Here is a 57671-nt window from a genome sequence, read left to right on the forward strand (position 1 = left end):
CCTGCGCGCCACGCCCGACAGCCCGCTGATCATTGAGGCGTTCAAAAAGCAGAAGCTGACCGTCAACATCGCGACCAAGCTCAACCATTCGCATCTTGTACCAGGAGAAACCTCGTTCATCCTGCCATGTCTTGGCCGCACCGAGATCGATCGCAATTCTGCAGGCCTGCCGCAGATCGTGACCGTCGAGGATTCCATGAGCATGGTCCATGGTTCTGGCGGCATAAACGAGCCGGCATCGCCCGAACTGCGTTCCGAAGTCGCCATCATTGCCGGTATCGCGGAAGCCACGCTTGGCGGTGACCGCGTCAACTGGAACGCCCTTGCCGATGATTACGATCTGATTCGAGACATGATCGAGCGGGTCATTCCAGGCTTCCACGAATTCAATGAGCGCGTGCGGGTGCCGCGCGGCTTCCATCTGCGCAACGCGGCAGCTGAGCGTGAATGGCACACGCCTGAAAAGAAAGCGGTCTTCTTTACCGGCCCTCTGCCGGAAATGACGGAGCATCAGGAGGCAGTGTCGAAAGACGGTTTGTTCGTGCTCCAGACCTTCCGCAGCCACGATCAATATAACACCACCATCTACGGCCTCGATGACCGCTACCGCGGCGTTTACGGCGAACGTCAGGTGATCTTTATGAACCCGAAGGATATGGACACGCTCGGCGCCCGCGCCAAACAGCGGGTCGATGTGATCGGCGAATATGGCGATGGCGTCGAACGGATCGCAAAGGATTTCCGTCTGGTGCCGTACGACATACCGCAGGGCAGCGTCGGCGGTTACTACCCAGAGCTCAACGTTCTCGTGCCGCTACACAGTTATGGCGAAGGCAGCTTCACCCCAACCTCCAAATCCGTGCTGGTGTCGGTGCGACTGCGGGGCGAGGCCGCGGCGGCATAATGGACGAGGAAGACACCGCAACGCGCTTCATGGCCGCGGTGGACGAACTGCTCCAGATCGCGCCCACCGGACTTCAACCGACAGGCGCTGCGCTCATTGTCGCGGTTCATATCGGTCTTGGCAGTGACAGTCGCAGCCTTTCAAACAAGCTTGGTATTGCCCATGCTTTGGTGCTACGGGAGATCAGCGCGCTTTCCGGCACACTGCTCCATATCGTTCGCCGCGAAGGCCGAACACAGAGGACCTTTGTAGAATTGACGGAAAAGGCGAAAGCGCTTGCGACCACCGCATCCAACGCCCTGAAGCCTTCATCTTTGAGTTCCAAGACGTCATGACCGTTCGTACCATCGTCCGATACCCAGCCCCTGCCCTTGCCACCCCATGCGAGCCGGTAACGACGTTTGGACCAGATCTCGTCACCCTACAACAGGACCTAGTCGAGACCATGCGTGCAGCACCCGGTGTCGGGATCACGGCGGCCCATATCGGCGTCTTTCAAAGGGTCTTCGTGCTGGAGCTTGAGCCCGGCAAGATTCTAACCTACGTCAATCCCGAGACCACCAAGAGTTCGACAGAGACGATGCGCCATATCGAGGGCAGCGTTTCCATGCTGGGCATCACCGAGGAACTGGAACGTCCCCGGCAGGTGACGTTACGGTTTCAGGATTTGACGGGCGCTGAACATGAAGAAATTGCGGATGGTTTTCACGCCGTCTGCATTCAGCATGAGATCGATCAACTCGATGGCATCTTCTGGATCAAGCGCCTATCGAAGCTCAAGCGCGACCGGCTGATCCGCAAATGGGAAAAGGCTCAGCGCTGATTGATCGCCATCACAGTTCGGAACGGGATCAGGCGATAGACAGATGAAAGTCCGCCTCGCTGCGCAGCGTATTGCTCACGGTGCAAATTCTCTCCGCTTCATGGGCAATTGCCTGCTTCGTCGCCTCGTCAAGATCACCGCTGATCGTCAGCCGCATGTCGAAGCGGAGAATGCGGGCGGGTTCACCCTCAGACTTTTCTCCCATCACCTTCGCCTCGACCGCCTCGAACCTGTTAAGCACGCCCATGCGGCTTGCGGCAATGCGCGCGCTCAAGGCCAAGCACGCGGCGAGCGAGGAATAGAGAAGGTCGAGCGGATTGAAGCCAGGCTCCGACGCGGCCGTCACCACGGAGAGATTTCCGCCGGTCGGTGTTGCAATTTGCGGATGGCCATTGCGTCCCAAAAGCGCTGTCGCACCGACGTCCCGCTTCTTAACCCGTAGCTCGCTCACACCATCCTCCTTATGCGGTGTTACGATCTTTCAGATTCGCTTCCACCGCTTCCATCTGTGTCCTGTCGCATGTTGGTATCGAAAGACCGCGCAGAACTTTTGCCCGACGTGCTCTCAATCTCCATTTCCCGCAAATTCATTTTGCACAATGGAACCAAATTCTAAATTGCGGCTTTTACTCACGCAACGGTGATCGGGCCGTTCATCGAAACGGAAATAGGAGCTGGGACATATGGTTACCTCGACGCTAGTCAGCATTCTGATCACCTTTCTGGTCATCGTACTGGTGCTGTGGCTTATCGCACGCCTGCCGGTTGGCGGCAGCGCAAAGCAGATCGCTCAGGTCATCGTGATCATCATCGGTATTATCTCGCTGCTGAAGTATCTCGCAGTCTTCTGATAACGATTTTGTCCGATCCGCAGCATCCATATGCGCGGTCAAGACTTGGAAAAGCCCGTCGCTCCATCGGCGGGCTTTTGCTTTTTCGGCATAAGCTTCGAGGATGACGCCGCAATAGGAAAGGGCGCACAAAACCGATTGCGCGCCCTTTCTCGTGTAAAAACTTTGGCTTACTGCGGCAGCTTGTCGTCTACGCCTTCTACGTAGAAGTTGAGACCGAGCAGAACGCCGTCTTCAGCCTTCTCGCCCGCCTTAAGCCACTCCGTTCCATCCTGCTTCTTCACAGGACCGGTGAAGGGGTGAAGTTCGCCGGACTTGATCTTCGCCTCGGTGTCCTCAGCCATCTTCTTCACGTCGTCCGGCATGTTGGTGTAGGGCGCCATCGTCAAGATGCCGTCTTTCAGACCATCCCAAACCGACTCCGACTTCCAGGTGCCATCAAGAAGCGCCTGTGTGCGCTTGATGTAATAGGCGCCCCAGGTGTCGACGATCGCGGTCAGCTGTGTCTTGGGGCCAGCCTTGATCATGTCGGAGGCCTGGCCGAACGCCTTGATACCACGCTCTGCAGCAACCTGCATCGGTGCCGTCGTGTCGGTGTGCTGCGTCAGGATATCGACGCCCTGGTCGATCAGAGCCTTGGCCGCATCGGCTTCCTTGCCGGGGTCGAACCAAGTGTTGGCCCAGACGACCTTGACCTTGAAGTCCGGGTTGACGGAACGTGCGCCGAGCAGGAAGGCGTCGATGCCCATCACCACTTCCGGGATCGGGAAGGAGGCGATGTAGCCGGCCACCCCCTTCTGCGACATCTTCGCAGCGATCTGGCCCTGAATGTAACGGCCTTCGTAGAAACGAGAGTTATAGGTCGCGAGGTTCGCCGCCGTCTTGAAGCCGGTTGCGTGTTCGAACTTCACCTTCGGGAACTTCTGAGCAACCTTGACCGTGGCATCCATGAAGCCAAACGACGTGGTGAAGATCAGGTCGCAGCCTGAACGGGCCATGCGTTCGATTGCGCGCTCGGCATCCGGACCTTCCGGAACGCTTTCCAGGAACGGCGTCTCGATCTTGTCGCCGAAATGCTTCTGCAATTCCTGACGGCCAATGTCATGCGCCTGCGTCCAGCCGCCATCCGTGCGCGTACCGACATAGACGAAGCAGACTTTTTTGGCGTCGGCAGCTTGCGCTGCGGGAACGACGCCGATGATGACCGCGGCGGACGCAGCCAATGCGATGATGAGTCTTTTCATTTTTACCCCTGCTTGGTTAGGCATGACTTTTGGATTCTTAGCGGTCCGGCACGAACGGTTTGCCGAGCGATGCCGGTGTATTGATCAGCGTCGTGCGCCGATTATGGGAGATGATAATCAACACCACAATAGTTGCTACATAAGGAAGCGCTGAAAGTAGCTGTGACGGCACACCAATGCCGAAGGCCTGCGCATGCAACTGGCCGATCGTCACTGCGCCGAAGAGATAGCCGCCCGCCAGCACCCGCCATGGCCGCCATGATGCGAAGACGACAAGCGCCAGCGCAATCCAACCACGACCGGCAGACATGTTTTCCACCCATTGCGGCGTGTAGACGAGCGAGAGCTGCGCGCCCGCAAGACCCGCACATGCGCCGCCGAACATCACGGCGAAATAGCGCGTGCGAATAACGTTGATGCCAAGCGCATGGGCTGACGAATGGCTGTCACCGATCGCGCGGATTTTTAGCCCGGTTCGGCTTTTGAACAGGAACCAGCTGATACCGAAGACGAGCGCAATCGAGATGTAGAAGATCAAATCCTGGCGGAAGAGGATCGGGCCGATAAATGGGATATCCGAGAGCACAGGAAAGACGATGTTCGGCAGCTTGACGCCGGGCACGCCAACGAAGCTTTCTCCCAACATGCCGGAGACGCCGAGACCGAGAATGGTGAGCGCGAGCCCGGTCGCCACCTGGTTGGTGACCAGCGTGAGCGTCAGGAAACCGAAGAGCAGCGAGAACACCGCACCCGCCGCAATCCCGGCGAGAATGCCGATATACGGCGAACCACTCAGATGCGCGGCGGCGAAGGCGCAGACCGCACCGATGACGATCATGCCTTCGACACCGAGGTTGAGGACGCCGGCGCGCTCAGTGACAAGTTCGCCAAGCGCTGCAATGACCAGCGGCGTTGCAGCGGTAATGACGGTGAGGAGGATCGCCTGAAACATATCCATCATGCGGCTCCTTCACGGGCAGCGCTGCGAGACCAGCGGATGCGGATTTTGTAGAGGATCAGCGTATCGCAGGACAAGACGAAGAAGAGCAGAAGCCCCTGGAAGACCCGCACGACCTTGTCTGAAATCTGCAGCGACATCTGCACCGCCTCACCACCGAGATAGGTCAGCGAGAGAACCAGCCCTGAGGCGATGATGCCGAGTGGGTTCAATCTGCCGAGAAAGGCAACGATAATGGCAGTGAAGCCGTAGCCCGGCGAAATCGAGGGCTGCAGATGACCGATGGAGCCGGAGACTTCCGAAATCCCGGCAAGGCCTGCCAGTGCGCCGGAGAGGAGCAGCGAAAACCAGACCATGCCGCGAGAGGAAAAGCCGGCAAAGCGCCCTGCCCGCGCCGATTGGCCGAGCACGGTGACCTCGAAGCCCTTCAGCATGTAGCGCATCATGAACCAGAGCGCGACGGCGGCGACGAGCGCAAAGACGACGCCCCAATGGGCACGCCCCGAATCCAGTAGTTCAGGCAGGACGGCGCTTTCGTTGAAAGGCTTGGTTTGCGGGAAGTTGTAGCCCTGCGGATCGCGCCAGGCGCCGCGCACCAGCCAGTCGAGAAAGAGCTGTGCGACATAGACCAGCATGAGGCTGGTCAGGATCTCGTTGGTGTTGAACCGCGTTTTCAAGAGCGCCGGAATACCGGCGTAGAGCGCTCCGCCTGCGGCCCCCATGACAAGCATCAGCGGCAGGATCATTGGCGACTGCCAATCGGGGTTCAGCACGGGCAGGATAGAGCCGGTGATTGCGCCGATGGTGAACTGACCTTCCGCGCCGATATTCCAGTTGTTCGACCGATAACAAATGGCAAGCCCGACCGCGATCAGGATCAGCGGCGCTGCCTTGACCGCGAGTTCATGCAGGGACCAGACTTCCAGCAACGGCTCGATGAAGAAGCTGTAAAGTGCGCCGACGGGCTCTTTGCCGAGCGCTGCAAAGATGATGGCACCAACGATAAGCGTCAGCACCAGAGCCAGGAGCGGCGAGAGAATTGCAAAGAGCTTGGAGACCCCTGCGCGTTTTTCCAGTTCAATGCGCATGAACGACCTGCTCCGTATGCCCTGCCTGCCCTGTGTTTCCTGTGTGTACGCCACCCATCAACAGGCCGATTTTCTCACGCGTCATTTCTTTTGCCGGATAGGCGCTGGAGAGCTGCCCGTCGGAAATAACGGCGATGCTTGATGCAACCTCGAAGATCTCGTCCAGATCCTGGCTGATCACGATGACGGCGGATCCAGCCTTCGCCATGTCCACGAGCGCCTGGCGAATACGGCTTGCCGCCCCCGCATCCACACCCCATGTCGGCTGATTGACGACGAGAACCGATGGCTGTCGATCGAGCTCCCGACCGACGATGAATTTCTGCAGATTGCCGCCGGAGAGCGAACCGGCGAGCGGGTCTTCGCCGCTCTTGCGCACATCCATGTGTTCGGAGATGCGTTTGGCGGCGTTCTTAATCACCGAATGACGGACAACTTTCAGGAAACCGCCGGTGAGGAATGCCTTCTTGTCGGATCGACAGCGCGCCAGGAGAAGATTGTCAGAGAGACTCATATTCGGCACGGCGGCATGGCCATGGCGCTCTTCCGGGACGAAGCCTGCCCCCAGCAACCGGCGGCCATTGATGCCCATGCGACCGACAGGCTTGCCACGCAGGAAAATCGCGTCGTCCTTTGAAACGGGATACTCACCGGACAGCGCATCGAACAATTCGCCCTGCCCGTTACCGGCAATACCTGCGATGGCCAGAACCTCGCCTGCGCGTACCTTCATGGCGATATTCTTCAGCGACACGGCAAAGGGCGTGCGTGCCGGGACAGAGAGACCTATGATTTCAACGGCGACATCGCCGATTGTGCATTCGTCGTCGCGCTGAATGCCAGCGACATCGGAGCCAACCATCATGCGCGCCAGAGAGGCGGGCGTTTCCTGGCGCGGGTCGCAGGCCCCCGTCACCTTGCCGTGGCGCAATACAGTGGCGCGATCGCAGATGCGCTGTACCTCTTCCAGACGGTGGCTGATGTAAAGCACCGAACGCCCTTCGGCTTTCAGCTTCTCCAGCGTCTCGAACAGCCGGTCCGCTTCCTGCGGCGTCAGCACAGAGGTCGGTTCATCCAGAATGATAAGCCTTGGGTTCTGCAAAAGAGCGCGAACGATCTCGATGCGCTGGCGCTCACCCACCGAAAGATCGGCAACATGGGCGTAAGGGTCGAGCGGCAGACCGTAGGCCTTGGAGAGTGTTTCAGCTTCCCGCGCAATCTCTTTCAGAGAAATCTTGGGATCGAGCGAGAGCGCGATGTTTTCAGCGACGGTCAGCGCTTCGAAGAGCGAGAAATGCTGGAAGACCATGCCGATGCCCAGCTTGCGGGCTTCTCCCGGCGAACCGATCCGAACAGAATTTCCGTTCCAGACGATCTCTCCGCTGGAGGGTTCCAGCACGCCGAAAAGCATTTTGACGAGGGTGGATTTTCCGGCACCGTTCTCACCGAGAAGAGCGTGAATCTCGCCAGGTGCAATATCGAGATCGATCGCATTGCATGCGGCGAATGTTCCAAACAGCTTGGTCAGCTGGCGCACGGACAAGAGGGGCGAAGCCCCAGACGCAACCGTTTCCGTCACCTGTTCCCCTTTTCACCGATCGCCGCACTTCTATGAGGCTTAACGAGCGGATCGACACCCTTGCACTAAAATTGAGCACTGCTCTTTATGCGTACTAAATCCTTTTTTGTGACGCTGTACAACTGAAAAACAACGATCCAGGGATGGTTTTAAACCACTGTTTTTCTCAGCGGGTTTTCGCCCCAAGAGACGGAGCGAACTGCATAATACCGCCAATGCAATAGAGGTAAATGCCCGTGATCACGACCCCGGCGACAAGCCAGTCGGGCGACTGAAAATGCAGCAGAAGCGAGTATCCGCTCAGCACGCACCAGAGCAGGAAAACCGCCATATTCAGCCACCGGAGCCGCTTCACTCTGACTGGATGGAGGAAGTTGATTGGTAGGAAAGTCAGGATCACCGACACCGTGACGATGATCATGGCGGTGGTGGCGCTGGCATCGATGACGAAGAGCGTGAATACCACCATATTCCAGACGACCGGGAAGCCCGAGAAGAAATATTCGTCGGTTTTCATGCCCATATCGGCATAATAGATCGCGCTGGAGACCACGATCATGCCGGCGGCGACGAAGGACCAGGGCTCCCCGATCATGCCACTCTGATAGAGAGCGAACGCAGGAAGCAACACATAGGTGACGTAGTCGATGATGTTATCCAGCGTGTCACCGGACCAGTTGGGCAAGACTTCCTTGACCTGCACCTTGCGGGCGATCGGCCCGTCGATGCCATCGACGAGAAGCGCGAGGCCGAGCCACCAAAACATGTCGACAAAACGATGTTCAGCGGCGGCGACGACACCAAGGAAGGCAAGAAAGGAACCGGAGGCTGTTAGGATGTGAACGGAGAAGGCCCGGATTTCGGCATAGGGTACGCGTCTGTAGTTGAAGATCTTCATGACAGCGTAACGGCCCCGCTCTTATTCATTCTCTCTATCCGATATGCGACCATTCACCGCTCTTTGCAACCATGCGGGAATGCTTATCCTCGAACTTAATCAGCATCCGCCCTCGCCGATATGGCAATCTCTGACCAGATGGCTTCTAGATTCGACGGCGCAAAGCCACTATGTGTTGAGCCTCGACTGCAGGAATGGAACAGGACGATGAAGAACTTCGAAGTTGCCGTTGTCGGCGCTGGACTTGCAGGACAAATCGCGGCTTTGGCCATTGCCCGTGCTGGCCGAAACGTCGCGCTCGTTGCGCCTCAGTCCGAGAGAACCGACCGCCGCACGACGGCTCTGATGGATCAGTCCATCCGCTTTCTTGACCGGCTTGGGGTTTGGTCCAAAATCGAACCATCCGCTGCGCGGCTCTCTACGATGCAGATCATCGATGGCACGGACCGTCTGCTGCGCGCGCCGACGGTCGCCTTCCGCTCGTCGGAGATCGGGCTTGCCGCCTTCGGCTGGAACATGCCGAATAGCGCATTGCTCAGCGTTCTTTCGCAAGCTGTTGCTAAGGAGAACAACATCACCCTCGTCGATGCGAGTGTCGATACGGTGGAAGTCGGATCTCATGACGTCTCACTCATGCTGACAAACGGAGAGACGGTTTCGAGCAGCTTTGTCATCGGCGCGGATGGTAGACATTCCAAGGTTCGCGAGGCTGCAGGGATCGGAGTTCGAAGCTGGTCCTATCCGCAGACTGCCCTCGTTCTCAATTTCTCGCACACCCGCCCGCACGGCAACATCTCAACAGAGTTCCATACCCCGACCGGACCCTTCACCCAGGTTCCGCTACCCGGCGATCGCTCCAGCCTTGTCTGGGTCGTCAAACCAGAGCAGGCAGCCGAACTTGCAGCCTTGCCGCTGGAAGCGTTAAGCGAGCGCGTCGAGGAGCGCATGCAGTCCATGCTTGGCACGGTTTCTGTCGAAGAGGGTGTACAGACCTGGCCGCTTTCCAGCATGACGGCCCGCGCCTTCGGCAAGGGACGCGTGGCGCTCATTGGCGAGGCTGGGCACGGCTTTCCGCCGATCGGCGCGCAAGGGCTCAATCTCAGCCTTCGCGACATCATCGTCTTGACCGAAATGCTCGGCACATTGACCGGTGGCGCGATCCCGGCAGACGCCGGCGCGACATTCGATCGCCGCCGCCGCGCAGACGTTTTCAGCCGCACGCTGAGTGTCGATCTTCTCAACCGGTCGCTTCTATCTGGCATGCTGCCAATGCAGATGGCCCGTGCGGCGGGACTGCATGTTCTCGGTAATGTCGGGCCGCTTAGAGGGCTCGTGATGCGCGAGGGCATTGAGCCGGGCCGCGGTATCAAGGCCCTGCCCTCGCTGATTATGGGAAGCCTCAGACGCTCGTTGCGCGAATGACATAAAGCACGAGCGAGACCGTGAAGACGGAGAGCACGGTGGAGATCAGAATGGTCGCTGATGCGCGTTCCTGCCACACCTGATAATGCTGGCCGATGACGAAGACATTCGTGGCCGTCGGCAGTGCTGCCAGAAGAACCGCCGTCGACACCCAGATGGGGTCAAAGTTGCCAAAGGATGACATCAGCAAGTAAGCCAGCAGCGGATGCAGGATCAGCTTGGCCGGCATGATATAGCTGATCTCCATCGGTACCCGCTTGAGCGGCCGGAGCGCCAACGTCACGCCCATGGCGAAGAGTGCGCAGGGTGCTGCCGATTGTGCAAGATAATCCACCAGTTGCTGCACCGGCTGAGGCGGCCGCCAGGAAAACAGGGCAGCGATGAAACCGACAATCACCGAAATGATGAAAGGGTGCGTCAGCACCTTGCGGGCGACATCGCCTGCAAGTTTCACGCGGGATCGCTTGTCGCCGCCGGCAATGGCCATCAGGGCCGGCGCGGCGATGAAATGCGCGGCGTTTTCGAGACAGACAATGAGCGCGACAGGAACAGCCGCGCGCTCTCCAAGTGCCAGCAAAGCAAGCCCCGGGCCCATATATCCGATATTGCCATAGGCGCCTGCGAAGCTCTGTATGGTGCAATCGGCAAAACTGTTGCGCCGTACATAGTAGCCGATGAGGAAGAGGCAGAGAAAGATCGTATAGGTGGCGGCAAGGCTCAGCACGACAAAATCCATCCGCGCCAGTTGATCGACCGGTGTGCGGGCAACAAGCTTGAAGAAGAGTGCCGGAAGTGCGGCATAAATGATGAAGGTGTTCAGCCAACCGAGTGCTTCGGCGGGCTGGCGCGTGACCCGCGCCGCCACATAGCCGATGAGGATCAGCCCGAAGAACGGAAACAGCAATCCGGCGATTTCAGCCATGGCCCCCTCGCCGTGCAGCTCGTCTCCTAACAGGGTCTAGCCGATTTTCATCAGGATTGGAAAGCTCTCCTGAAACCAGATCGCCACATTGGTTATGAAGCCGGACATGAAAGCGATACCGGTCAGGATCAGCAGGACGCCCATGACTTTTTCAACAAGCCCCAGATGGCGGCGAAAACGAGCGAGAAAGCGCATGAAACTGCCGGAAAAGGCAGCTGCTATCCAGAAGGGGATGGCAAGACCCGCGGAATAGACGGCAAGCAGCATCGCGCCTTCGCCGACCGTGTTGCGCGAGGCCGCGACACCCAGGATCGCGCCAAGTACCGGACCAATGCAGGGTGTCCAGCCAAAGGCAAAAGCCAATCCCATAACATAGGCGCCGGAAAGCGTGGCCGGTTTGCCGCCGCTTTGGAAACGCGCCTCGCGCGAGAACACGCCAATCCGGAAAACCCCGAGGAAGTTAAGGCCCATCAGGATAATGATGAGACCGCCGATTTTGGCGAGAATGTCGAGATTTTGGCGCAGCACCATTCCAATGGTGGACGCACCGGCACCGAGCGCCACGAAGACCGTGGCAAAACCCAAGGTAAAGAACAGCGCCGCCAGAAGCACCGCCTTGCGAACCTGCGGCTTTGCCTCGAAGCGTTCATCCCTGAACTGCTCCACCGAGATGCCCGCCATGTAGCAAAGATACGGCGGCACGAGCGGCAGCACGCATGGAGACAGGAACGACAACGCACCGGCGAAAAGCGCTGTGAGGAGGGAAATATCGGCGATGGACAATGCGGCACTCCGGACGGTTCACGATGCCTTGTAGCCCCACCAAACCCTTGCCACCAATCACCTTTTTGCGGTTGCGGCAAAAAAACGCGGAAAGATGAAATAATCCTGTTTTTTTGGGTTGACCGCAAACGTGCCTCTACCTATGTTCCGCCCACTTCCGAGGGGCGCTTCGCCCCCATTTGGGAGAGCGTAGCTCAGCCGGTAGAGCAACTGACTTTTAATCAGTAGGTCCAGGGTTCGAATCCCTGCGCTCTCACCAATAATCCTCCATAAAAATCAGCTACTTCAGAGACAATGACTGTCTTCTTTGGGCTTTTTCGGTATCGAGGAGTCATAATGGAAGTCGTCCATAGGTGAGGCTTAACGTCGGCCTTTTTGACCAACCAGCCATATATCAGGACACAGTGGAGCTTCGCTTTCAAGCCTGTCTGAAGCCGCATATTTGGTTGGCACTGAGAACATCCAGCAGATCTGACATCTGATCCTGGTCCCACTTTTCATCATCAGAATCCTCCACAATACTCGCAAAACGTGTTTCAGGTTGCGTATTTACAATCCCAAATTCTTAACTTTACATCAACCTCCCGTCCGTCCGCTGGAGACTCAATGATGAAAGCACGCCTCCTTAGTTTCGCTCTTCTTTTCTTCCCTGCCTCCGTCGCGTTGGCGGACTGTCCGGCGCCGGCAGATAGCAGCTTTGCAGCCGCCGCCAAGGCCAAGTTCGACTGTTCCAGCAGCCTGCCGCTGAAGGGGCATGAGACGGATCGCAAGTTTCAGATCCATTATGATTTTCCCAAGACATTGCCAGACAACAGCAAGCTACCCTGGTTGGCGGTGGATCCGTTCAAGAATCCTGCGGACTATATGCAGTCGATCCTCAACTACGTCACTAAGGTCAATGCGCGGCCGGATGTGGATTGGCGGATTGAGGACAATAAGGAAGAGCAGTGGTGTGATGCGCCTTGGTTCTTCATGTTGCGCGAGCCCATGCGCGGGATGACGACCGAGCGGTGGTCTCGGCCGAAGGAACTTCACGCGCTACAAATGGACTGGGAGCGCAATTTTGCGGTCGGCATCTATAATGATGTGGCCTGCTACGGCTTCGGTGAGATCTGGGGTGATCCCGCCTTCCCAAAAACCCGGGATTTTGCGTTTGCGGAAGGTGCGGTGTCGGCGAAAATGCTGTTCACCACTGCCACACCCTCCAGCGTTCCTTATCTTGCGGGCTCGAAGGAATGGGATGTCGCCGGGCAGAAGGATGGCGGGGTGATGACCATGCGCCTTCTCCAGCTGGACCTCTCGGTCAAGGACAAGCGCTCGCCGAACGGCTGGTTCTTCGGGACCTTCATGTACAACGCGATGCAGCCGGGCAATACGCCTTATGAGCGGTTGGTGCCTGTCGGACTGATCTGGGGTAGCGACCCAGGGCTCAACGCCAAGGCCTATCTGGAGCAGGCAGCGACACCGAAGGAAAGCTGGGTCAATCCGGATGTCGCCTCAATGTTCTACGCCCTTCCCCGCCAGAACCTTGGACTCTTCGGTCGGGCAAATGGCCCTGTCGATAATCCCACCTCGGCATGCATCACCTGCCACCAGCGTGCCAATGACTGGGGCACGGCGGTGCTGCCGGATACGCCTGAAGCGACCCAAGCGGCAGCACTTTTGCCTGATGTGCCCGCCAACCCTTACGACGACGCGGCCATTGCCGCCTACTTCCGCAACATCGGAACGAACTCGCCGGTCGCGAACACGCAGTCGCTCGACTACGTGCTGCAGGTCTCAAAGGGAATTGCTGCATTTCGCAACTGGGTAAAGACCGATTTCCCCGATCATGCTGCGTCGACGACCGATGTCACGCCCTACCCGTTCAAGCCGGCTGAAGCGCACCTGTTGGCACCAGCAGATGCCAACACCGCACGGCCGGACGAAAATGAGCAGGATCCAACGGGAAGGCTTTTCCTTCGCTAATATGACCTGATATGCATAGGTATGATTTGCCTTCGGAGGGCGCGCCTATGCTGTCGTTAAACGTCTTTGGTCGGTTCCGGATCGCTGATCCGGATGGGAATGACCGGGGTCCGCGATCGGCCAAGGCTCGCGGCCTTCTCGTTCTTCTGGCGACGGCGCCGCATTACTCCCGAAGCCGTGTATCGCTGCAGGACAAGTTGTGGAGCGATCGCGACGCCAAAAAGGGTTCGGACAGTCTGCGTCAAACGCTTGTCGAAATTCGAAAGGCGTTCGGGCCCTATCAAGACATCTTGCAGGCCGACCGCGAAAAGGTCGCGCTCGACTCGTCACGGTTCAAAGTCAGTTATCGCCTTGTCGAGTCACCGGGCGATTGGAGCGACGAGCAGGACGCCTTCGCCGATATCGACGTCCCTGATCCGGAGTTCGAGGAATGGATTCGCGATACGCGATCGTCACTTGCTGAAAAGGCCCAGGTCAGCGCTTTTGAGGCGCCGCGTCAATCAGCACCGCCGAAGCCAGCCATCTTCTTTCAGTTTCACTCCGACAATCAGTCGGCGAGCGAGTTGATTAACGCCCGCATGATGACGCTGACAACGGCGTCGCTTCATGACTTGGACGACTTTCAAATCTTTCCCAATATCCCGCATGCATCGCCGGCTGTTGCACGTCAGCCTGTCAGCGGTCTTGCCGTCTCCATCCGGACCGCGACGATGGGGCGGCATAGCCATATCACCTTCACGATCAGCCATGCGGAGACCGGCAGGCTCTACGCTTCCCGTACCGAGAAGCTCGTCAGTTCCTCGGAAGAGGCGTTGCACCATTGGTGCGGAACGTTGGTTCAGGCCATTCTCATCACCTTGCGCGAAAGGAAAGATGACCTCGCCATTTCGAACTGCGCAGCGCTTCTGGCAAGCAACGCTCGCAACCTCATCTTCCGCTTCGACCGCCAAAGCCTGTCTGAGGCGGACAGGCATCTGAGCTATGCCTATGAGCGGGACCCTCGTCCGCAATATGTCGCGTGGCGGGCTTTTCTGCGCAACATGGCGCAATTCCAGCATCGCAGCACGGCATTCCTGGGTGACGAAATCACCTCCACGGAACTCGTACAAGAGGCATTGCGCCAGGATGGCAATAGCCCGGGCATCCTCAGTATCGGTGCGCACCTGGAATATCTGGGTGGGGGATCTAGCCGCGGATCTCTGAAGCTTGCTGAGCGGGCCGCTGAGCTTGATCCGCTCAACCCGATCAACATGGCGATCCTGTCCAATGCCGAACTCGTACTCGACAAGTTAAAGACAAGCCGCAGGTCTGCAACAAAGGCGCTGGAATTGACCGGAGGTGGGGAACATCGGGCATTCGTCGAGTTCTTTTGCTGCATGTCAGCCGCTGCTGTCAGTGACTATGATGCAGCCATCGGCCATGCGGAGGCCGCGCTCATTCTGCGACCCGCCTTCCGCGCGCCTCTGCGCTACCTGATTGCCCTCTACATCCAAAAGGGGATGACGGCGCATGCGGCACGAGCGATCGAACAGTTGCGGTTGCTTGAGCCAGACTTTACGCCAGCTCGTTTTCTAGACAACGATTATCCTGTCACCACGATGCGGCGCATCCGATTGATCGACACTATTCCCGTGTAAGCTCACATACCCCTGACACCCTTGGTTGATTCACGCTGCAATCACGATGATGCGCTAATTTTAGTGCGTTAAGACATATGAGGGCAGACTATGAGTGACACCAATATCGTGATGGACCATTTGCGCGCAGCCTTGCTTGCCACGCCGAAGGAGAGCACGTTTCTCACCTATCTTATTCAGATGGCGCTGATCGAGGGAGGAACCCTCTCCCAGGGTCGTGTCGCAAACCAGAGCATCGCTTTGGATGATGAGGCAGACCCCAGCCGCGAAACATACCCGATTGCGTCGGACCCAAGCTATCGCGCTCCAGCCTACGCGTCGTAAGCAGACGGCGCCGCTGACGTGAATCAATCTTGGCGATCAAATTTCGCCAAAAGCTTTTTGATCGACATCTTCATAGCTGAGCGACAAGGCGCAGGCGTGCGCGCTTTTCTCATCCTCCGAAGCAACGTGTATGAAATAGAAAAAGCCCGGGGAGCACATGCACCCGGGCTTTTTATCAAAATGTCTGTGTTACCGACAAAACCTTAGCCGAGCCAAGGCGCTAAGCCTCACGTGCGCTCGATGCGGATCACCTGCGGTTCGCTGACCAGATACTTTTCGCTCTTGATCGCTTTGACCGCCTTGCGGATCGCATCTTCCATAGTCGCATGGGTGACGAGGATGATGGTCTGAGCCCCCTCCTCCGTCGGCACCTGAGAGCGCTGAACGATCGATTCGAGCGAGATATTGTTTTCCGCCATGCGGGTCGCGATGGAGGCAAACACGCCGGCCTTGTCCTTGACCGTCAGACGGATAAAGTAGCCGCCTTCGTGGCTCTTCATCTTGGCACGACGATAATCCGTCAGTGACTTGGCTGGTCGACCGAGAACCGGCACCTGCTGGGCACCTGGCCGGCTCTTGGCGATATCGGCGACATCACCCAGCACCGCAGACGCCGTCGCATTGCCGCCAGCCCCTGGACCAACCATCAGCAATTCACCGAGAATATCGGATTCCACAGCAACCGCATTGGTGACGCCATCAACCTGAGCGATGACAGAATCGAGCGGCACCATGGTCGGGTGGACGCGCTGCTCGATGCCGGACTCGGTCAATTGTGCGACACCGAGAAGCTTGATGCGATAGCCAAGATCGGCGGCGGCCTGAATATCCTCAATCGAGATATTGGTGATGCCTTCAAGATAGATATCGTCGGCGGCAATCTTGGAGCCGAAGGCGAGCGTCGTCAGGATCGCAAGCTTATGCGCCGTGTCGTTGCCTTCGATATCGAAAGCCGGGTCCGCCTCCGCGTAGCCAAGCCGCTGCGCTTCCTTCAGGCAGACTTCGAAGGACAGGCCTTCCTTCTCCATCTTGGTCAGGATGTAGTTACAGGTGCCGTTCATGATGCCGTAGATGCGCGATACGTGGTTGCCGGTCAGGGATTCACGCAGTGCCTTGATGATGGGGATACCACCGGCGACAGCCGCTTCGAAGTTGAGCAGAGCGCCTTTTTCTTCGGCCATCTTTGCCAGTTCCACGCCATGCTTTGCCAGCAGCGCCTTGTTTGCTGTCACCACATGGAGACCGCGCGAGAGAGCCGCCCGAACGGCTTTTTCCGCAGCACCTGAGGCGCCACCGACCAGCTCGACGAAGACATCGATATCGGCCTTCTCGGCCATGTCTTCCGGCGTATCGAACCAGGTAATACCCGAGATATCAATGCCGCGATCGCGCGAACGGTCGCGCGCGGAAACAGCAATAATCTCAATTGCGCGTCCGCAGGTAATCGCAAGTTCGTTGCTTCTCTGCTGGAGGATGCGCACGAGCGAAGAGCCGACAGTGCCGAGTCCCGCTATGCCGATTCTCAATGAATCTGCCATGGGTATATTCCTGATTTGCTTTAATGAAAGAGGTGGCCGGAACCGGCCACCTTGGCGGGTTGCCCTTATTATCTGTGGGCGTTGAGCGAGACGACGTTGTGCAACGTATCGTCCGCAGTCGACAGGAAGCGCTTGAGATTGCGCGCGGCCTGGCGAATTCTGTGCTCGTTCTCGACGAGTGCGAGGCGAACATAATCGTCACCCATCTCGCCGAAGCCGACACCCGGAGCAACCGCAATATCGGCCTTCTCGATCAACAGTTTGGAAAATTCAAGCGAACCGAGGTGACGGAATTTCTCCGGGATTTTCGCCCAGGCGAACATGGTGGCAGCCGGAGGCGGAACCTCGAAGCCGGCCTTGCCGAATGTATCGACCATGACGTCGCGACGGCGACGATAGACATTGCGCACTTCTGCAATATCAGAGCCATCGCCGTTCAGAGCGTGTGTGGCAGCAACCTGGATCGGTGTGAAGGCGCCGTAATCGAGGTAGGACTTTACGCGTGTCAGTGCAGCGATCAAACGTTCGTTGCCCACCGCAAAGCCCATGCGCCAGCCAGGCATGGAGAAGGTCTTCGACATGGAGGTGAATTCCACCGACACATCCATGGCACCCGGCACTTCCAGGACCGATGGCGGCGGGTTCTTTTCATCGAAATAGATTTCCGAATAGGCAAGGTCGGACAGCACGATCAGATCGTGCTTCTTCGCAAAAGCGATCACGTCCTTGTAGAAATCCAGAGACGCCACATGTGCCGTCGGGTTGGATGGGTAATTGATAATCAGTGCCAGGGGCTTCGGGATCGAATGGCGCACGGCACGCTCGAGAGGGCCGAAGAAGGTTTCATCCGGCTCGACATTCATCGAACGAATGACGCCGCCTGCCATCAGGAAGCCGAAGGCATGGATCGGATAGGTCGGGTTCGGACACAGGATCACGTCGCCTGGCGCGGTGATTGCCTGCGCCATATTGGCGAAGCCTTCCTTTGAACCGAGCGTGGCGACAACCTGTGTATCCGGGTTCAGCTTCACACCAAAACGGCGCGCATAGTAGGCGGCTTGGGCGCGGCGAAGGCCTGGGATGCCCTTGGAGGAGGAGTAGCGATGTGTGCGTGGGTCCTGGACGACTTCGCAAAGCTTGTCGACGATTGCCTTGGGTGTCGGCAGATCCGGATTGCCCATGCCAAGGTCAATGATATCCGCGCCACCCGCTCGCGCGCTCGCTTTCAAACGGTTGACCTGTTCGAAGACGTATTGCGGCAGACGCTTGACCTTGTGAAACTCTTCCATCTCTTTCCTCATGGAAATGGACCGGATCGTCCGGCCCACAGTAGCGTTCGTTTTTTGGTTTGAAACATAAGCCGACACGAACAAATCGGACCTGTGCTGTTTATTGTAGCGCAAGCGCCGGAAAACACGAATTGGTTTTCCCGAAACGCCACGCGATCACCGTGCTTCGCCGAAACATGTGTCGTGACGAGTCTGGCGCAGAACACGGCTTGCGCCAGTCGTGCTTGCATAACGCCAGATTCTGATAAAATGCAAGGCAAAGCCGCCGCGCGAACGGCGGCTCAATTCAATCAGCCACGTTCACCCCGCACAATTGCAGAGCGAATGACCGACAGCACACGATCCGGCTCGATCCTGGTGCAGACTTTCTGGCTTGGATAACCGTCCCATTTGCCCGGTGGGAAAGTGACGCCGTCGGGCTTCTGGATGGTCTGCCCGTCCGCAAGACCGCCACAAACAACACGGATTGCGCCGCTTCGTGTTTCGAACAGCTCAGGATTCGTCAGATAGACGCAGGCACAGGAATCGTGAACCACCATGCCGTCGCCGGTGCGCATGTTGTAGAAGTTGATATAGAACTGCGAGAGATCCGACAGAAGCTGCACGGCCGCGCCATTCTCCTTGACCATATCCGCCAGGAAACCGGAGGTCATCACGGTTTTCGTCGTGACGTCCAGGCCGATGACGGTGACGGGCCAGGCTGCGGTGAAGACGAGATCAGCCGCCTCCGGATCACCGTGAATATTCGCCTCTGCCGCAGGGCTGACATTGCCATTGATGTCGAAAGCGCCCCCCATGATGATAACCTCTTTCACCAGAGCAGCGAAATCGGGATCGGTCTTCAGGGCGAGCGCCAGATTGGTCATTCGACCGACCGCGATCAGCGTCACTTCACCGGGATTGGCCTTGACCGTGTCGATGATGAAATGATGGGCCGCGCGCGGATCGAGCGGCACATCGACCGTTTCAGGCACGCCGATATTGCCAAGCCCATCATCGCCGTGGATGAAGGTGGGGAAGTGGCCGTCCGGACGCGAGGGATCGAACGTCTTGCCGGCGCCCTGCGCTACGGGCGCATCAATCATCCATTGCTGTTTGAGGAACTGCGCATTGCGAGTGGTAATCTCGATCGGCGCGTTGCCGAAAACGGTCGTGACCCCAATGAGATCGATATCAGGGTGGCGGTGCAGAAAAAGCAGCGCCATTGCATCGTCAATACCCGGATCCGTGTCGAAAATTACTTTATGCATATGTGTCCTCATTCAAATGCGTCGGCATGCTTCGCGTTAGCGTTCGGCGCACAATAGCTTCCTGTGCGGCCTGCGCAATCTTTTCCATCCGACCAATAAAGCGCTGTGCGTCCTATTGGACGCACAGCGCTTTATATTTTTGAATCTAGGCATCGTGCTTTCCGAAAATCGAGCCGGATTTTCGGGCCGATGCTGTAGCCTTGCCTGCAAAAGCGGTTGCGGGGCAAGACATTCGGTGCCACAAGCGGCCAGCAAAACCCTCCGGATCCCTCCCCAGTGCAAGACGTCGCTCTCCAGCTTTTCATCATACTGTTCTTTGTTGCCGTCTTTGCCGGCTTCGTCGATTCTATTGCTGGCGGCGGAGGGTTGATCGTATTGCCGGCCATGCTGATCATGGGCGTACCGCCGCTGGAGGCGCTCGGGACCAATAAGCTGCAGGCTCAGTTCGGCTCCGCTTCGGCAACCATTGCATATGCGCGCAAGGGCCACGTCAATCTCAGAGAACAATTTCCGATGGCGCTGATGGCCCTCCTCGGGGGGATGGCTGGAGCATTTACCGCATCCTTTGTTCCGGCCGACGTTTTGAGGGCAATCATGCCCTTCCTGCTCGTCGCCATCGCCGTCTACTTCGCCTTCAAGCCAAACCTCAGCGACATCGACAGCCAGCGCCGTATCACGCCGTTCGTCTTCGGTCTGACGGTGGTTCCATTGATTGGTTTTTACGATGGCATTTTCGGTCCAGGAGCTGGTTCCTTCTATATGCTGTCATTCGTCGCGCTTGCCGGCTTCGGCATGCTGAAGGCGACTGCGCATACGAAGCTCTTGAACCTCGGCTCGAATTTCGGTGGCTTCCTGGTGTTCACGCTCAATGGTGCGATTCTTTGGAAGCTCGGGCTGGTCATGGGATTTGGGCAGTTCCTGGGAGCCCAGATCGGATCCAGACTGGCTATGAGGAATGGTGCAAAGATCATTCGCCCACTCCTGGTGATATCCTGTCTCGCCATGGCGGCCAGACTTATTCTGGATACGAATGCGCCCTACTCGCTCGGTTGGATCATCGGTAAGCTCAGCGGCGTGTAGCGACGACGCAGAGCGAGGGCTCAAGGCCCTCTCTCAACCACATTCCAGTGTCGCCATCTCATCGATATTCCTTAACACCACAACGGCACCCATGACGTGATTTTTGGGTCCGCGCAGCGGCGTCATCCTGCATCGGGTGGCAAATCTCTGTCCGTCCCGGTACGCATGATGAATGTATCCGATCTCCTCGCCGGCAAAGCAACGATCAAGGGCGGGCTTTGCCTGGAGGTAAAACCCATCCTCACCAATGAACTCGGTGACATGGCAACCGATCAACGATAAGCGGGTCCGGTTCTTCAATTTTGCGTAGGCATTATTGGTATAAAGATAGCGATAATCGTTTGTGACGACGATGATCTGATCATCCAGACTATCGAGGATTGCTTCGTTGAAAAGCGGCTGCTCATAATAGGCCGGTGCTGGAGCCCTGGCTGGTCGCGCGATTGCCGGAGACAAATCCACATCGGACGAATCCGAGTGATCACGGAAGTATCGGTCGATCAGCCCGGACATCATCACGCTTCGGCGCACAACCGCCAGCCGGTCGTCGGCTTCGTCACGAACCAGAGTGCAGAGAAACTGGAATTGTCTGTATAGCTCTTCGCGGCTAGACGCCTGGTAGGCCAGAATGTCGTTGACGATCGCCTGGAGCTCCCTGTCAAACAACTGAACCAGCTCATCCTCACTTTGGTTGATGGCGTATCGCAATTGACTGCTTTTGATCGCAAAAGCTTGAAAAAAATCCTGGAGCACAGTGTCCATCCACGCTTACTCCGAAAAACCGGAACTATCCCCGGCCAACCTCAGGCCGTACAACTACGGTACACCAGTACCGAGTGTTTCTCCGCCGTCAATATACGATTTATAGTAGTGCCGTGATAAAAAGCGCATTGTGGACTGCAATGCGGCGTTCGCGGCACATCGCGTGCGTTACGCAACCACGCGTGTACGACGATCTTCCAACTCCTTGACCACCACGATGGCGCCGACGAGTTTGTAGGATGGCGAATAGCACGGCGACATCTCGAAAGACTTTACCACCGTATGCCCAAGGGCATCCTCGGCATAGGTATACTTCTCAGCCTCTCCCTTGAAGCACGCATCGAGCTTCTCGCGAAATGCCTGCTGGAAGTGATGGATGCCGACAAACTCGGCAATATGCTTGCCGATGATCTCACTGCGATCCGAGTGGAGCGAGGCGGCATTGGCGGAGTTGGTATAGTTGATGCGGTAACCGGGAGACACGACGACGACGCGATCGTCCAGGTCTTCCAGCCGGTCTTCATCCAGAATGATATAGGGGCTCCACGGCGCGTCCTCGCCATCCGGAGTGCTGCCGTCGCGCGGAAGGCCAGCACCGATGTAGCGATCGACAAGCTTACGCAGGACGTCGGCGTTTCGCTGGACACAGCCGATGTCCTCTGCTTCCTCGTTCAGGAGGTCGATGGCGAAACGAAACTGTTCGAGAATTTCCGACGACGAAGCGTTCTTTCTGCCGATAATGCTATCGAGCAGAGTTTCGAGCTCTTTATCAAGAGCGGCAACCTTGGGCGCTTCATTGCGAATGACTGCGCTTTTCAGTTCCGCGTAGTTCTGCCAGAACAATTCGATTTTTCTTTTCAACCCAAACACTCCCGAGACGCAGGCATTCCAGTTGCCCAATCCTCCCCGGGCGCACGCGCGACTATCTGCACGATGTGCCCGTAAAGCATGATGTAAGGAGTTGCAAGATCACCACACCAGCACATTCACCCATATCACAATCGGCTATGTTATTACAAATCCGAGAAATAGTAAGGAAGAATAAGCACGGTATTGTCTCGCGACACGCCGACTAAATCATCACATCACGTCAACCGGCCGGTATTTTGTGGTTTAATAATACCCCACCGATCGATCAAAGTTATTAAAATTGACCGTTTAGTCTTCAACCGTCCGTCTTGACCTGATCCTTGATATGCCAACGGTCGTGGTACCACAACCACTGGCCGGGATATTCGCGCACCCAGCTCTCGACCTTGTCGTTCAAAAGCTGTGCGGTCTTTTGAATATCGACACTGCCTTTTTCATTGAGCGGTATCTCGACCTTGGGTTCGATTTCCAGGCGGTAGCGATTGTCCGGCAGGCGGATGCATCTTGCCGGATAGACGTCGCAGCCAAACTGGCGCACCAGCTTGGCCAGCAGAGGATTGGTCTGGACATTATGTCCGAAGAACTTGGTGAGGAGACCCTTACGGAACTTCTGATCGACCAGCACACCGACGCCCGCACCACGTTCCAACTGCCGCGCAAGCGCGAAAGACGAGCCCGCATGCGAGGGAACGAGCTTGCCCATGCGCTCCTTGCGGAAATTGTAGATCTTCTCTGCCACGTAAGGATTGTTCGGTGGGCGGAACAGCACCGTCACATCGAGGCCGAAGGCCGATCCCGCCACAGGCAGAAGCTCGAAGTTTCCGGTATGGGCCGTAAAGACGATGAATGGACGCGGATTGTCGCGCAACTCCAGAAAGTTGTCGATGCCGACGACTTCGATACGGCCGGGCTTCGTCTGCTCCGGGTCGTAATCGAACAGGCGGTCGAGGAAAACATATTCTGCGGCGAGACGCCCCATGTTTCCCCAGCTGTCGAGCGCGATTTCCAGGCGCTCTTCTTCGGTCTTTTCCGGATAGGCGCGAGCGAGGTTGAAAAGCATCAGCTTATGACGCGGCGTCTTGGGGCCGAGTTTACGCGCAAGGCGATCGGCAAAGTGAATTGCTGGATCGGCCGGCAACAATTTCAGCATGTTCAGAAAGCCGAACGCAATGGTCGCGTTCAGCCACTGGCGAAAGTTCTCAAGCGCCAGAACAATGCGCGTAATAAAAAGCTTCACTGATCAATCCATTCGCAGAACGATCTTACCGAAGACCTGACGGGTCTCCATGCGTTCCAGAGCCTTGTCGATATCGTCGAAGGTTACTTCGGTATCGATCACCGGATGTACAAGACCGCGCGCCATTTTCTGCATGGCATCGGCCATGTTCTGCATGCGGCAGCCAAAGGAGCCGAGCAACTTGAGCTGCTGCTGGAAAAGCATCATCAGGTTGATTTCGGTCGAGACACCGGAGGTCGAGCCGCAGGTGACGAGACGACCGCCGCGCTTCAGCGAGAACATGGAACCGGCCCAGGTATCCTTGCCGACATGCTCGAAAACGACATCGACACCCTTCTTCTTGGTAATCTTGCGCACAACGCCCTCGAAGCGGTCCACGCGGTAGTTGATGACGTGATCGGCACCCAACGCCTTGGCGCGTTCGATCTTGTCGTCGGACCCGACCGTGGTGATGACCGTGCAGCCCATCTTCTTCGCCAGCTGAATGGCGGCTGAGCCGATCCCGGAACCGCCGGCATGGACAAGGATCGTTTCACCGGGCTGAAGTTTGGCATTGTCGAACAGCATGTGTTCGACGGTGCCGAAGGTCACAGGTGCAAGGGCGGCTGCCACGGCATCGACGCCGGGCGGAGCCAGCACCAGCTGGCGGGCCGGAATGTTGATCTTTTCCTGAGCAAAGCCATCCAGGTGGAAACCATGAACGCCGCCGACATTCTCACAAAGGTTGTCTCGACCGGCGACACAGTGGTGGCAACGACCACAAATGCGCGCGCCGTAAATGGAAACAAGCTGACCGGGAAGAACGTTGGAGACACCAGGACCGATGGCTTCCACCACGCCCGAGGCTTCGGCACCAATCGTCAAAGGCATCTTGCGCTTGGCAAAGGCCATGCCGCGCCAGCCCCAAACGTCGATGTGGTTCAGCGCAACGGCTTTTACGCGCAAGGTGACCTCACCCGGCGCCGGCGCTTCTGGCTCCGGCAGATCCACTTTCTCGAGCTTACGGTCGTCGACGAGTTGAAGAGCGCGCATAATAGAAGTCCTTCGCCCGGAGGCGTTAAAGCGTTTTCGATTGAGAGCGCCGCTCATCCAACTGGGACACGCGAAAACGGCTCTCCTTCACTCAAATAGACATCGCCCACTTGCGGACAGATGCGTTGGGGAACCGCTTAAGCCGGTTCCCGCGTCATGACAAGGCTTGCGTTCTGGCCACCAAAGCCGAAGGAGTTCGACAGCACGGCGCTGACCTGGGCATCACGCTTCACATTCGGCACGACATCCAGCGCGATGGTCGGATCGGGATTGGTGTAGTTGATCGTTGGCGGAAGGGTGCCGGTCAGCATGGTCTGCAATGAGAACACAGCTTCGACCGCGCCTGCTGCTGTCAGCGTATGGCCGATCATCGACTTGTTCGAGGAAACCGGGATCGCCTTCAGACCTTCACCGAAGACCGCCAGCATGGAGCTGTACTCCATCTTGTCGTTTTCCGGCGTGGACGTGCCATGTGCGTTGACATAGCCGATATCGCTTTCGGAGAAGCCAGCATCGGCAAGCGCTGCGCGGATGGTGGCGATCGCTGGGCCGCCATCGGGCGACGAGCGCGTGCGGTGGAAGCTGTCTGCTTTTTCGCCAGCGCCCTTGATAATGCCGAGCACCTTCGCACCACGAGCAACCGCTGCTTCCAGCGATTCCAGAACCAGGGTCGCCGCACCTTCTGCAATCACGAAGCCATCGCGGTCCTTGCTGAAGGGCTTGGACGCCTTTTCGGGCGGATCGTTCTGTGTCGACAAGGCAGACAGAAGCGAGAAGCGGATCAGCGCTTCGGCGCTGACGGATCCGTCCGTCGCAACGGTCAGTGCGCGATCGGTGCGGCCCTGGCGGATGGCTTCAACACCAAGTTGGATGGCCGTCGCACCCGAAGCACAGGCCGTCGAAAGCGTGACCGGGAGGCCGCGTGTACCAAACTGATCGGATAGACGCTCCGAGATCGCACCAAAGAGCGCGGCCTCCTGAAAGGCTGGATCGGGGCGCTGACGAAGAGCGGCCATGAAGCGATCATAGGCGTCGCCTGGCTTTGCAGCAGGTGGAGACCGATCGGCAAGCTCGAAGCGGGCGCTCCATTCCGGCTCGATCGGCGGCGCAGCGAGAAACAGCGGACCGTTGAAATCGCCGGATAGTCCGGCTTGAGCCAAAGCTTCGATCGTGGTTTCGCGCGCAAATGCGAACGACCGCTCGACGGAATTGGGTGCAGGGATATCGATGAAATCGACCGTGCCGCAGATCTTGGTCGAGAGATTGTCGGTCGGGAAGCGGGTAATCTTGTGGATGCCGGACTTGCCGGAGGTCAAAGCCGCCCAGTTATCCGAGAGCCCCTGCCCGAGCGAGGTTATGATGCCCATACCGGTGACGGCAACGATGGGGCGTCCAAGGTGATCCTTGAAATTGCTGGATGCCATGGTCTGAACTCCTCAAGCGTCTTTGGAAAGAACGGCGACACCTTCGCCGCGCACATGGCCAACCGTGGTCACGACCGCCTCCGTTGCGGCAGCCGCCATCGGCTTTTCGACAGCGCTGTCAAAGGCCGGAACCGTCGCACCGCTTTCAAGCGCAAGAGCTGCAAGCGCAAGACCCAACGGAAACTGCGCTTCAAGTCCATGGCCGGTAACACCGCCAAAGCCGCGAATTGCAGCATGTGGCAAGGTCTTTTCGAGAATGTCCTTTTCGCGGGACGTCAGGCCGTCATAACCGCTGGCGCCGGAGAAGACGACGGTTTCAGCCGCATCCTTGGCAGGCGCGAGGAGGCGTTCGAGACGCGCCTCAAGCTTGCCATCGTTGCGGTTGCCACGATCGCCTTCGATCGCGTCGATACGCGCGTAAATCTTCGCGCCACGCGCTTCTGCGCGCTTGCGCGATTCCAGCACGAGGAAGGCGCCGACGGATCCGGTGATCATGCCACCGCCCTCGCCTTGCGTGCGCGACCAAAGCGGCTGCCAGCCACCTTGAGCATGCGCGCCAACCGCTTCGAAAAGCAGCGTCATGTCCGGGCGTTCGGCCGCAAATGCACCGCCCACAAGGGCATGGCTCGATTCGCCTGAGCGAATACGATAAAATGCGGTCTCGACGGCGGAGATACCGGCACCTTCTTCACCCATGAAGGTACGTGACGAGCCGGTGACCTTATGCACGATCGAAATATTGCCAGCCATCAAGTTGGAAAGCTGGGCGAGAAACAGCGTCGGGCGAAGCTCCGTCGTCAGTTTTTCATTGAGCATCACTTCGCGGTCGTTGCGCTTGAGGCCTTCGTCGACAATCAGCGTATCGACATTGATGTCGCGTTCGCCACCACCGGCAGCAACAATCATGTCCATCGTGCCACAGGCGTCCGCGTCTTCCTTCAAACCAGCATCGTCCAGCGCCAGACCGGCTGCAAATACGCCGAGGCGCTGCCAGTTTTCCATCTGACGCTGATCCTTGCGACCAATTTGCGCAGACCAGTCAATCTCCGGCAGCGGATGAATGGGATAAGGCGCAAACTTTTCCGTCTCAACGATCGCCTCTGGCGTCGTGGTGCTGGAAAGCAGCGCAATATGGGCATCTTTACCGACACCATGACAGGTCACGATACCGACCCCGGTAATCACCACATCATTGTCAGACTTCATCATCCGTGATCCTTCGTCGCTTTTTCGGAACGCAGTCCCGGGCCAGCTCTCAAAAGCGGCAGGGACGCCGCACTTGCCATGCGGAATAATGCGCGCGATGTGGCTTTGCAATGGCGAAAGCCTATCTGACCTTCCGCACCGCATGACTTTTCAGCATTTTAAACGCGAAGATAGCGCTTTTTCGATCAGGTGGAGGTATCGGCCGCGATTGCCGCCATAAGGCCTACTTCCTCGGCGCGCTTCTTCACGATCGGCGCAAGCGGAATTTCAGAGAAAGGCATGGTGCGAAGCTTCAGCTGCGCGTCGCAGACCTTCTTGCCGCCTGAGGTAATCTTTGCCTTGGTGACGGCAAAGCCCGATCCATCATGCTCGAGATAGGCCTCGATATCGAGCACGGCACTGGGCTCGACAAAGGTCCGCATCTTGGCGCTGTCGACCGACATCAGGAATGGCATGGCGGCAAAATCCGTCATGGCGAGAACCAGCATGCCGGACGTCTGCGCCATGGTTTCGATCAACAGCACGCCTGGCACCAGCGGCATACCCGGAAAATGCCCCTCGAAAACCGGGCTCTTGTCCGGCACGACCGATCGCGCCCTCAAGATGCGGGCTGATCTGTCGATAGACTCGATTCGGTCCACCATCTGGAAATATTCGAGAAGCATATCTTGTCCGTGAAATAGGCCAGGCTGTTTCGCCCCAAGACAGCGTCAGATGGGCAAACGTCCTCAGGCAAGTCCTGAGGATAGAGCTCTGTCAAAAGCAGCATGCAGGTCCCATTTTGCTGGAACCCGCAGAAGCGGAACGAAAAAGATCAGCCCTTGGCTGCCTTCAACTCGTCAATCTTGGCGCAGAGGTTCTTCAGAACGAAGTATTCTTCGGTCGAAACCTTGCCTTCGTTGACTTCCTGCGTCCACTGCTCGAGCGGGATCTTGATGCCGAATTCCTTGTCGATGGCGAAAACGATATCGAGGAAGTCGAGGCTGTCGATGCCGAGGTCGTCAATCGTATGGCTTTCCGGCGTAATGGTTTCGCGATCGATTTCGCTGGTATCAGCGATGATGTCGGCAACCTTATCGAATGTAGCTGTCACGCCCGTAATCCTTTGTGTTCTTAATTATAAAGGTCTCTTCAGACGCACCACATAGGGAAGTTGCACCAAAAAGCCAATGCTTTCGTGATGCTTCGCTCTATTTTGGGCGATGTGTGTTGCCTACACCCTACACTCAAACCGCCAGAGAATGACGCCCTCGCCCATTGGAGAGATAGGTATCAAAGGTTGCGGCAATGCTGCGAGCAAACGGCTTGCCCGTTTCCGTCAGGGCAAAACGACCGGCCTCGAGATGGACAAGCCCGTCGCGATCACCTTCTGCAAATTGCTGGGCTTCTTCAACGGCTGGGAGAGACGCGGGACCGAAGAGGGCGACGAGCGCCGAGAGATCGAGCGAGAAATCGCACATGATCCTTTCAATCACGAAGGCCCTCACCCGGTCTTCGACAGAAAGTGCAATGCCACGGGCGATGCAGAGACCATCGGCTTCAGCCATGCGTTCATACTCCCCCGTCGCAACCATGTTCTGGACGTAGCCTTGCGGCAACTTGCCAATGGACGAGGCACCAAGCCCTATCAGGGCGTCGGCGCTGTCATCGGTATAGCCCTGGAAATTGCGGCGAAGCTCTCCCTCTTCCATCGCTTTCGCCAGTGTGTCACCTGGCTTGGCGAAGTGATCGATGCCGACCGCCTCATAACCCGCCTGCACCAGCATTTCGCCTGCGGTTTTCATCTGCCTGTATCGCGCGATCGCATCCGGCAGCGCCTCTTGCGGGATCATCGTCTGGTGCTTTTTCATCCACGGCACATGGGCGTATCCAAAGAGAGCCACGCGATCCGGGTCCAAAGAGATGATCTTGTCGACGGTATCGCGAAGCGTCTCGAGCGTTTGATAAGGCAGGCCATAGAGCACGTCGCAATTGACAGAGTGCACTCCACGCTCCCTGACCGCATCCACCACCGATCTCGTCTGTTCAAAGGTCTGTATGCGGTTGATTGTCTTCTGCACTTTCCGGTCAAAATCCTGCACGCCAAGGCTTGCCCGCGTCATGCCGATTGCGGCCAGGGCATCGTAGCGCTCCTGATCGAGATCGTTCGGGTCCATCTCGACACTGATTTCGGCGCCGTCCGAAAATGAGAACGTCGAGCGCAGAGCATCCATCAGCGCAATCAGGTCCTGCGGCCTGACCATCGTTGGCGACCCGCCACCGAAATGCACGGCGGTAACGCGGATGTCTTTCGACACAAGCCGCCCGACCGCTTGAATTTCGCAGTGAAGCGCTTTGAGATAAGCGGCAACCGGCTCGTAACGAAGCGTGTGTTTGGTGTGGCAGGCACAGAACCAACAGAGCCGGTCGCAATAGGGAATATGGATGTAAAGCGAGAGGCGATGCCGCGAATCAAGGTCCCGCAGCCAAGAGGAATATTCGTCGGCTCCTATACCCAGATGGAAGTGAGGCGCCGTTGGATAACTCGTGTAGCGGGGAACGGCCGCGGAATATTTCTTCAACAAATGCTCAGCCATCGCGCTCGCTTCCTGACATGTATCAATTCTGCGACTTAGGGATACATGCTGCGACAGTTTGCAACTTTGACTTCGATCAAATTAGCTAATAAACAAAGGCATCAGAAGCGATGTGGGGACATGGGCTTCGGGGGCTTGATTTGACGGGGATTTTTGAGATCGCGCCTGCGGTCGGACCCGTTCGACTTGGACGTGACGCGATGGACACGCTGCAGAGAACTATCCACAATTCAGACATGCCCGTCGTGTGCCGTTCCTGTGAGGCGCGCCATGGCGGCCTTTGTGGAGTTCTTACGCCAGCGCAGCTTCTGGAGCTCAACCGTCAGTCTAGCCGCAAGAGGTTCGAGACCGGCAACGAACTGCTTGGCCAGGGCGAACTCGTGCCCTACTACGCCAATATTCTCAGTGGCGTCATCAAGTTGTCGAAGATGATGTCGGACGGCCGTCAGCAGATCGTCGGCCTCCAGTTCGCACCTGATTTTCTCGGGCGCCCTTTCAATGCCGAAAGCAGCATGACCGCCGAAGCCGCCACCGATGTGGAGATCTGCCTGTTTCCACGGCGTGTGGTAGACCGGATGATTGGCGAAGTGCCGAACATGGAGCGCAAGCTTCACGGCCAGTCACTGAAGGAACTGGACGAAGCGCGGGACTGGATGCTGACGCTCGGTCGCAAGTCCGCGCAGGAAAAGGTCGCGAGCTTTCTGCATCTCATCGCCACGCACATCGATCCTGAAAAGGGTGACGTGTCCTGCTTCGACCTGCCCCTGTCACGCGCCGATATTGCGGACTTCCTTGGCCTTACGATCGAGACCGTCAGCCGTCAGATGACCAAGCTGAAAAAAGAGGGCATCATTCAGATCGAAAACAACCGGCATATCACTGTGCCCGATCTCGACGCGCTTAACGACGCCGCCGGCAACGACTGACGGGCTTTACTTATCCCAGTGCAAATGTGTCAGCGAGGCGCCAAACATGTAAGGCGCCTTGGCTTCTGCTGGTGTAAACACCGTTGCGGTCAGGATCAAAACTACAAATAAGCACTTCATCATCACGCTCCCCAGCGCCTGCCATCAAGTGGCCTCCCTGGAAACAAGTTTTAGACGATAAGATACTCTTTTCGTTTAAGAAAATGGGTTATCGTCAGATTGGCGGGATGGGTCAAAAACAGCAGATCCGAGTAGGATTTCGTTAACGGACAGCCATGGTGCTTCAGGCGTTTCAGCAAAACGATGCCGGTTGCAGCACGTCCACATCTCGATTATAGAGCAGTTATCCACAAGGACCCGGTGAAAATCCGGGTGGCTCTTCTGGCCGCCGATCCGCCAGACAACACAGCAACGCAACCTGTTTCATCTTTTGAGGACCGAGTTTTGCTCGGCCCGTTGCATCAACTGTGGTAACTCATCCATGCGAACTTTTTCACACTACCGTCAGGAGTGGTTCTCCAATATTCGTGGAGACGTGCTCTCCGGCATCGTCGTCGCGCTTGCGCTGATTCCAGAAGCGATCGGTTTTTCCGTCATCGCCGGCGTCGATCCCAAAGTCGGGCTCTACGCCTCGTTTGCGATTGCCTGCGTCGCAGCTTTCGTCGGCGGACGTCCCGGCATGATCTCCGCGGCAACGGCTGCGACAGCCGTCGTCATGGTCTCGCTCGTCAAGGACCATGGGCTTCAGTATCTTTTCGCCGCAACAATCCTAATGGGCCTGATCCAGATCGTTGCAGGCTGGCTGAAAGTCGGACGCGTCATGCGCTTCGTCTCTCGCTCGGTCATTACCGGCTTCGTCAATGCACTCGCCATCCTGATCTTCATGGCGCAGTTGCCTGAACTGATCGGCGTTCCGGCATTGACCTATGTGATGATCGCGGCGGGCCTCGCCATCATCTATCTCTTTCCCTACGTCACGAAGGCGATCCCCTCGCCGCTCGTTGCCATTGCGGTACTGACTGCGATCGCATGGTGGACGGGAATGGAGCTTCGCACTGTCGGAGACCTCGGCGAGCTACCATCGACCTTTCCAGTCCTGATGATTCCGCAAGTTCCCCTGACATGGGAGACGCTGCAGATCATCTTTCCTTATTCCGTCACGCTCGCAGCCGTCGGTCTTCTTGAGTCTCTCCTTACGGCTCAAATCGTCGACGACATGACAGATACGCCCAGCAACAAGAGCCAGGAATGCGTCGGCCAGGGTGCGGGCAATATCGCCTCCGCCCTGATCGGCGGCATGGGTGGCTGCGCCATGATCGGCCAGTCGGTGATCAACGTCACGTCCGGGGGACGTGGGCGGCTCTCGACCTTCGTCGCCGGTGCCTTTTTGCTGTTCCTTATTGTCGTGCTGGACGACCTTGTTCGCATCATTCCGATGGCGGCTCTCGTCGCGGTAATGATCATGGTGTCGATCGGCACCTTTTCCTGGCGCTCTATCCTCGACCTGAGACGCAACCCGCTGCCCTCGTCTGTCGTCATGCTGGCAACGGTCGTCACCGTGGTGGCAACTCATGACCTTGCCAAGGGCGTTATCGTCGGCGTGCTGCTGTCGGGCATCTTCTTCGCAGGCAAGGTCTCGAAGCTCTTCCGTGTCACGCGAAGCGAGGATGTGGGCGCCAAGACGGTCACCTATGTCGTCGAGGGTCAGATCTTCTTTGCCTCAGCGGAAAACCTCATCGGTGCGTTCGATTTCGCCGAGCAGGCCGAGAAGATCGTCATCGACGTTTCGTCCGCGCATCTCTGGGATATCACCGCAGTGGGCGCTCTGGACAAGGTCATCCTCAAGTATCGCAAGGCAGGCGTCGAGGTCGAAGTCATGGGCTTCAACAAGGCGAGCGCCGACATGATCGACAAGTTTGCGCTCCACGACAGACAGGAACGTCTGGCGGCGAGTGCGTCGCTGCATTGATCGGTGATGGGGCCGTGGCAACGCAGCGGCCCCATCTCATCTCCGGTTAGAAGCGACGAAGAATGTTGATTTCGTTCGCTTACTGGGAGGCGGCGGGCGTTGCCGTCGGCTGCTGCTGCGCTGAAAGTGCGCGAAGCTCCGCAACGCGGCGCTTGTATTCCGCCTCGGTGATCTGACCACGGCGGCGGGCAGCGCCAAGTGCAGTCAGGTTCTGCTCCATGGTCGAGGCTTCGTTTTCTTCCATCTGCGGCATGGCAGCCGTCATCGGCTTGGCGAAGGTCGGAAAATTACCAGTGTCGCGCTTTTGCAGAGGCCCGCTAGTGACCGGCTGCGGGCCGACGATCTGCGCCTTCGGTCGCTCCATATGGGCCGGATTGACGAGAGGCTTGGGCGTGGTGCAGGCAGCCAAAGGAAGGACCAAGCCGCAAACCAACAGCATAGATGCTGTTTTTACGCTTCCCGAATGCTTGCCCATTTTCCTGCCCCACCTGTAAGGTATCTATCGCGTGTCGAACGCACTGTCCCGGCGCCCGTGTTGCTGGAACTTGTATTCGTTTTCGTACAGAATGTGCAAATACAAAAATCGCCGCGGAGGAGAACGTATGGCCGGCAGTCGAGGCGGACCCGACGATGCTGAGGACAAAGGGTTCAGTTTCGATCCCAAATCTGCCGATGCCTATATTCTCCGCGATCCGCAGGCCTTTGCCATGAACATTGCCAGGGCTGTGGAAAATCTCGGCAAGGCGGCTTCCGAGTGGCTTGCTCCCAGAGAGCGCGGCGAGATTCCGCAGACGAGCCCAACTCCAATAAGCGATGTCTTCCAGACATTGTCGGACGTGGCGGAATATTGGATGGCGGAGCCGCAGCGCTCCGTCGAGGCGCAGACCCACCTTTTGTCGAATTACTTCGCAATATGGCAAGAATCGGTAATGCGACTATCCGAGCAGCAGACCAAAGCTGGCGCGGAAAAACCACAGAGCGAAACCCGAAGCGCCCACAAACGGTTTGCCGATAGTGACTGGCAGGCGAACCCCTTTTTCGATTTTCTGCAGAAGGTCTATTTCGCCACCGCCGACTGGGCGGAAAAGATGGTCACGGAGGCCGAGGGGCTGGATGAGCGGACCCGCGAGAAGGCGCGCTTTTATATGCGGCAGGTGACGGAGGCGATCTCTCCAGCCAACTTCGCCTTCACCAATCCGCAAGTGTTTCGCGAGACGGTTGCGACCAGCGGGGCGAACCTCGTCAACGGCATGGCGCAGCTGGCGGAAGACATGGCGGCTGGCAATGGACACTTAAGGCTTCGCCACACCGACTACAGCCAGTTCGTCGTCGGCCAGAATATAGCGGTCTCTCCAGGCAAGGTGATTACCCGCAGCGCGCTCTGCGAGGTCATCCAATATGCCCCCTCAACGGACACGGTGTTCAAGCGCCCTCTTCTCATCATCCCGCCTTGGATCAACAAGTTCTATATTCTCGATCTCAACGCGCGAAAATCCTTTGTTAAATGGTGCGTCGATCAAGGCCACAGCGTCTTCATGATCTCCTGGGTCAATCCGGACGCTCGCCATGCGGAAAAAGGTTGGGACGACTACATTCGTGAGGGCATCGATTTTGCGCTTGGCGCAATCGAAGAAGCGACCGGAGAACAGGACGTCAATGCGGTGGGTTACTGCATTGGCGGTACCCTTCTCGCTGCCACCCTCGCCCTTCACGTCCAGGAAAAAAACGATCGCATCCGCAGTGCCACGCTGCTTGCGGCACAAACCGACTTCACCCATGCCGGCGATCTGAAGATCTTCATCGATGAGCCCCAGCTTGCTGCGCTCGATGTGCATATGAAAGCGGTCGGATACCTCGATGGCGCGATCATGGCGAGTGTCTTCAACATGCTGCGCGCGTCCGATCTGATCTGGCCCTATATGGTGGACAATTATCTGCGCGGTACCCAGCCTTCACCTTTCGATCTGCTCTACTGGAACTCCGATTCCACCCGCGTCGCCGCGGCCGTTCATTCCTTCTATCTGCGCAACTGCTATCTGGAAAACAATTTGGCCGAAGGGCGGATGGTGGTGGATGGCAAGGTGCTGAACCTCAGGGACGTCACTATTCCGATCTACGATCTCGCCACGCGCGACGACCATATTGCTCCGGCAAAATCGGTGTTCGAGGGCGCAAAGCCCTTCGGCGCGCCGGTGGAGTTCGTGCTCGGTGGTTCGGGGCACATTGCAGGTGTGGTGAACCCGCCTGACGCTGGCAAGTATCAATATCTGACCGGGGCATCACCTGCCGGTGACTTTGACGACTGGCAGCGGGAAAGCAGCGTTCATCCCGGCTCCTGGTGGCCGCATTGGCAGAACTGGCTTGAACGACAGAGCAAAGACATGGTCGGAGCGCGCATTCCAGGAGATTGTGGGCTCACCCCGCTTTGCGATGCACCAGGCACCTATGTGCTTGAATGACCCACGCCATGGGAAGACACTTGCGCCATGCGCTTTGATTCTCCGCTCGTGCCCGCCACGCTCGTCTCCCGCTACAAACGCTTCCTCTTCGACGCCATTCTGGATGACGGAACAGCGATCACCGGATCATGCCCCAATACGGGCTCCATGCGTGGATTGACGACCCCCGGGTCCAGGATTTGGCTCTCCGAGCATGACAGCCCTACGCGCAAATATCGTCACATGCTGGAAATGGTGGAAGCGGATCAAACGGTGGTGGGCATCAACACCGGGATGCCGAACCGGCTTGCGGAAGAGGCAATCCTTGCAAATCGAATTCCATCACTACGCGGCTACGACGTTCTGAAACGCGAGCAGCGGTATGGCATCAATTCTCGCATCGATTTCCTGCTCTCTGCGCCTGGAAGACCGGATGCCTATGTCGAGGTCAAGAACGTGCATTTCATGCGAAAGGCTGGGCTGGCAGAATTCCCCGATACCGCGACGAAGCGCGGCGCCAAGCATCTTGAAGAACTGGGTGATGCGGCAGAAGCCGGTTATCGCGCTATCATGCTCTATCTGATCCAGCGTCCCGATTGCAATCGGATGCGAATCTATTCCGATCTCGACCCGGTTTATGCTGTCGCGTTTCAACGCGCGATGCGGCGTGGTGTGGAGGCCTATGCCATAGCGTGCGAGGTTTCGCCGACGGAAATCGTCGCGAACCGGATGGTTGCAATAGACGACTGGCCCCCTGCTGCTTTATGAACGCAGGTGAAAGTCAGACAGAAAGCGATAGAATGGTCACCTATATCGAAGCGGCATCCGCCCCCATGAAGAACACGGGCGTCATCCGCCTCTATAATGCCGAAGACTTCGAGGGCATGCGAAAGGCTAGTCAGTTGACGGCACGTTGCCTCGATGCGCTTGCCGACATGGTAAAGCCAGGGATTGCGACCAACGCAATCGACCGCTTCGTCTTCGAGTTCGGGGCCGATCATGGCGCGCTCCCCGCGACGCTGAATTACCGCGGCTATACCAAATCCGTCTGCACCTCGATCAACCACGTGGTCTGCCACGGAATTCCAGACGACAAGCCGCTACGTGAAGGCGACATCGTCAATATCGACGTGACCTATTTGCTCGACGGCTGGTATGGCGATTCGAGCCGCATGTATCCTGTCGGACAGATCAAGCGGTCCGCCGAGCGCCTGCTCGAAGTGACCTATGAGTGCCTGATGCGCGGCATTGCAGCGGTGAGACCTGGCGTGCGGACCGGCGCCATCGGTGCTGCCATCCAAGCCTATGCTGAAGCGGAACGCTGCTCGGTGGTGACGGATTTCTGCGGCCACGGCGTCGGGCGCCTTTTCCACGATACGCCGAATATTTTGCACTATGGCAAGGAAAGCGATGGCCCGGAAATTCGCGAGGGCATGATCTTCACCATCGAGCCGATGATCAACCTCGGCAAGCCGCATGTGAAGGTTCTCTCGGATGGATGGACGGCGGTGACGCGTGACAGATCGCTGTCCGCCCAATATGAGCATGCCGTTGGCGTGACGGCGACAGGCTGCGAAGTCTTCACCTTGTCACCGGGCGGCTTCGACCGGCCCGGTCTACCACCGCTCTAACGGGAGAGTTATCGCCAGATGGCAAAAGGTCCCTCGCCCGACACCGGAAAAGCATCAGCATTTGGCGAAACCTCTGGGGCGGGTGACCTGTTTGGCACCTCGGTAGACCTTGGCCTTCCCAGCGAGACCTCTCCTGCCCCAAAGTCCGCCAAGACGAAGGCCAGAGGCGGTGAGGAGATCGCGCATTATCACGGTCACCGAGAACGACTACGAGCAAAATATCGCGATATTGGCGATGTGGCGCTCGCCGACTACGAACTCCTTGAGCTTCTGCTCTTCAGGCTCATTCCGCGCCGCGATACAAAGCCGATCGCCAAGGCGCTGATCACCCGGTTCGGCACGCTTGGCGGCGTTCTCGGCGCACCGCCAGCGCTTCTGCAGGAGGTCAGCGGCGTCGGAGAGGCTGTGGCACTGGATCTGAAACTCGTCGCGTCGGTCTCACAGAGAATGCTGAAGAGCGAAATCCGCAACAAGCAAGTGCTCGGTTCGTGGTCGTCGGTTATTGATTACTGCCACGCCGCTATGGCTTACGAAACGCGAGAGCAATTTCGCATTCTCTTTCTCGACAAGCGCAACGTGCTTATCGCCGATGAAGTGCAAGGCTATGGGACGGTGGACCACACGCCCGTCTATCCACGCGAGCTCGTGCGGCGTGCACTGGAGCTTTCCTCAACGGCGATTATCCTCGTTCACAATCATCCCAGTGGCGACCCGACACCGTCCAAGGCCGATATCGATATGACGAAGACCATCATCGATACAGCAAAGCCGCTTGGAATTGTCGTGCATGATCATATCATTATCGGCAAGGACGGGCATGTGAGTTTCAAAGGCCTGCGGCTGATCTGAAGACGACGACAGATGTCCGCCTGTTATGCCGGATAACCGTTACCCATCATCTTCGCTACTTATGAAGGCATATTGGGACCATCCCAAAGTGGCACACAACCCAAGGCTTTGCCATTAAGAAAAAAACAACCCGCTTGAATTAGCATATCCGAAAATAACGCAACAAGCGTATCGGAGGGTGCCGTGGGACTTATGGCAAGAATGCTTCGTAATCGTGCTGGCTCATCCGCCGTCGAATTTGCGATTATTGCCCCTATCTTTCTGCTGGTCCTGCTGACCATGATTGCCTATGGCATCTATCTGATGACCGCATATTCCGTGCAGCAGGTGGCAGCCGATGCCGCCAGAACCGCCATTGCCGGATTGAACAACAACGAACGCGAGGCGCTGGCAAAGGACTTCGTGTCCAGAAGCGCTCTCGGCTACGCCTTCATGGACAAGCGCTATTTCCATGTGACGGTCGGCAGCGATCTCAGCAACAGCAATCAGTTCACCGTGACCGTGGAGTATGATGCGACGGAGCTACCGATCTGGAGCCTCTACTCCTACGCCATTCCGGAAAAAACCATCAAGCGTTTCTCGACAATCCGGATCGGAGGGGTCTGACATGGACAAAGCAGGATTTCGGCAATCGCGTTTCTGGCAAAACACATCCGGCAACATTGCCATCATGGCCGGGCTCACCGCACCGCTCTTTGCCGGCATTCTGGCACTCGGCGTCGATTACGGGGCGCTGACGCTGCAAAAACGGGAGCTTCAACAGACGGCGGATCTTGCCGCTATTTCTGCTGCCGGCGCTCCAAATCCGGAACAGGCGGTGTTGCAGCACTTCAAGCTCAACGGCAAAAAGCTGGGCGTCAAAGTTCCGGCCGGCGTGCTGACGGATACGGGAATCGTGCCTCTCGATATCAACGGTGAAGTGCCTGGTATGGACGGCTACGCCGAGATTACCAAGGGTCGCTATGTGCCTGACCCGAATACTCAGGTCGGTCAGCGGTTTGTTGCAAATGCCACACCGCCCAATGCAGTGAAGGTCGAGATCGTTGAACGAGGGGCGCTCTTTTTTGCGTCGAGCTTCACCACGCCACCCAAGGTTTCGGCAGTCGGAACGGCGGCAGCACAGCGCGTAGCGGCCTTCTCCGTGGGGTCGCGTCTGCTGTCACTCAATGAAGGCATCCTCAATTCGCTTCTCAGTGGGCTCCTGGGTTCGTCCGTCAGTCTAAAGCTGATGGATTATCAGGCGCTCGTCAGCGCCGACGTCAATTTGTTGAAGGTCATCGACGTCCTTGCGGTCGACCTCGGCTTGCAGGCTGGCACCTATCGCGAGGTGCTCGCCACGGATGTGACCGTCAGCAAGTTTCTCAGCGCACTTGGGCGCACCAGCGGCCTGTCGCCCTCCGTCGCGGCCGCCATCAAGACCCTGGAGCGGACGGCAAACAAGAGCAGCATCAGCCTTCCTCTTGAAAAGATCGTCAATCTCGGTCCATTTCTGGACTCGATGGTCGGAAACAGCGAAAACCTCAAGGTCACGGCAGGTGTCTTCGACTTGATCTCCGCTGCAGCCGTTGCAGGCAACGGAAGCAAGCAGATTGCGATCAATGCGGGCGCGTCCGTTCCGGGGCTTGCGGGAACCAAGATCACGCTTGCCGTGGGCGAGCCTCCGGTCAGCACCCCGCCCTTGGCCGTTGGCGCATCCGGCACCGTTGTGCGCACGGCACAGACACGCCTCGCCGTCGATACTTCCGTGGTAGGATTGAAGGCACTTCTCGGCCTGCAGGTTCAAATCCCTCTTTACGTTGAGGTGGCCAATGCGGAAGCACGGCTTGCCGACATCCGTTGCATGACGCCCGGTAATGGCGCGGTGGATATTGATGTGGTGCCGGGTCTTGCTGAGATATCGCTCGGCAATGTCGACACCAGCGCATTCAACAATTTCGGGCGCACGCCACGCGTCACCAAAGCGTCGATCGTCGATTCTGCCGTGGTCAGGATCAACGGCATGGCGCAGATCAACAGCGGCAACATGACGAAGAGCCGACTGACCTTCTATCAATCGGAAATCCAGCTCGGCAAGATCAAGCAGGTCTCTACGAAGGATGTCACCACATCGCTCGTCACCTCGCTTCTGAAGAAGCTCGATCTCGATATCAATGTGCTGTTCCTGACGATCGGCTCACCCACGGTCCTCCAGGCTGCGCTTGCCGATACGCTGGGTGCTGCGACGAAACCGATCGATGAGCTGCTCTACAATACCTTGCTCGTGCTGGGCGTGAAGATCGGCGAAGCGGATGTGCGGGTGACGGATCTGCGCTGCATGCAGCCCGTGTTGGTTCAGTAACTCTGCTTAAAACAAGAAAGCCGCCGGAGCGATCCGGCGGCTCTTGTATGTCTACCTGTCAACGAGATCAGGCGTTGGCGACGGCCAGGCGCTTTTCGTCGCGACCGCTCTTCATCCGCTCGGACAGGAGGAACGCCAGTTCCAGAGCCTGATCGGCGTTGAGGCGCGGGTCGCAGTGTGTGTGGTAGCGATCGGACAGCGAGTCGGCGGTCACGGCGCGAGCACCGCCAGTGCATTCCGTCACGTCCTTGCCGGTCATCTCGATGTGGATGCCGCCTGGATGTGTCCCTTCCGCGCGGTGGATCTGGAAGAAGCTTTCCACTTCCGACAGAATGCGCTCGAATGGACGCGTCTTGTAATGGTTGAGCGTGATGGTGTTGCCGTGCATCGGGTCGCAAGACCAGATGACCTTGCGACCTTCCTTCTCAACGGCGCGGATCAGCTTCGGCAGATGGTCGGCGACCTTGTCATGACCAAAGCGGCAGATCAGCGTCAGGCGTCCTGCTTCGTTGGCAGGGTTCAGCGCGTCGATCAGCTGGATCAGATTATCCGGCTGCAGCGACGGGCCGCACTTCAGACCGATCGGGTTCTTGATGCCGCGGAAGTATTCCACATGCGCGTGATCGAGCTGGCGCGTACGGTCACCGATCCACAGCATGTGGCCGGAGGTCGCGTACCAATCGCCCGACGTGGAGTCGATACGGGTCAATGCTTCTTCATAGCCGAGAAGCAGCGCTTCGTGGCTGGTGAAGAAATCCGTTTCGCGAAGGCTCGGATTGTTTTCGGCGCTGATGCCGATCGCCTTCATGAAGTCCATGGTTTCGGAGATACGACCGGCAAGCTTACGGTAACGATCCGCCTGCGGGGAATCCTTGACGAAGCCGAGCATCCACTGATGCACGTTTTCCAGATTGGCGTATCCACCCATGGCGAAAGCGCGAAGCAGGTTCAGCGTTGCAGCCGACTGGCGGTAGGCGTCCAGCTGGCGCTCGGGGTTCGGAATGCGCGAGGCTTCGTTGAACTCGATACCGTTGATGATGTCACCACGATAGGACGGCAGCTCAACGCCATTTTGCGCTTCGATGTTGGAGGAGCGCGGCTTGGCAAACTGACCGGCAATGCGGCCAACCTTCACGACGGGCAGTTGCGCGCCATAGGTCAGGACAACGGCCATCTGCAGGAAGGCACGGAAGAAGTCGCGGATGTTGTCGGCACCATGCTCCAGGAAGCTTTCGGCGCAATCGCCACCCTGCAACAGGAAGGCTTCGCCTTCGGCAACGCTGGCAAGCTGCTTCTTCAGGCGGCGTGCTTCGCCGGCAAAAACCAGCGGGGGATAGCTTGCAAGCTGGGCTTCCGTTGCTGCAAGCGCAGCAGCGTCCGGATATTGCGGAACCTGCTGGATGGGCTTCTGTCTCCAGCTACCGGGCGTCCAATTCTGTGCCATTCTACTCACCTGTCTCCCCGCCCGAAAAATTGCGCGGGCGTGCGCACCTTTAAAAATTGAGCGGCTTATAAACCTTTGCAGGGAGCTTGCCTAGTCAATTACCGACGCTTTTGGACCTGCGGAAAGCGCTTGGAATTCTGGATTATCCTAGAATTGAAGCCCGTTTGCTTCACGTCGTTGTTTCTGCAGCTAATCGCGACTGCACAACCGCTGCGCTACGCGCCAGAGAAACAAGCCGAAATGGTCGAGACGGGTCGATGGCCATGTCTCCCATTGGTGATCATCGCCACTCTTCTTCTCTTTGACCTGGTTACGCGTCATCCTCTCCATTGCAAACATCGTTTCCGGCAACATGACCTTTCTCCTGTGTTCCCGACAGGAGGTAAGGCAGGGGCTGCGACTGGCGTAGATGCATAAATGAAAGGCGCGTTTCACCTGCAAACGATGCAAAGTCGGCTTGATCGGGCTATGAATGCCCCTATCAGCCGGAGAGCCTTCCATGACAGACGTAAACTGGGACGATCTGAAATTCTTCCATATCGTTGCGACGGAAGGTGGTCTGGCAGGCGCGGCAAGCCTGACCGGCATCAGCGCGCCGACAATCGGCCGAAAGATGCTCTTTCTCGAACGGACGATGGGACGCACGCTCTTCATCCGCAGCCAGCAGGGCTATAAGCTGGCGCCCGACGGCGTGATCCTGTTTGAACGCGTTCAACATATGAGGCGGACGGCAGCAGAGATCAGCCAATGGCACGGCGACGCCTTTTCGCTACCCATCGTTTCGATTTCCTCCAACATCTGGCTGATGGGTTTCATCGCAGAAAACACGAGCGCCATTCGCGGACCGGATGATGCCTTTCGACTTTGCTGCAAGCATTTCGGTCCCGAAGACGATCTGACCTACCGACGCGGAATGATCGGGGTCTTTGACGCATCCCCACAGCATGGCAATTTCGCAGTGCGCAAATCCGTTACGGTCAATTACTGCGCCTACCGGTCGGAGGGACTCACAACGACCGCATCCGCCCCCTGGATTTCAATCGGCACGGAAGTCGCGGCGTCGGATGCGGAGAAGTGGGTCTTTCGCAATCGGGAGCAGATGATCCACACATGGACAAATGCGCCAGCGCTCTTGCCGCGCCTGATCCAGAGCGGGGCCGGCAAGGGCGTGTTGCCCGCCTATATCGGCGACACTCTGCCAGGCGTGGTGCGAGACGGTGAGATCATTGAGGAGCTCGCTCACAACCTGTGGATCACCGTCAACGACGATGATCGACACACAGCGGAAATGCGGGTTGCCATCGATCGGCTCGCTGCGCTGTTGAAGCGCAACGAGCGACTATTCGAAGGCATGCAAGCCGAGCCTGTCGACCGGCAGAGCCCGGTTATACTCTTTCCCCGTTCTTGATGCGGTAGCTTGGCGAATACATCGTCACCAGTTCCTCCGCAGCCGTCGGGTGCACGGCCATGGTGGCGTCGAAGTCGTCCTTGGTGCAACCGGCCTTCAGCGTGATGCCGAGAAGCTGCGCCATCTCACCGGCCTCATGACCCAGTATATGCGCGCCGACGACCTTTCGATCGGCCGCGTTCACAAGAAGCTTCATGATCGTCTTTTCCTGACGACCGGAAAGCGTTGCCTTCATCGGGCGGAATTGCGCGCGGTACACCTCGACCTCTTCGAACTTCGAAGCCGCCTGCTCTTCCGAAAGCCCGACCGTGCCGATTTCGGGCTGGGAGAAGACTGCAGTCGCAATCAAATGATGATCGGGCTTTGTCGGGTTGTTCTTGAATTCCGTCTCGATGAAGCACATCGCCTCATGAATGGCGACAGGCGTCAGCTGTACCCGATCGGTGACGTCGCCGAGTGAGTAGATGTGCGGGACATTGGTGCGCGAGTAGTCATCGACAATGATCGCGCCCTTCTCATTGATCTCGACGCCTGCCTTTTCAAGCCCGAGCCCCTTGGTGTTGGGATCGCGACCAAGCGCCAGCATGACGAGACCAACATGGACCGACGCGCCCTGCTTGGTGCGGGCCACGAAGCCACCTGCCCCATCCTTGCTCACGTCCTGGATCACGTCTTCCAGGATGATGCGGATGCCCTTGGCTTCCATCGCTTCATGCAGGCCCTTGCGCATGTCACCATCGAAGCCGTTTAAAATTTCCTTGCCGCGATAGATCAGCGTCGTTTCGACCCCAAGGCCATGGAAGATATTGGCGAATTCAACGGCGATATAACCGCCACCGGCAATCAGGATGGATTTCGGCAGTTCTTCCAGATGAAACGCTTCGTTGGAGGAAATTGTCAGTTCATGGCCTGGCAAGGATGTGTGAGCATTTGGCGTGCCGCCGACGGCAATGACGATGCGTTCAGCCGTTACCGTCTGTCCGGTGCTGAGAAGCTTTACCGTGTGTGCATCGACAAGCTCTGCACGGCTATCGAAGATCTCGGCCTTGGCGTTTTCCAGACCCTTGCGGTAAAGACCCTCAAGGCGCTCGATTTCCTTGTCTTTGGCAGCGATCAGCTTTTTCCAGTCGAAGGTGCTTTCACCGACTGTCCAACCGAAGCCTTTGGCATCTTCAAAATGCTCAGGATATTGCGATGCGTAGACGAAAAGCTTCTTCGGCACGCAGCCTCTGATCACGCAGGTGCCGCCATAGCGATATTCCTCGGCAATGCCGACACGCTTGCCAAGCGATGCTGCCACACGAGCGCTGCGCACACCGCCGGAGCCGCCGCCAATAACAAAAAGATCGTAATCATAGGACGTCATCATAAACCCCTGTCATCGGCCGAGCCGCTCGAACGACATACATTATAGACTGTCGCAGCGTGGAAAATCAGCCTGTTAAGCGAAGCTGAGCGCCTTATGAGCGCGCGATGCCGAGGCATCTTCTTAATGCTCATATAGGTGCCGGTAGCGGCAAAAGAAAAGCCCGGAATCTCTTCCGGGCTTTGAAAAATACTGAACGATCAGCCAACGATCATGGCTTTGGCGCAGGAGCCGCAGGTGGAGCAGTCGTCGCTCCGGGAGCGCCGCCAATGTTGGATGCATTTGCAGGAAGTGGCTGAAGATCAGCGCCGGCAACCTTCTGGAGCTCTGCCATGCTGGAGGCGTTGAGATCGCGGTTGATACCAGCTGCCCAGATGTCGGCGGCCTTCATCAGCTCACGCGTGGCGATGGGTCCATCCTTGAGAAGCTTCTTGCCTGCATCGCTGCTGTAGAAGGTGGAAATGGCCTTCAGCTCTTCGACCGAGAAGGCGCGCGCATAGGTGAGCGCTGCTTCGCGCTCCAGGTCGGCACGGCGTGGTGCGAGTTCCAGTGCCTTGGCATCGACCGTCGCAGTGATCTGGTCTTCGACGTTTGGCGACGACTGAATGAGTTCAGACTTCAGACGCTCAGCAAGACCCGGCAGAATGTTGTCAAAGCGATCGGTCACGCCCAGTGCCGTGATTGCCTGCTTTGCAGCAGCGATATGCTCTGCAGAAATTTCCTGCGCACGTGCGGCAGTGCCGAACACGAGGCCGGAAATAAGGATCGAAGCAGCGGCAGCTTTGCCCAGTCCCGCTATTTTACCCATGAACTCTCTCGCTCCTATTATATTTTCGCCTGCATAACGCGGGCGCCATCCGGCCCTGCTATGATGGCAAGCGATGCCAAATTAATGAAAAGTCCGTGCTCGACGACCCCGGGAATCGTATTCAGCTGACGTGCCAGCGCTTCTGCATCAGGAATACGGCCAAATGATGCGTCGAAAATGAGATGACCACCATCGGTTTTGAACGGTCCGTCTTCGGAAGAACGCAGCTTCAACTCGCCCGAAAGGCCCATTTTGGAAGCCAGTTTCTCGATTGCGATGCGGGTTGCGATCTGGCCGAAAGCATTGATTTCGATGGGAAGCGGAAAGGCTCCCAGCGTCTCGACCACCTTCGTCTGATCCGCAATCACGATCATGCGGGCCGAAGCGGCCGCGACGATCTTTTCGCGTAGCAGAGCACCGCCGCCGCCCTTGATCAGACGAAGACCGTGATCGACCTCGTCGGCGCCATCGATCGTTAGATCGAGTTCGGGCAGTTCATCCAGAGATTTCAGCGGAACACCAAGCTCGACGCACAGACGCGCGGTGCGTTCCGATGTCGGGACGCCCTGGACTTTCAAACCGTTCGATACTTTTTCGGCAAGCAGGCGGACAAACTCTTCCGCGGTGGACCCTGTACCGATGCCAAGACGCATGCCGTCTTCAACATGGGCAAGGGCAGCCTCTGCTGCCTTGATCTTCATTTCGCGGGCATCCATACGCCTGCAACTCCGATTGACTCATGGGCTGCGCGGTGACTATTCGCACCAATTCGCCCTGGTGGTTGTGCGTCGGAGAGGACAGATGACTGGTCCCGACCTTTGCGACTGCGTGTGTTTACACGTCTAGAAACTCAAACGAAAGCCCCTTTTGCTGCTTCGAAATGGACCATTCAAGGGTTTCGTTCGAAACGAGATCACGTCTTGGACTGGATCGGTGGAGGGAAAGTCCCAAAGCTCTGCTCAGACCTTGAAAAGACGCATCGTGCTTTTCCGAAAATCGGTTACGATTTTTGGGCCGATGCTGTAGGTTCTCGCTATATTGACACAGACAGACGAGGTTTCCTCTTTGACTTCACCCCTTGTTATTTTCGATCTCGACGGCACACTGGTCGACACCGCCCCCGACCTGATCGACAGCCTGAACCACACGATCGCTGCCGCAGGCCTTATGCCCGTCACCTTCAACGACCTGACGCATCTCGTCGGCCAAGGCGTTCGTGTCATGGTCCAACGCGCCTTTGCGCTGAGGAACAAGGAGTTGCCAAAGGAAGACGTGGAGCCGCTGCACCAACGGTTCATTGCCCATTACAAAGAAGAGATGCCGGGTCAGAGCAAACCTTATCCCGGCGTCCCCGAGGCTTTGGATCGGCTGACCGCCGCAGGTTTCCGCCTTGCCGTCTGCACCAACAAGACGTCTGATCTCGCCCTTCCCCTGCTTGAAAAACTCGGACTGAAGGACCGCTTTGCGACGATTACCTGCGGAGACACCTTCGAGTGGCGCAAGCCGGATGCCCGGCATATCCTCGGAACCATCGAGAAAGCCGGTGGCGATGTGGCCCGTAGCGTGATGGTGGGCGACAGCGTGAACGATATCCTGGCGGCCAAGAATGCCAAGATCCCCTCCATCGGCGTGACCTTCGGCTACACCGACGTTCCCATGGCGGAGCTTGGACCTGATGTGACGATCGATCGCTACGACACGCTGGATGCAGCACTTGTCGAAAGACTTTTGGCGCAGCGCGTCGCCGCGGCCTGAAGGCGCGGCCGACCGTGAAAGTCCTTGGCCTCGCGCCAAGGACTGAAATTTTCTCATCAAAAAATGCGCACAAAAAAGCCGGCCACAGGGACCGGCTTTTTTGCTGAACTTGGACGCGGATTAACGCGAGTAGAATTCGACGACCAGATGCGGTTCCATGATGACGGCGTAAGGCACGTCAGCGAGAGCCGGTACGCGAGCAAACGTCGCGGTCATCTTGTTGTGATCGACTTCGATGTAGTCCGGAACGTCGCGCTCTGCGAGCTGAACAGCTTCGAGAACGATTGCGAGCTGCTTGGACTTTTGGCGAACTTCGATAACGTCGCCAACCTTGCAGCGGTAAGAACCGATGTTGACGCGAACGCCGTTAACCGTGACGTGGCCATGGTTGATGAACTGGCGAGCCGCGAAAACGGTCGGTACGAACTTGGCGCGGTAGACGATGGCGTCCAGACGCGACTCGAGCAGACCGATCAGGTTCTCGGAGGTGTCGCCCTTGCGGCGGTTAGCCTCGTCGTAGGTTGCACGGAACTGCTTTTCGCGGATTTCGCCGTAGTAACCCTTCAGCTTCTGCTTGGCGCGCAGCTGCGTGCCGAAGTCGGACATCTTGCCCTTGCGGCGCTGGCCGTGCTGGCCGGGGCCGTATTCGCGACGGTTAACCGGGGACTTCGGACGACCCCAGATGTTTTCGCCCATGCGGCGGTCAATTTTGTACTTGGACGATTCGCGCTTGCTCATCGTATTTCCTTCTCAACAGTTTATACCGATCTGTTGCCAGATCGGATTAAGGAAACACGCCCTCCTCTGAGGTTCTGTTGAAGAACCTCTGACAGGCTTCTCACATGCGATATGGAGAGACCACGGGACATGTCGGTGATGTTGACCGCCGAACGTCAGCTATTTACTGCAAGGCAGTCAACGAAACACACCGGGCATTGCTACCCGGCGTTGGAGCGGCTTCTAGGGGCGCTTCATAAAAATGTCAACGATAAAACGATAAAAGCCTCTTGAAAGCTGCGCTGCGCCTCCCATTTCATCCTGGTGATCAGGACTCGGGCCCCTCTGGCGTATTACCGGACAATACGCGATGTCGAGTCTCCAAGGTTGGGGCGTCGTCTATTTCTCATCACGTTCCCGACCATTGAGCCAACCTCGTCCGGACAAAGGTTGACTGATGGACTTTCTGTTTACGGATTTTCTCGGTACCCCCACATGGATGTGGGGCATTTTCATCACTCTCGTTTTAGGCCTCCTGGCGCTCGATCTTGGCGTTCTCCATAAGAACTCCAAGGAAATCGGCATCAAGGAAAGCCTGCTGATGTCAGGCTTCTACATCGCCATCGGCTTGGCCTTCGGCGGCTGGATCTGGTTCCAGTCCGGTCAGCAGCCGGCGATGGAATATGTCACGGGCTTCGTGGTGGAAAAAAGCCTGGCGATGGACAATATCTTCATCATCGCCATGATTTTTTCCTACTTCTCGATCCCGCGCCAGTATCAGCACCGCGTGCTGCTCTGGGGTATTCTCGGCGTGATCGTCCTACGCGGTATCATGATTGCCGCCGGTGCTGCGATCGTCGAAAACTTCCACTGGGTTCTCTACCTCTTCGCCGCGTTCCTGGTGTTTACGGGCATCAAGATGCTGTTCTCGGCAGATCACGAGGAACAGGACATCGGTAAAAACCCGATTCTGAAGTTCCTGCGCTCGCGCCTGCCTGTCACCGAAAAGCTTCATGAGGAGCGTTTCTTCGTCAAGCAACCCGACCCCAAGACCGGTCGGTTGAAGACCTTCGTCACGCCGCTTTTCCTGGCGCTTATCATGGTCGAAATCGCCGACCTGATCTTCGCGGTGGACTCGATCCCGGCAATCTTCGCGATCACCACCGATCCGTTCATCGTCTACACGTCGAACATCTTCGCGATCCTTGGACTGCGCGCCCTCTACTTCGCGCTTGCCGCCCTGATCCACCGCTTCGCATACCTCAAATATGCCTTGGCTGCAGTTCTGGTCTTCGTCGGCTCGAAGATCTTCCTGGCGGACATGCTGGGCATCGCAAAGATCCCGCCGTCCATCTCGCTCGGTATCACCGTTGCGATCCTTCTGACGGGTATCGTCGGCTCGCTGTTTGCCACGAGAAACGACAAGAAGGTCATCGACGAAGTCTGAAGACTTCACCTTCACGACTTGGAAAGGCGGGGCGACCCGCCTTTTTCTATGGGCCGGCGATTCTGGCTATTTGGAGATTTACAAGGTCGACGTTATTCCGCGGCCAAGCTCACATCGCCGTCGGGTGCATCTGCATCGCCGGGCGCGGTCTTGGCGTCAAGCTCGGGGAAAGCCACGATGCGCTTGCCGGAAAAGTCCGCATGCACCACGACCAGTTCCTTTTCCTCGAAGTATCCAAGCAGTCGTCTTGCGCGGCGCGCCGAATGAGTACCGTAGGCGCGTGCAATCCGCGCGTCCGAGGGGCATGGCTCTTCGGCAAGAGCTGCCTTCACCAGAAGCAGGAACACGCCCTGCAGGTCATCGGAGACGCTGCGGGAAAGCTCCAGAGCCTTCTGCCAGTTTTCGCTTGCCGCCATTTCCACATCCACACCCGAGCGGGTAATGGCGATCTGGCGGCGGAACTCCGATAGCGCCATGGGCGTGCCCGGAATACGGCGCATCCGGGCGCGAACGAGAAAGTCCTGATAGAGGACGGCATCGGTGCGATAGGCCGATTGCGGGTCATCGAGGATTTCGGTCAGAACAGCCGTGATCTTTTCCTCACGCTCTTCCGGCGTCAGCTCTGGCTGGCTCGAACGCGAAGGTTGTTCGGAGGCTGGTGCGATGGCCGCTGGCGTCGAGCGCGAAAGTTCGGCGAGAATGTCAGTCGTCGGCCGCGGTGCTGGCGGCGTGCGACGGACAACAGGACGATTGAACTCTTCCGGGTCTGGCGTGAAGATCAAATCCTCCACATCCTGCGGCGCGTCCGGCAGCGGCATGAGCTTCGGCGACGAGGAGCGCGCCGAGGTTTCCACCGGGCCGATAACGATCGGCAGCGGACGCCGCGACAGAGCAGGTCCGAGGGCAACGAAATTGCCGCGCTGAAGATCGCGGAACATTTCGGCCTGACGACGGTCCATGCCGAGAAGATCGGCGGCGCGCGCCATGTCGATATCGAGGAAGGTGCGGCCCATGAGGAAGTTAGAGGCTTCGGCCGCCACGTTCTTGGCAAGTTTTGCCAATCGCTGTGTGGCAATCACACCGGCAAGACCGCGTTTACGCCCGCGGCACATGAGGTTGGTCATTGCGCCGAGCGAAGCCTTGCGGGCATCTTCGGTGACTTCGCCACCGACGGAGGGCGCAAACATCTGCGCCTCGTCCACGACGACCAGCACAGGATACCAATATTCGCGATCGGCATCGAACATGCCATTGAGGAAGGCGGCGGCGGCGCGCATCTGCTGCTCGATATCGAGGCCCTCCAGCGTGAGCACGCAAGAGACACGGTGCTGGCGAATGCGATTGGCAATGCCTGCAAGCTCGGCTTCGGTGCGCTCCCCATCCACCACAACGTGACCGAACTTGTCGGCCAGCGTGACGAAATCACCTTCGGGATCGATGATGACCTGTTGCACCCAGGGTGCCGATTGCTCCAGCAAACGGCGCAGCAGATGCGACTTTCCGGAACCGGAATTGCCCTGAACCAGCAAACGCGTGGCGAGCAGTTCCTCAATATCGAGCTTGGCACTCTGCCCGCCCGAAAGCGTTCCCATGTCGATACCGACCTGCACGTTGACCCGTCCCTGCACTGCAATGATCAAAAGCGCCGCTTCATCGCGCGGCGAACACTCTCTTTACCAAAGTTTTCCACAAATGCCCCGCCGCATCGCAACAATGCACAGGGAATTGCAGATCGCTCTCACGCGTTGCCGGATGGCGCACGACCGAAAGACAGCCGACGTCCGAACACATTGAGTGCCAGACCGGCAACGACGAGCGCACTGCCGACGATTTCCAGCGTGGTGATGTGTTCGGCGAAGGCGAAGTAGGCGCCGAGGAAGCCGACGATCGGCACCAGCAGAGAAAACGGCGCGACGGTTCCTGCCGGATAACGCAGCAGCAGAAAGCTCCAGATCCCTGCCCCGACAATCGTCGCGCCATAGGCCATATAGGCAACGACGGCGACCGTCATCATGTTGGCATTTGCCAAACCTTCGCCGATCGCCTGCGGGCCTTCGAGCAGCAGCGAAAGCGCGATCAGCGGCAGAACCGGTGCGAGACTTGTCCAGGCAACGAAGGAGATCGCGTTGACCCGTCCGACCTTGCGATTGACGATATTGCCGATTGCCCAGCTGAAAGCGGCACCGACGCACATGAGGAGAGGCACAAGAGCGGTCAGTTCCAGACGTTCAAGTCCGATCACCGCAAGACCGGAAAAGGCAACGGCGGCACCAGCGATATGGGACTTCAGCGGAATTTCACCGAGCATCGTCACGGCCAGCGCCATGGTGAAGAACGCCTGCGACTGCATGACGAGCGAGGCAAGCCCTGCAGGCAGGCCCCACTTGATCGCCGTATAGAGCAGGCCAAATTGCGCGCAGCCCATGACCATGCCGTAGACGACCATGTGCTTCCAAGGAACCTTCGGGCGCGGCAGAAAGAAGATGAGCGGCACGGCTGCGAAGAGGTAGCGCAAGGCTGTGAGAAACAGCGGCGGCATATCCATGACGCCGACCTTGATCACCACGAAGTTGAAGCCCCAGAGGAAGACGGTGACCAAGGCAAGAAGGATGTGCGGCACTGACATTGGTATATTCCAGAACTCGGCGCCGCACGGATTGGCGACGGTTTAGGCGACGGCTTTCTTCCAGCCCGCCGCGAGCAGTCCGGCACCAATCAATAGTCCGCCACCGGTGCGATTGACGACGCGCTGGACGGAGGGCTTGCGGATGGTGTTGCGGGCCGCACTTGCCAGCAACCCATAAAGAGCGGCGTTGCAAGTCGCAAGCACTAGAAAAGTAACTTCGAAAATAAGCACCTGCGGCCAGAACGGCAGGGTCGGCACCAGGAACTGCGGCAGGAAGGCAACGAAGAAGATGATGCTCTTAGGGTTCAGTGCCGTGACGATATAGGTGTGGAGGAAGATCTTTAGTGGACGCTCACGACCCGTCACGTCACCCTCGCCTTCAGCCGACGTGCCGACAGGCGCGCGCCAGAGCTTGATGCCGAGATAGATCAGATAGGCAGCGCCCACCCACTTCAAGACCGTGAAGAGAGCGGCGGAGGTCGCGAGCAGTGCACCAAGACCCAGCATGGACGCCGTCATGGCGGTAAAGTCGCCAAGCGCTACACCGGCAACGGTGGCGCTACTTGCCTTGCGTCCGTGACCAAGCGCGTAAGAAATGACCAGCAAGATCGTTGGTCCGGGAATGGCGAGCATGATGGCAGATGCGGCAACGAAGGCCAGCCAGTTTTCAATCGGCATAATATGATCCCCTCTCAAAATGAGAGTGAACTAAGCCACCGGCCATGAGGACTGGCAAGTGGATTTTTGGGCGCCGGGAAAGCAAGCTGCGCGCGGCGGAACCTGCCTATTTCTCGCCCCACCGGTCTTTGAAAATCAGTTCGTCCAGCGGCAAACGCTGACGCCAGCCCTTCACCGCTAACTCAGGCTCGGCATAGAGTTCCGAGACATAGCCGACGCAGAGCCACGCGACGATTTCGATGTGCTCAGGGATACCAAGGATTTTTCGAATATCGTCGTCATGGAAGATGCTGACCCAACCGACGCCGACCCCTTCGGCGCGTGCCGCAAGCCAGAGGTTCTGCACGGCGCACACGGTGGAGTAGACATCCATGCGCGGATTGTGCGTTCGCCCCAGCACGACATCGCCACCTCTTGTGGGATCGCAGGTGACGCAGATGGAGAGCGGCGCCTTCCGGATGCCCTCCAGCTTGAGGCTTCGGTAGAGCGACTGCTTATCGTCGGGAAACATCAAGGCCGCTTCCTCATTGGCGCGACTGAAAGCCTGCCACACGGCATTTTTGATGTCTGCATCGCTGACGAGAGTAAAATTCCATGGCTGCATGAAACCCACCGAGGGGGCGGAGTGGGCGGCGGAAAGCAGCTTGTTGATCAGTTCATCAGAAAGCGGATCGGATAAAAACTCGTTGCGGACATCACGGCGGGTCTCGATGGCGCGGTAGACCGCAGCCTTTTCGTGCCTGGCAAATTCATAGGCCGGCACCGGTCCGGGTCCATTATCATCAGGTCGCATCGTCAATCCCCAACAATGTAGAAAGACCACGAGTGCGCCTTAGAGCGCCGTGCGTCCTATTGGACGCACAAAGGACGCTCTATCTTCTTTGATCTACGCATCGTGCTTTCCGAAAATCGATTTCGATTTTCGGGCCGATGCTGTAGGCAGGGCACAAACGCTCTTCCTAACAACCTCCCGCCGTCCGCGCGGACTGGTCTATCGTGTCAGGCCGGTCTTCTGACTTGGCTTCGTCTGCCCGTTGCCGCCTTCCCGATTGCTCAGTGGCTTATGGCAACAGGCATCCGCCTCACAGCGTTGGGCACGTTGCGGTCTCGCACCGCATTCCCGATTCTCCTGCCAAAGGCAGGCACCTGACGACGTTGCGTATGGGCAATTGCCGATCGGAAGGCAAGCGCGCTACGTCTATCCAACCGGAAAATATCGCACATAGGCGAATTCATCACCGTCCGGTGACCAGTTGGGTGAGTTCATCGTTCCCTGCCCGCCAAAGAGATCGAAGAGCGTTTCGACGTTGCCACCATCCGGGTCCATCAGCCGCACGCGAACATCGAGATCACGCGGGTGGTCGAAGACGTCGCCGTCATAGGAAATGAAAACGACCTTGTCTCCCTTGGGAGATGGATGCGGAAACCAGTCGCCATATGGGCTATCGGTGATCCGCTCAACGCCCGATCCATCCGGTCTCACCCGCCAGATCTGCATCTGTCCTGTGCGGCTGGAGTTGAAGTAGATCCACTGACCATCGGGCGAATAATCCGGACCGTCGTTTCGCCCCTCGCCATGGGTCAGACGTGTTTCGGTGCCGGTTTCGATGTCCATGGCATAGATATCGAAAACCTGATCCCTGATCCCGCAATAGGCAAAGCTTTTGCCATCCGGCGCCCAACCATGCCAGTAGGACGGCAGGTTCCGCGTCATCAGTTTCGGCGTGCCGCCGACGGATGGAAGAAGATAGATCGCGCTCTTGCCAAACTCGACCTTGTCGGAAATGGCATAAAGAGAACCGTCGGGCGAGATGCCGTGGTCGTTGTTGCACTGAACCGCGAAGCCGGTGTCTACCTTATCGACCTCGATGTCTCCAGTAAGGGGCAGGCGGTAGAGGACGCCATCGCTGTTGAGCAGCAGATATTGCCCATCTGGAGACCAGTTCGGCGCTTCGAACAGTTTCTCGGTCTGCCAGACGATCCGATTTTCACGGGTACGGATATTGAATATCTCGACTGAACTTCGCATCGTTCCTCCCGCTGCGATTGCCCACCGACCCGTCGGACCTACCTGTCGCGGAATCGATTGGTAATAGGATACCTGCGATCGCGACCGAAGTTCTTCTTGGTAATCTTCACGCCAGGTGCAGACTGCCGGCGCTTATATTCGGCCAAGTACAACAGATGCTCGATGCGATGAACCGTTGCAACGTCGTGACCGCGCGCCACGATTTCGTCGACGGACATTTCCTGTTCCACCAGGCACTCGAGAATATCGTCGAGAACCGGATAGGGTGGCAGCGAGTCCTGGTCGGTCTGATTGGGCCGCAATTCCGCGGATGGGGCCTTGGAAATGATGTTGGCGGGGATGACTTCGCCCGAAGGCCCAAGCGCGCCGGGCGGCACGTGGGCGTTGCGCCATCTGGAGATGGCATAGACCTGCATCTTGTAGAGGTCCTTGATGGGGTTGAAGCCGCCATTCATATCGCCATAGAGCGTGGCATAGCCGACGGACATTTCCGACTTGTTGCCGGTGGTTACCACCATCGAACCAAACTTGTTGGAAACGCCCATCAGGATCGTGCCGCGCGCACGGCTCTGCAGGTTTTCCTCGGTGATGCCCTCTTCCGTTCCTTCGAACAGATCCGACAGCGCCGTCATGAAGCCATCGACAGGTTCGGCAATCGGAACGATGTCATAACGGCAGCCGAGCGCCCTGGCGCAATCGGCGGCGTCCTTCAGCGATTCTTCCGAGGTATAGCGGTAGGGCAGCATGATGCAGCGCACCCGCTCCTCGCCCAGCGCATCAACCGCGATTGCTGCGCAGATGGCCGAGTCGATGCCGCCGGAAAGGCCGAGAACGACGCTCTTGAAGCCATTCTTGTTGACGTAGTCGCGGAAGCCCAGCATGCAGGCCCGGTAATCGGCCTCCTCGCCTTCGGGAATATGGGAAACCGGACCATGGCTGCAGTGCCAGCCATTCTCCGTGCGTTTCCAGTCCGTGACCGCCAACGTTGCTTCGAACTGGCTCATCTGGAAGGCCAGCGTCTTGTCGGCATTGAAACCGAAGCTCGCGCCGTCGAACACCAGTTCATCCTGGCCGCCGAGTTGGTTGACAAAGACCAGAGGCAGGCCACTTTCAATGACCTGGCGGAGGGCGACCTGATGACGGACATCGACCTTGCCGCGATAATAGGGCGAGCCATTGGGCACCAGCAAAATTTCGGCGCCGGCCTCGGCCAGCGTCTCGCACACGCCGAAATCGTTCCAGATTTCTTCGCAAATCGGAATGCCGATGCGAATGCCCCTAAAATTATAGGGGCCGGAGATAGAGCCTTCGCTAAAGACGCGCTTTTCGTCGAACTCGCCGTAATTCGGCAGGTCCACCTTGTCGCGCAACGCGACGATCTTACCGCCATCGAGCAGAGCTACCGAATTGTGCCTGCCCTTTTCGCCCTGGCGCGGGAAGCCGATAACGACGCCCGGCCCGCCATCCGCGGTCTCCGCGGCCAACTCCTCCACTGCCTTGAGGCAGGACTTCAAAAATGCCGGTTTCAACACCAGATCTTCTGGCGGGTAGCCGGAGATGAAAAGCTCCGTCAGCAGAAGAAGATCGGCGCCTTGCGCTGCCGCATCGGCTCTTGCCTCGCGCGCTTTGGCAAGGTTGCCTGCGACATCGCCGACGGTCGGGTTGAATTGTCCAACCGCAATCCGGAACGTGTGGGGAATGGTCTGTGCTGTGCTCATGCCTTCCTCAATATCGTGCCGGCTCTTACAGTGCAACGCGCCGCATAAATTGTTTCAAAACAATGGCCAGTCAAGAAGGTTCCGGCGGGTGCATGCGCGAAATAAACGGCTCACGCGATGGTTATCCTCGAGACCTGTGAATTTTGCATAGTTCATGTCGCGTTCATTGCGCGCATGTGACAGTTAGATGACGCTTATATGACAGGTGATTCACACCTGCTTTCGAGACTGCCGGAGTAGAAACGTGACGAAATCGGTACCTAGAACAACGGTTACCGAAAGGATGAAGCTCGTCCTTTCAAAGCCGTGGACACGGTCCCCTGCCCGCCTCGCAAACGATGCACAAATGCTGGCCAATCTGGTCCTCGCAGCGGTGCTGCTCGTCGTCTGCATGGAATGGATCGCGCGCGGCACCTTGCATGATGTCGGCTCCTTTTTGCTGTCACCTGCACGACCTGGGCTGACGACGGTCGTAGCAGTCTTCATCGGCCTCATGGCGCTTGATGCCGTCTTCGGGCGTCATTACCAGTCGCTTCTGGTTGCCGTCCCGCTAATGATCCTGCCGGCTTTCATCTCGAGCCAGAAGCAGCTTTACCTTTCCGATCCGCTCTATCCTTCCGACCTGCTGTTCGGCCGCCAGATCCTTCAGCTTTTGCCTGCCATGCTGAAGGCTCAGCCCGTGACCGCACTCGCCGTTGGGGTTGCACTTTCGCTCTCTGCGTTTGCCATTGTGATGCTGTGGCGCCTTTCGCGGCGTGCCATGCCTGTGATGTCGTTCAAAGCTAGAATTTGGAGACTGGCGCTTGCCGTTCCACTCTTCGTCAGCTTTGGCTCCATGATGGAATATTCCAGCTATTCCTGGATCAGAGACCGCCTCAACATCATTCCGATGATGTGGGATCAAAAGGAAAACTATCGCCATAACGGTTTCCTCATGGCCTTCGCCTTCAATATCCCGATGGCGAAAGTGACAGCACCTTATGGCTATGGCGAGGCGACGATCGCGGACATTGCGTCCGACAGTTCCGCCTTCGCGGTCAACCATTCCAAGCGTCCCGATGTCATCATGATCATGAGCGAATCGCTGTGGGATCCGACGCGTCTGGAGAATGTCACGCTCTCGAAAGATCCGATGCCGCGCATCCGCGCCATGCAGTCAGGCCATGTGTTTTCGCCCGAGTTTGGCGGCATGACGGCAAATGTCGAATTCGAAGCGCTGACCGGCTTCAGCAATGCGTTCCTGCCCTATGGCAGCATTCCCTATCAGCAATATGTGCGCCGCCCTGTTCCTTCGCTTGCGACCTTCTTTCGCTCGGAGGGATATTCCGCAGTCGCCGTCCACCCATTCCAGGAATGGTTCTGGAATCGTCGTGAGGTCTACAAGCATTTCGGATTTGAGGAGTTTCGCTCCGAAGAAACCTTGCCGCCGATGGAAAAGCGTGGGGCGTTCGCGTCGGATGCGGCACTGACGAACGAAATCATCCAAACGGTTGATGCAGCCGAAAAGCCGCAGTTTCTCTTTGCCGTCACGCTTCAGGGACACGGCCCCTATGAAGCGAACCGCTATGCTGAGAAAGCCGTCTCCGTCAGAGGTGATCTATCCGACAATGCACGCGATGCGCTCGCCACCTACGCGCAGGGCGTTTCGGAAGCCGACGAAAGCTTTGCAAGGCTTATCGCCTGGGCCAAGGGTCGCGAGAGGGAGACCGTCATCGTGCTTTTTGGTGATCATCTGCCGCCGCTCGGGCAAGCCTTTGTCGAAAGCGGCTATATGCCGGGCATGGTCGCAACCCGCCGCGCGCCGCTTGCCACGATGAAGACGGAGCATGAGACGCCTCTGGTGGTCTGGTCTTCAAAGG

The 57671-nt window shown here is 57.7% G+C and carries 53 protein-coding genes, 1 tRNA gene, 1 riboswitch and 1 other annotated feature (2 of these 56 running past the window's edge); of the genes, 22 read left to right on the forward strand and 32 right to left on the reverse strand.

Annotated elements, in window-relative coordinates; translation table 11 throughout:
- The 3 genes in view from AC07U5_RS08255 to AC07U5_RS08265 are tightly spaced (each overlapping or abutting the next) and all read left to right on the forward strand, a layout consistent with a single transcriptional unit that may run on beyond the window.
- Positions 1-904, forward strand: partial view of an FdhF/YdeP family oxidoreductase gene (locus tag AC07U5_RS08255; RefSeq protein WP_494722741.1) — the final stretch only. It extends 1403 nt beyond the left edge of the window; only the last 904 of its 2307 coding nucleotides appear in the window; its start codon lies off the left edge, out of view; its stop codon occupies positions 902-904.
- Positions 904-1239, forward strand: coding sequence for a hypothetical protein (locus AC07U5_RS08260; RefSeq protein ID WP_494722742.1), 336 nt, complete (start codon positions 904-906; stop codon positions 1237-1239). Before AC07U5_RS08255 ends, AC07U5_RS08260 begins: the two co-directional genes overlap by 1 nt.
- A complete protein-coding gene (locus tag AC07U5_RS08265) occupies positions 1236-1727 on the forward strand; it encodes a peptide deformylase (RefSeq protein WP_494722743.1) in 492 nt (163 codons plus the stop codon). The genes AC07U5_RS08260 and AC07U5_RS08265 overlap by 4 nt, the downstream gene beginning before the upstream one ends.
- A 28-nt stretch (positions 1728-1755) precedes the next feature.
- Here the strand turns inward: AC07U5_RS08265 and AC07U5_RS08270 are convergent, their stop codons facing one another.
- Positions 1756-2178 (reverse strand): OsmC family protein, encoded by a 423-nt coding sequence (locus AC07U5_RS08270; protein WP_494722744.1) that lies wholly within the window; start codon positions 2176-2178, stop codon positions 1756-1758.
- A 232-nt stretch (positions 2179-2410) separates the two neighbouring features.
- Here AC07U5_RS08270 and AC07U5_RS08275 point away from each other — a divergent pair, with 232 nt between their 5' ends.
- Positions 2411-2578 (forward strand): Thivi_2564 family membrane protein, encoded by a 168-nt coding sequence (locus AC07U5_RS08275; protein ID WP_111850603.1) that lies wholly within the window; start codon positions 2411-2413, stop codon positions 2576-2578.
- Between the two features lie 170 nt (positions 2579-2748).
- Here AC07U5_RS08275 and AC07U5_RS08280 read toward each other — a convergent pair whose 3' ends face one another.
- The 5 genes from AC07U5_RS08280 to pcsA form a co-directional block, all read right to left on the reverse strand.
- Positions 2749-3822, reverse strand: a complete 1074-nt coding sequence (locus AC07U5_RS08280) for a BMP family ABC transporter substrate-binding protein (RefSeq protein WP_494722745.1) — start codon at positions 3820-3822, stop codon at positions 2749-2751.
- Between the two features lie 37 nt (positions 3823-3859).
- On the reverse strand, positions 3860-4780 hold the full coding sequence (locus AC07U5_RS08285) for an ABC transporter permease (RefSeq protein ID WP_494722746.1): 921 nt from the start codon (positions 4778-4780) through the stop codon (positions 3860-3862).
- Positions 4780-5868, reverse strand: coding sequence for an ABC transporter permease (locus AC07U5_RS08290; protein ID WP_113225606.1), 1089 nt, complete (start codon positions 5866-5868; stop codon positions 4780-4782). Before AC07U5_RS08290 ends, AC07U5_RS08285 begins: the two co-directional genes overlap by 1 nt.
- Positions 5858-7447, reverse strand: coding sequence for an ABC transporter ATP-binding protein (locus tag AC07U5_RS08295; RefSeq protein ID WP_494722747.1), 1590 nt, complete (start codon positions 7445-7447; stop codon positions 5858-5860). The genes AC07U5_RS08290 and AC07U5_RS08295 overlap by 11 nt, the downstream gene beginning before the upstream one ends.
- A 166-nt stretch (positions 7448-7613) precedes the next feature.
- The gene (pcsA, locus tag AC07U5_RS08300) at positions 7614-8345 is read right to left on the reverse strand and encodes a phosphatidylcholine synthase (protein WP_062598080.1); all 732 of its coding nucleotides are present in this window, start codon (positions 8343-8345) and stop codon (positions 7614-7616) included.
- 207 nt (positions 8346-8552) lie between these two features.
- Here pcsA and AC07U5_RS08305 point away from each other — a divergent pair, with 207 nt between their 5' ends.
- Positions 8553-9767, forward strand: coding sequence for a UbiH/UbiF family hydroxylase (locus AC07U5_RS08305; RefSeq protein WP_494722748.1), 1215 nt, complete (start codon positions 8553-8555; stop codon positions 9765-9767).
- On the opposite strand, the gene AC07U5_RS08310 is transcribed toward AC07U5_RS08305, so the two are convergent.
- Both AC07U5_RS08310 and AC07U5_RS08315 read right to left on the reverse strand, forming a co-directional pair.
- Entirely contained in the window at positions 9745-10689 is a 945-nt protein-coding gene (locus tag AC07U5_RS08310; protein WP_494722749.1) for an AEC family transporter, read from the reverse strand. The two genes, AC07U5_RS08305 and AC07U5_RS08310, sit on opposite strands and share 23 nt — an antisense overlap.
- 36 nt (positions 10690-10725) lie before the next feature.
- Complete coding sequence (locus AC07U5_RS08315) at positions 10726-11472, reverse strand: cytochrome c biogenesis CcdA family protein (protein ID WP_111850599.1); 747 nt, start codon at positions 11470-11472, stop codon at positions 10726-10728.
- A 183-nt stretch (positions 11473-11655) separates the two neighbouring features.
- On the opposite strand from AC07U5_RS08315, the gene AC07U5_RS08320 reads away from it, so the two are divergent.
- The 4 genes from AC07U5_RS08320 (at position 11656) to AC07U5_RS08335 (ending at position 15401) form a co-directional block, all read left to right on the forward strand.
- Positions 11656-11731: transfer RNA gene (locus AC07U5_RS08320), tRNA-Lys, on the forward strand.
- 350 nt (positions 11732-12081) lie between these two features.
- Entirely contained in the window at positions 12082-13440 is a 1359-nt protein-coding gene (locus AC07U5_RS08325) for a hypothetical protein (RefSeq protein WP_494722750.1), read from the forward strand.
- Positions 13441-13487: 47 nt separating this feature from the next.
- The gene (locus AC07U5_RS08330) at positions 13488-15077 is read left to right on the forward strand and encodes an AfsR/SARP family transcriptional regulator (RefSeq protein WP_494722751.1); all 1590 of its coding nucleotides are present in this window, start codon (positions 13488-13490) and stop codon (positions 15075-15077) included.
- A gap of 90 nt (positions 15078-15167) precedes the next feature.
- Complete coding sequence (locus tag AC07U5_RS08335) at positions 15168-15401, forward strand: hypothetical protein (RefSeq protein ID WP_494722752.1); 234 nt, start codon at positions 15168-15170, stop codon at positions 15399-15401.
- Between the two features lie 227 nt (positions 15402-15628).
- On the opposite strand, the gene AC07U5_RS08340 is transcribed toward AC07U5_RS08335, so the two are convergent.
- From AC07U5_RS08340 to AC07U5_RS08350, 3 genes are all read right to left on the reverse strand, one after another.
- Positions 15629-16939: a homoserine dehydrogenase gene (locus AC07U5_RS08340; protein WP_062437604.1), complete on the reverse strand. Its 1311-nt coding sequence runs from the start codon at positions 16937-16939 to the stop codon at positions 15629-15631.
- Positions 16940-17007: 68 nt separating this feature from the next.
- Entirely contained in the window at positions 17008-18228 is a 1221-nt protein-coding gene (locus AC07U5_RS08345) for an LL-diaminopimelate aminotransferase (RefSeq protein WP_062425410.1), read from the reverse strand.
- Positions 18229-18518: 290 nt separating this feature from the next.
- On the reverse strand, positions 18519-19478 hold the full coding sequence (locus AC07U5_RS08350) for a nucleoside hydrolase (protein WP_440611992.1): 960 nt from the start codon (positions 19476-19478) through the stop codon (positions 18519-18521).
- Positions 19479-19754: 276 nt separating this feature from the next.
- On the opposite strand from AC07U5_RS08350, the gene AC07U5_RS08355 reads away from it, so the two are divergent.
- Positions 19755-20558 (forward strand): TSUP family transporter, encoded by an 804-nt coding sequence (locus AC07U5_RS08355; RefSeq protein WP_494722753.1) that lies wholly within the window; start codon positions 19755-19757, stop codon positions 20556-20558.
- A 33-nt stretch (positions 20559-20591) separates the two neighbouring features.
- Here the strand turns inward: AC07U5_RS08355 and AC07U5_RS08360 are convergent, their stop codons facing one another.
- The 9 genes from AC07U5_RS08360 to hemN all read right to left on the reverse strand — a co-directional run bounded on the left by AC07U5_RS08360 (position 20592) and on the right by hemN (position 29665).
- Complete coding sequence (locus tag AC07U5_RS08360) at positions 20592-21320, reverse strand: PAS domain-containing protein (RefSeq protein ID WP_113225613.1); 729 nt, start codon at positions 21318-21320, stop codon at positions 20592-20594.
- Between the two features lie 168 nt (positions 21321-21488).
- A complete protein-coding gene (locus AC07U5_RS08365) occupies positions 21489-22181 on the reverse strand; it encodes a PAS domain-containing protein (RefSeq protein ID WP_062426114.1) in 693 nt (230 codons plus the stop codon).
- Between the two features lie 304 nt (positions 22182-22485).
- Positions 22486-23427 carry a lipid A biosynthesis lauroyl acyltransferase gene (locus AC07U5_RS08370; RefSeq protein WP_062425414.1) on the reverse strand — a complete coding sequence of 314 codons (942 nt, stop codon included), beginning with the start codon at positions 23425-23427 and terminating at the stop codon, positions 22486-22488.
- A 3-nt stretch (positions 23428-23430) separates the two neighbouring features.
- Positions 23431-24459, reverse strand: a complete 1029-nt coding sequence (locus AC07U5_RS08375) for a zinc-binding dehydrogenase (protein WP_062425415.1) — start codon at positions 24457-24459, stop codon at positions 23431-23433.
- Positions 24460-24596: 137 nt separating this feature from the next.
- Positions 24597-25883, reverse strand: a complete 1287-nt coding sequence (locus AC07U5_RS08380; RefSeq protein ID WP_062598089.1) for a beta-ketoacyl-ACP synthase — start codon at positions 25881-25883, stop codon at positions 24597-24599.
- A gap of 12 nt (positions 25884-25895) precedes the next feature.
- Positions 25896-27092 carry a beta-ketoacyl-ACP synthase gene (locus AC07U5_RS08385; protein WP_162723004.1) on the reverse strand — a complete coding sequence of 399 codons (1197 nt, stop codon included), beginning with the start codon at positions 27090-27092 and terminating at the stop codon, positions 25896-25898.
- A 182-nt stretch (positions 27093-27274) separates the two neighbouring features.
- A complete protein-coding gene (locus AC07U5_RS08390; RefSeq protein WP_494722754.1) occupies positions 27275-27754 on the reverse strand; it encodes a 3-hydroxyacyl-ACP dehydratase FabZ family protein in 480 nt (159 codons plus the stop codon).
- Positions 27755-27903: 149 nt separating this feature from the next.
- Positions 27904-28182 carry an acyl carrier protein gene (locus tag AC07U5_RS08395; protein WP_027675812.1) on the reverse strand — a complete coding sequence of 93 codons (279 nt, stop codon included), beginning with the start codon at positions 28180-28182 and terminating at the stop codon, positions 27904-27906.
- Between the two features lie 133 nt (positions 28183-28315).
- The gene (gene hemN / locus AC07U5_RS08400) at positions 28316-29665 is read right to left on the reverse strand and encodes an oxygen-independent coproporphyrinogen III oxidase (RefSeq protein ID WP_494722755.1); all 1350 of its coding nucleotides are present in this window, start codon (positions 29663-29665) and stop codon (positions 28316-28318) included.
- Positions 29666-29865: 200 nt separating this feature from the next.
- Between hemN and fnrN the strand changes: the two genes are divergently transcribed.
- Both fnrN and AC07U5_RS08410 read left to right on the forward strand, forming a co-directional pair.
- A complete protein-coding gene (gene fnrN / locus AC07U5_RS08405; RefSeq protein ID WP_112519264.1) occupies positions 29866-30591 on the forward strand; it encodes a transcriptional regulator FnrN in 726 nt (241 codons plus the stop codon).
- A gap of 350 nt (positions 30592-30941) precedes the next feature.
- Positions 30942-30997, forward strand: a sequence feature (sul1 is cis-regulatory element that is thought to sense ions involved in sulfur or methionine metabolism; They are found in Alphaproteobacteria).
- Between the two features lie 75 nt (positions 30998-31072).
- On the forward strand, positions 31073-32560 hold the full coding sequence (locus tag AC07U5_RS08410; protein WP_494722756.1) for a SulP family inorganic anion transporter: 1488 nt from the start codon (positions 31073-31075) through the stop codon (positions 32558-32560).
- 79 nt (positions 32561-32639) lie between these two features.
- Here AC07U5_RS08410 and AC07U5_RS08415 read toward each other — a convergent pair whose 3' ends face one another.
- The gene (locus tag AC07U5_RS08415) at positions 32640-32981 is read right to left on the reverse strand and encodes a hypothetical protein (RefSeq protein ID WP_494722757.1); all 342 of its coding nucleotides are present in this window, start codon (positions 32979-32981) and stop codon (positions 32640-32642) included.
- Between the two features lie 181 nt (positions 32982-33162).
- Here AC07U5_RS08415 and AC07U5_RS08420 point away from each other — a divergent pair, with 181 nt between their 5' ends.
- The 6 genes from AC07U5_RS08420 (at position 33163) to AC07U5_RS08445 (ending at position 39816) form a co-directional block, all read left to right on the forward strand.
- Complete coding sequence (locus AC07U5_RS08420; protein WP_494722758.1) at positions 33163-35019, forward strand: PHA/PHB synthase family protein; 1857 nt, start codon at positions 33163-33165, stop codon at positions 35017-35019.
- A gap of 27 nt (positions 35020-35046) precedes the next feature.
- Complete coding sequence (gene sfsA / locus AC07U5_RS08425; protein ID WP_494722759.1) at positions 35047-35766, forward strand: DNA/RNA nuclease SfsA; 720 nt, start codon at positions 35047-35049, stop codon at positions 35764-35766.
- 32 nt (positions 35767-35798) lie between these two features.
- Positions 35799-36629, forward strand: coding sequence for a type I methionyl aminopeptidase (map, locus tag AC07U5_RS08430; RefSeq protein WP_113327088.1), 831 nt, complete (start codon positions 35799-35801; stop codon positions 36627-36629).
- 18 nt (positions 36630-36647) lie between these two features.
- Complete coding sequence (gene radC, locus AC07U5_RS08435) at positions 36648-37478, forward strand: RadC family protein (RefSeq protein WP_494722760.1); 831 nt, start codon at positions 36648-36650, stop codon at positions 37476-37478.
- A 192-nt stretch (positions 37479-37670) separates the two neighbouring features.
- Positions 37671-38084 (forward strand): TadE/TadG family type IV pilus assembly protein, encoded by a 414-nt coding sequence (locus tag AC07U5_RS08440; protein ID WP_494722761.1) that lies wholly within the window; start codon positions 37671-37673, stop codon positions 38082-38084.
- A gap of 1 nt (position 38085) precedes the next feature.
- A complete protein-coding gene (locus tag AC07U5_RS08445; protein ID WP_494722762.1) occupies positions 38086-39816 on the forward strand; it encodes a TadG family pilus assembly protein in 1731 nt (576 codons plus the stop codon).
- A gap of 67 nt (positions 39817-39883) precedes the next feature.
- Here the strand turns inward: AC07U5_RS08445 and AC07U5_RS08450 are convergent, their stop codons facing one another.
- On the reverse strand, positions 39884-41260 hold the full coding sequence (locus tag AC07U5_RS08450; protein WP_062425427.1) for a class II 3-deoxy-7-phosphoheptulonate synthase: 1377 nt from the start codon (positions 41258-41260) through the stop codon (positions 39884-39886).
- 499 nt (positions 41261-41759) lie between these two features.
- Between AC07U5_RS08450 and AC07U5_RS08455 the strand changes: the two genes are divergently transcribed.
- The gene (locus tag AC07U5_RS08455) at positions 41760-42668 is read left to right on the forward strand and encodes a LysR family transcriptional regulator (protein WP_494722763.1); all 909 of its coding nucleotides are present in this window, start codon (positions 41760-41762) and stop codon (positions 42666-42668) included.
- Here AC07U5_RS08455 and gor read toward each other — a convergent pair.
- From gor to rpiA, 3 genes are all read right to left on the reverse strand, one after another.
- A complete protein-coding gene (gene gor / locus AC07U5_RS08460) occupies positions 42646-44034 on the reverse strand; it encodes a glutathione-disulfide reductase (protein WP_494722764.1) in 1389 nt (462 codons plus the stop codon). The two genes, AC07U5_RS08455 and gor, sit on opposite strands and share 23 nt — an antisense overlap.
- 211 nt (positions 44035-44245) lie before the next feature.
- Positions 44246-44842: a DUF2059 domain-containing protein gene (locus tag AC07U5_RS08465; protein ID WP_062437632.1), complete on the reverse strand. Its 597-nt coding sequence runs from the start codon at positions 44840-44842 to the stop codon at positions 44246-44248.
- Positions 44843-44859: 17 nt separating this feature from the next.
- Entirely contained in the window at positions 44860-45558 is a 699-nt protein-coding gene (gene rpiA / locus AC07U5_RS08470) for a ribose-5-phosphate isomerase RpiA (protein WP_113327085.1), read from the reverse strand.
- A 349-nt stretch (positions 45559-45907) separates the two neighbouring features.
- On the opposite strand from rpiA, the gene gph reads away from it, so the two are divergent.
- The gene (gene gph, locus AC07U5_RS08475; RefSeq protein WP_112358453.1) at positions 45908-46597 is read left to right on the forward strand and encodes a phosphoglycolate phosphatase; all 690 of its coding nucleotides are present in this window, start codon (positions 45908-45910) and stop codon (positions 46595-46597) included.
- A gap of 120 nt (positions 46598-46717) precedes the next feature.
- Here the strand turns inward: gph and rpsD are convergent, their stop codons facing one another.
- Positions 46718-47335 (reverse strand): 30S ribosomal protein S4, encoded by a 618-nt coding sequence (rpsD, locus tag AC07U5_RS08480; protein WP_062425433.1) that lies wholly within the window; start codon positions 47333-47335, stop codon positions 46718-46720.
- A gap of 436 nt (positions 47336-47771) precedes the next feature.
- Between rpsD and AC07U5_RS08485 the strand changes: the two genes are divergently transcribed.
- Entirely contained in the window at positions 47772-48761 is a 990-nt protein-coding gene (locus AC07U5_RS08485) for a TerC family protein (RefSeq protein WP_062437637.1), read from the forward strand.
- Positions 48762-48853: 92 nt separating this feature from the next.
- Here the strand turns inward: AC07U5_RS08485 and AC07U5_RS08490 are convergent, their stop codons facing one another.
- The 6 genes from AC07U5_RS08490 to AC07U5_RS08515 form a co-directional block, all read right to left on the reverse strand.
- Positions 48854-50371, reverse strand: a complete 1518-nt coding sequence (locus AC07U5_RS08490; protein ID WP_062426118.1) for a helicase HerA domain-containing protein — start codon at positions 50369-50371, stop codon at positions 48854-48856.
- Positions 50372-50499: 128 nt separating this feature from the next.
- On the reverse strand, positions 50500-51387 hold the full coding sequence (locus AC07U5_RS08495; RefSeq protein WP_062425435.1) for an EamA family transporter: 888 nt from the start codon (positions 51385-51387) through the stop codon (positions 50500-50502).
- 42 nt (positions 51388-51429) lie between these two features.
- On the reverse strand, positions 51430-52065 hold the full coding sequence (locus AC07U5_RS08500; protein WP_130979663.1) for a LysE family translocator: 636 nt from the start codon (positions 52063-52065) through the stop codon (positions 51430-51432).
- A gap of 106 nt (positions 52066-52171) precedes the next feature.
- On the reverse strand, positions 52172-52858 hold the full coding sequence (gene bluB / locus AC07U5_RS08505; protein ID WP_494722765.1) for a 5,6-dimethylbenzimidazole synthase: 687 nt from the start codon (positions 52856-52858) through the stop codon (positions 52172-52174).
- Between the two features lie 192 nt (positions 52859-53050).
- A riboswitch (cobalamin riboswitch) is annotated at positions 53051-53230 on the reverse strand.
- A 33-nt stretch (positions 53231-53263) separates the two neighbouring features.
- On the reverse strand, positions 53264-54094 hold the full coding sequence (locus AC07U5_RS08510) for a TolB family protein (RefSeq protein ID WP_494722766.1): 831 nt from the start codon (positions 54092-54094) through the stop codon (positions 53264-53266).
- Between the two features lie 38 nt (positions 54095-54132).
- Positions 54133-55812 carry an NAD+ synthase gene (locus tag AC07U5_RS08515; protein WP_494722767.1) on the reverse strand — a complete coding sequence of 560 codons (1680 nt, stop codon included), beginning with the start codon at positions 55810-55812 and terminating at the stop codon, positions 54133-54135.
- 283 nt (positions 55813-56095) lie between these two features.
- Between AC07U5_RS08515 and AC07U5_RS08520 the strand changes: the two genes are divergently transcribed.
- Positions 56096-57671, forward strand: the 5' portion of a protein-coding gene (locus AC07U5_RS08520; protein WP_494723274.1) for an LTA synthase family protein. 320 nt of this gene lie beyond the right edge of the window; only the first 1576 of its 1896 coding nucleotides appear in the window; it begins with the start codon at positions 56096-56098; its stop codon lies off the right edge, out of view.

The sequence above is a fragment of the Agrobacterium sp. GW821-FHT02D03 genome (assembly GCF_059421725.1).

What these genes read in the sequence shown, in the direction of transcription:
- AC07U5_RS08495 (WP_062425435.1), bottom strand. Translation starts at nt 51,387, where the DNA reads ATGTCAGTGCCGCACATCCTTCTTGCCTTGGTCACCGTCTTCCTCTGG.
- fnrN (WP_112519264.1), top strand. Translation starts at nt 29,866, where the DNA reads ATGGACACGCTGCAGAGAACTATCCACAATTCAGACATGCCCGTCGTG.
- AC07U5_RS08340 (WP_062437604.1), bottom strand. Translation starts at nt 16,939, where the DNA reads ATGGCAGATTCATTGAGAATCGGCATAGCGGGACTCGGCACTGTCGGC.
- AC07U5_RS08450 (WP_062425427.1), bottom strand. Translation starts at nt 41,260, where the DNA reads ATGGCACAGAATTGGACGCCCGGTAGCTGGAGACAGAAGCCCATCCAG.
- pcsA (WP_062598080.1), bottom strand. Translation starts at nt 8,345, where the DNA reads ATGAAGATCTTCAACTACAGACGCGTACCCTATGCCGAAATCCGGGCC.
- AC07U5_RS08500 (WP_130979663.1), bottom strand. Translation starts at nt 52,065, where the DNA reads ATGCCGATTGAAAACTGGCTGGCCTTCGTTGCCGCATCTGCCATCATG.
- AC07U5_RS08335 (WP_494722752.1), top strand. Translation starts at nt 15,168, where the DNA reads ATGAGTGACACCAATATCGTGATGGACCATTTGCGCGCAGCCTTGCTT.
- gor (WP_494722764.1), bottom strand. Translation starts at nt 44,034, where the DNA reads ATGACGTCCTATGATTACGATCTTTTTGTTATTGGCGGCGGCTCCGGC.
- AC07U5_RS08260 (WP_494722742.1), top strand. Translation starts at nt 904, where the DNA reads ATGGACGAGGAAGACACCGCAACGCGCTTCATGGCCGCGGTGGACGAA.
- radC (WP_494722760.1), top strand. Translation starts at nt 36,648, where the DNA reads ATGGCAAAAGGTCCCTCGCCCGACACCGGAAAAGCATCAGCATTTGGC.
- AC07U5_RS08515 (WP_494722767.1), bottom strand. Translation starts at nt 55,812, where the DNA reads ATGAGCACAGCACAGACCATTCCCCACACGTTCCGGATTGCGGTTGGA.
- AC07U5_RS08345 (WP_062425410.1), bottom strand. Translation starts at nt 18,228, where the DNA reads ATGGAAGAGTTTCACAAGGTCAAGCGTCTGCCGCAATACGTCTTCGAA.
- sfsA (WP_494722759.1), top strand. Translation starts at nt 35,047, where the DNA reads ATGCGCTTTGATTCTCCGCTCGTGCCCGCCACGCTCGTCTCCCGCTAC.
- AC07U5_RS08275 (WP_111850603.1), top strand. Translation starts at nt 2,411, where the DNA reads ATGGTTACCTCGACGCTAGTCAGCATTCTGATCACCTTTCTGGTCATC.
- map (WP_113327088.1), top strand. Translation starts at nt 35,799, where the DNA reads ATGGTCACCTATATCGAAGCGGCATCCGCCCCCATGAAGAACACGGGC.
- rpsD (WP_062425433.1), bottom strand. Translation starts at nt 47,335, where the DNA reads ATGAGCAAGCGCGAATCGTCCAAGTACAAAATTGACCGCCGCATGGGC.
- AC07U5_RS08440 (WP_494722761.1), top strand. Translation starts at nt 37,671, where the DNA reads ATGGCAAGAATGCTTCGTAATCGTGCTGGCTCATCCGCCGTCGAATTT.
- AC07U5_RS08445 (WP_494722762.1), top strand. Translation starts at nt 38,086, where the DNA reads ATGGACAAAGCAGGATTTCGGCAATCGCGTTTCTGGCAAAACACATCC.
- AC07U5_RS08510 (WP_494722766.1), bottom strand. Translation starts at nt 54,094, where the DNA reads ATGCGAAGTTCAGTCGAGATATTCAATATCCGTACCCGTGAAAATCGG.
- AC07U5_RS08380 (WP_062598089.1), bottom strand. Translation starts at nt 25,883, where the DNA reads ATGGCATCCAGCAATTTCAAGGATCACCTTGGACGCCCCATCGTTGCC.
- AC07U5_RS08455 (WP_494722763.1), top strand. Translation starts at nt 41,760, where the DNA reads ATGACAGACGTAAACTGGGACGATCTGAAATTCTTCCATATCGTTGCG.
- AC07U5_RS08485 (WP_062437637.1), top strand. Translation starts at nt 47,772, where the DNA reads ATGGACTTTCTGTTTACGGATTTTCTCGGTACCCCCACATGGATGTGG.
- AC07U5_RS08410 (WP_494722756.1), top strand. Translation starts at nt 31,073, where the DNA reads ATGCGAACTTTTTCACACTACCGTCAGGAGTGGTTCTCCAATATTCGT.
- AC07U5_RS08290 (WP_113225606.1), bottom strand. Translation starts at nt 5,868, where the DNA reads ATGCGCATTGAACTGGAAAAACGCGCAGGGGTCTCCAAGCTCTTTGCA.
- AC07U5_RS08390 (WP_494722754.1), bottom strand. Translation starts at nt 27,754, where the DNA reads ATGCTTCTCGAATATTTCCAGATGGTGGACCGAATCGAGTCTATCGAC.
- AC07U5_RS08375 (WP_062425415.1), bottom strand. Translation starts at nt 24,459, where the DNA reads ATGCGCGCTCTTCAACTCGTCGACGACCGTAAGCTCGAGAAAGTGGAT.
- AC07U5_RS08285 (WP_494722746.1), bottom strand. Translation starts at nt 4,780, where the DNA reads ATGGATATGTTTCAGGCGATCCTCCTCACCGTCATTACCGCTGCAACG.
- rpiA (WP_113327085.1), bottom strand. Translation starts at nt 45,558, where the DNA reads ATGGATGCCCGCGAAATGAAGATCAAGGCAGCAGAGGCTGCCCTTGCC.
- AC07U5_RS08360 (WP_113225613.1), bottom strand. Translation starts at nt 21,320, where the DNA reads ATGGACACTGTGCTCCAGGATTTTTTTCAAGCTTTTGCGATCAAAAGC.
- AC07U5_RS08330 (WP_494722751.1), top strand. Translation starts at nt 13,488, where the DNA reads ATGCTGTCGTTAAACGTCTTTGGTCGGTTCCGGATCGCTGATCCGGAT.
- AC07U5_RS08280 (WP_494722745.1), bottom strand. Translation starts at nt 3,822, where the DNA reads ATGAAAAGACTCATCATCGCATTGGCTGCGTCCGCCGCGGTCATCATC.
- AC07U5_RS08265 (WP_494722743.1), top strand. Translation starts at nt 1,236, where the DNA reads ATGACCGTTCGTACCATCGTCCGATACCCAGCCCCTGCCCTTGCCACC.
- AC07U5_RS08305 (WP_494722748.1), top strand. Translation starts at nt 8,553, where the DNA reads ATGAAGAACTTCGAAGTTGCCGTTGTCGGCGCTGGACTTGCAGGACAA.
- AC07U5_RS08325 (WP_494722750.1), top strand. Translation starts at nt 12,082, where the DNA reads ATGAAAGCACGCCTCCTTAGTTTCGCTCTTCTTTTCTTCCCTGCCTCC.
- AC07U5_RS08385 (WP_162723004.1), bottom strand. Translation starts at nt 27,092, where the DNA reads ATGATGAAGTCTGACAATGATGTGGTGATTACCGGGGTCGGTATCGTG.
- bluB (WP_494722765.1), bottom strand. Translation starts at nt 52,858, where the DNA reads ATGCGACCTGATGATAATGGACCCGGACCGGTGCCGGCCTATGAATTT.
- AC07U5_RS08310 (WP_494722749.1), bottom strand. Translation starts at nt 10,689, where the DNA reads ATGGCTGAAATCGCCGGATTGCTGTTTCCGTTCTTCGGGCTGATCCTC.
- AC07U5_RS08350 (WP_440611992.1), bottom strand. Translation starts at nt 19,478, where the DNA reads ATGCATAAAGTAATTTTCGACACGGATCCGGGTATTGACGATGCAATG.
- hemN (WP_494722755.1), bottom strand. Translation starts at nt 29,665, where the DNA reads ATGGCTGAGCATTTGTTGAAGAAATATTCCGCGGCCGTTCCCCGCTAC.
- AC07U5_RS08465 (WP_062437632.1), bottom strand. Translation starts at nt 44,842, where the DNA reads ATGGGTAAAATAGCGGGACTGGGCAAAGCTGCCGCTGCTTCGATCCTT.
- AC07U5_RS08420 (WP_494722758.1), top strand. Translation starts at nt 33,163, where the DNA reads ATGGCCGGCAGTCGAGGCGGACCCGACGATGCTGAGGACAAAGGGTTC.